47 protein-coding genes (2 of these 47 cut by a window edge) are annotated in these 57671 nt (G+C 69.0%); 20 read left to right on the top strand and 27 right to left on the bottom strand.

Translation table 11 applies throughout. From position 1 onward, the window contains the following. Positions 1–1538, top strand: the 3' portion of a protein-coding gene (locus tag POL67_RS11950; RefSeq protein ID WP_271917397.1) for a hypothetical protein. Its footprint begins 1528 nt before the window's first position; only the last 1538 of its 3066 coding nucleotides appear in the window; the start codon falls outside the window, past its left edge; its stop codon occupies positions 1536–1538. Position 1539: 1 nt separating this feature from the next. Here the strand turns inward: POL67_RS11950 and POL67_RS11945 are convergent, their stop codons facing one another. The 7 genes from POL67_RS11945 to POL67_RS11915 all read right to left on the bottom strand — a co-directional run bounded on the left by POL67_RS11945 (position 1540) and on the right by POL67_RS11915 (position 4814). Continuing rightward, the gene (locus POL67_RS11945) at positions 1540–2103 is read right to left on the bottom strand and encodes a type 1 glutamine amidotransferase domain-containing protein (protein WP_271917396.1); all 564 of its coding nucleotides are present in this window, start codon (positions 2101–2103) and stop codon (positions 1540–1542) included. A gap of 80 nt (positions 2104–2183) precedes the next feature. After that, the gene (rnk, locus tag POL67_RS11940) at positions 2184–2603 is read right to left on the bottom strand and encodes a nucleoside diphosphate kinase regulator (protein ID WP_271917395.1); all 420 of its coding nucleotides are present in this window, start codon (positions 2601–2603) and stop codon (positions 2184–2186) included. Positions 2604–2636: 33 nt separating this feature from the next. Next, positions 2637–2774, bottom strand: a complete 138-nt coding sequence (locus POL67_RS11935) for a hypothetical protein (protein WP_271917394.1) — start codon at positions 2772–2774, stop codon at positions 2637–2639. Positions 2775–2913: 139 nt separating this feature from the next. After that, positions 2914–3129, bottom strand: coding sequence for a hypothetical protein (locus tag POL67_RS11930; protein WP_271917393.1), 216 nt, complete (start codon positions 3127–3129; stop codon positions 2914–2916). Between the two features lie 135 nt (positions 3130–3264). After that, on the bottom strand, positions 3265–3678 hold the full coding sequence (locus POL67_RS11925) for a hypothetical protein (protein WP_271917392.1): 414 nt from the start codon (positions 3676–3678) through the stop codon (positions 3265–3267). Positions 3679–3949: 271 nt separating this feature from the next. Beyond that, positions 3950–4321, bottom strand: a complete 372-nt coding sequence (locus POL67_RS11920; RefSeq protein WP_271917391.1) for a molecular chaperone DnaJ — start codon at positions 4319–4321, stop codon at positions 3950–3952. A gap of 142 nt (positions 4322–4463) precedes the next feature. After that, a complete protein-coding gene (locus tag POL67_RS11915; RefSeq protein ID WP_276075591.1) occupies positions 4464–4814 on the bottom strand; it encodes an RNA recognition motif domain-containing protein in 351 nt (116 codons plus the stop codon). 439 nt (positions 4815–5253) lie between these two features. Between POL67_RS11915 and POL67_RS11910 the strand changes: the two genes are divergently transcribed. The 7 genes from POL67_RS11910 to POL67_RS11880 all read left to right on the top strand — a co-directional run bounded on the left by POL67_RS11910 (position 5254) and on the right by POL67_RS11880 (position 13633). Continuing rightward, positions 5254–5883 carry a hypothetical protein gene (locus POL67_RS11910; protein ID WP_271917390.1) on the top strand — a complete coding sequence of 210 codons (630 nt, stop codon included), beginning with the start codon at positions 5254–5256 and terminating at the stop codon, positions 5881–5883. A gap of 42 nt (positions 5884–5925) precedes the next feature. Beyond that, a complete protein-coding gene (locus tag POL67_RS11905; RefSeq protein WP_271917389.1) occupies positions 5926–6747 on the top strand; it encodes an MYXO-CTERM sorting domain-containing protein in 822 nt (273 codons plus the stop codon). Positions 6748–6918: 171 nt separating this feature from the next. Next, positions 6919–8955 (top strand): TolB family protein, encoded by a 2037-nt coding sequence (locus tag POL67_RS11900; RefSeq protein WP_271917388.1) that lies wholly within the window; start codon positions 6919–6921, stop codon positions 8953–8955. Positions 8956–9417: 462 nt separating this feature from the next. Then, positions 9418–9873, top strand: a complete 456-nt coding sequence (locus tag POL67_RS11895; protein WP_271917387.1) for a hypothetical protein — start codon at positions 9418–9420, stop codon at positions 9871–9873. Positions 9874–10425: 552 nt separating this feature from the next. After that, complete coding sequence (locus POL67_RS11890; RefSeq protein WP_271917386.1) at positions 10426–10932, top strand: VOC family protein; 507 nt, start codon at positions 10426–10428, stop codon at positions 10930–10932. A gap of 73 nt (positions 10933–11005) precedes the next feature. Further along, positions 11006–11695, top strand: coding sequence for an HAD family hydrolase (locus POL67_RS11885; protein WP_271917385.1), 690 nt, complete (start codon positions 11006–11008; stop codon positions 11693–11695). A 39-nt stretch (positions 11696–11734) separates the two neighbouring features. Then, positions 11735–13633 carry a M2 family metallopeptidase gene (locus POL67_RS11880; protein ID WP_271917384.1) on the top strand — a complete coding sequence of 633 codons (1899 nt, stop codon included), beginning with the start codon at positions 11735–11737 and terminating at the stop codon, positions 13631–13633. Between the two features lie 45 nt (positions 13634–13678). On the opposite strand, the gene POL67_RS11875 is transcribed toward POL67_RS11880, so the two are convergent. The 4 genes from POL67_RS11875 to POL67_RS11860 all read right to left on the bottom strand — a co-directional run bounded on the left by POL67_RS11875 (position 13679) and on the right by POL67_RS11860 (position 19231). Beyond that, positions 13679–14749 (bottom strand): monooxygenase, encoded by a 1071-nt coding sequence (locus POL67_RS11875; protein ID WP_271917383.1) that lies wholly within the window; start codon positions 14747–14749, stop codon positions 13679–13681. A gap of 189 nt (positions 14750–14938) precedes the next feature. Further along, on the bottom strand, positions 14939–16846 hold the full coding sequence (locus tag POL67_RS11870) for a DUF4215 domain-containing protein (RefSeq protein ID WP_271917382.1): 1908 nt from the start codon (positions 16844–16846) through the stop codon (positions 14939–14941). A 135-nt stretch (positions 16847–16981) separates the two neighbouring features. Beyond that, a complete protein-coding gene (locus POL67_RS11865; RefSeq protein WP_271917381.1) occupies positions 16982–18019 on the bottom strand; it encodes a phosphotransferase enzyme family protein in 1038 nt (345 codons plus the stop codon). A 57-nt stretch (positions 18020–18076) separates the two neighbouring features. Further along, positions 18077–19231, bottom strand: a complete 1155-nt coding sequence (locus POL67_RS11860; RefSeq protein WP_271917380.1) for a trans-sulfuration enzyme family protein — start codon at positions 19229–19231, stop codon at positions 18077–18079. A 76-nt stretch (positions 19232–19307) separates the two neighbouring features. On the opposite strand from POL67_RS11860, the gene POL67_RS11855 reads away from it, so the two are divergent. Next, entirely contained in the window at positions 19308–20228 is a 921-nt protein-coding gene (locus POL67_RS11855; RefSeq protein WP_271917379.1) for a DMT family transporter, read from the top strand. Positions 20229–20301: 73 nt separating this feature from the next. Continuing rightward, the gene (locus tag POL67_RS11850) at positions 20302–22347 is read left to right on the top strand and encodes an alkyl/aryl-sulfatase (RefSeq protein ID WP_271917378.1); all 2046 of its coding nucleotides are present in this window, start codon (positions 20302–20304) and stop codon (positions 22345–22347) included. Between the two features lie 11 nt (positions 22348–22358). Here the strand turns inward: POL67_RS11850 and POL67_RS11845 are convergent, their stop codons facing one another. From POL67_RS11845 to POL67_RS11805, 9 genes are all read right to left on the bottom strand, one after another. Beyond that, positions 22359–23156 (bottom strand): STAS domain-containing protein, encoded by a 798-nt coding sequence (locus POL67_RS11845; RefSeq protein WP_271917377.1) that lies wholly within the window; start codon positions 23154–23156, stop codon positions 22359–22361. A gap of 203 nt (positions 23157–23359) precedes the next feature. Next, a complete protein-coding gene (locus POL67_RS11840) occupies positions 23360–24964 on the bottom strand; it encodes a vWA domain-containing protein (RefSeq protein WP_271917376.1) in 1605 nt (534 codons plus the stop codon). Positions 24965–25127: 163 nt separating this feature from the next. Beyond that, on the bottom strand, positions 25128–29048 hold the full coding sequence (locus POL67_RS11835) for a serine/threonine-protein kinase (protein ID WP_271917375.1): 3921 nt from the start codon (positions 29046–29048) through the stop codon (positions 25128–25130). Between the two features lie 76 nt (positions 29049–29124). Next, complete coding sequence (locus POL67_RS11830) at positions 29125–29808, bottom strand: hypothetical protein (protein ID WP_271917374.1); 684 nt, start codon at positions 29806–29808, stop codon at positions 29125–29127. Positions 29809–29824: 16 nt separating this feature from the next. After that, positions 29825–29998 (bottom strand): hypothetical protein, encoded by a 174-nt coding sequence (locus POL67_RS11825; RefSeq protein WP_271917373.1) that lies wholly within the window; start codon positions 29996–29998, stop codon positions 29825–29827. A gap of 235 nt (positions 29999–30233) precedes the next feature. Continuing rightward, positions 30234–31778 carry an HNH endonuclease gene (locus POL67_RS11820; protein WP_271917372.1) on the bottom strand — a complete coding sequence of 515 codons (1545 nt, stop codon included), beginning with the start codon at positions 31776–31778 and terminating at the stop codon, positions 30234–30236. Positions 31779–32241: 463 nt separating this feature from the next. Next, complete coding sequence (locus POL67_RS11815; protein ID WP_271917371.1) at positions 32242–32961, bottom strand: hypothetical protein; 720 nt, start codon at positions 32959–32961, stop codon at positions 32242–32244. Further along, the gene (locus POL67_RS11810; RefSeq protein WP_271917370.1) at positions 32958–33779 is read right to left on the bottom strand and encodes a hypothetical protein; all 822 of its coding nucleotides are present in this window, start codon (positions 33777–33779) and stop codon (positions 32958–32960) included. The genes POL67_RS11815 and POL67_RS11810 overlap by 4 nt, the downstream gene beginning before the upstream one ends. Positions 33780–33824: 45 nt before the next feature. After that, the gene (locus tag POL67_RS11805) at positions 33825–34823 is read right to left on the bottom strand and encodes a histidine phosphatase family protein (RefSeq protein WP_271917369.1); all 999 of its coding nucleotides are present in this window, start codon (positions 34821–34823) and stop codon (positions 33825–33827) included. A gap of 229 nt (positions 34824–35052) precedes the next feature. Here POL67_RS11805 and POL67_RS11800 point away from each other — a divergent pair, with 229 nt between their 5' ends. From POL67_RS11800 to POL67_RS11785, 4 genes are all read left to right on the top strand, one after another. Next, a complete protein-coding gene (locus POL67_RS11800) occupies positions 35053–36618 on the top strand; it encodes a PGRS family protein (protein WP_271917368.1) in 1566 nt (521 codons plus the stop codon). 49 nt (positions 36619–36667) lie between these two features. Then, positions 36668–37378 carry an SDR family NAD(P)-dependent oxidoreductase gene (locus POL67_RS11795; protein WP_271917367.1) on the top strand — a complete coding sequence of 237 codons (711 nt, stop codon included), beginning with the start codon at positions 36668–36670 and terminating at the stop codon, positions 37376–37378. Between the two features lie 3 nt (positions 37379–37381). Further along, positions 37382–38587: an MDR family MFS transporter gene (locus POL67_RS11790; protein WP_271917366.1), complete on the top strand. Its 1206-nt coding sequence runs from the start codon at positions 37382–37384 to the stop codon at positions 38585–38587. 97 nt (positions 38588–38684) lie between these two features. Continuing rightward, positions 38685–39572 (top strand): hypothetical protein, encoded by an 888-nt coding sequence (locus POL67_RS11785; protein WP_271917364.1) that lies wholly within the window; start codon positions 38685–38687, stop codon positions 39570–39572. 113 nt (positions 39573–39685) lie between these two features. On the opposite strand, the gene POL67_RS11780 is transcribed toward POL67_RS11785, so the two are convergent. Genes POL67_RS11780 through POL67_RS11760 form a run of 5 tightly spaced genes read right to left on the bottom strand, consistent with a single transcriptional unit; the run spans position 39686 to position 45876 of the window. Beyond that, positions 39686–40987 carry an acetyl-CoA C-acyltransferase gene (locus tag POL67_RS11780; RefSeq protein ID WP_271917363.1) on the bottom strand — a complete coding sequence of 434 codons (1302 nt, stop codon included), beginning with the start codon at positions 40985–40987 and terminating at the stop codon, positions 39686–39688. Between the two features lie 6 nt (positions 40988–40993). Continuing rightward, on the bottom strand, positions 40994–42415 hold the full coding sequence (locus POL67_RS11775; protein WP_271917362.1) for a 3-oxoacyl-ACP reductase: 1422 nt from the start codon (positions 42413–42415) through the stop codon (positions 40994–40996). Further along, positions 42412–43302: a MaoC/PaaZ C-terminal domain-containing protein gene (locus POL67_RS11770; RefSeq protein WP_271917360.1), complete on the bottom strand. Its 891-nt coding sequence runs from the start codon at positions 43300–43302 to the stop codon at positions 42412–42414. The genes POL67_RS11775 and POL67_RS11770 overlap by 4 nt, the downstream gene beginning before the upstream one ends. A 5-nt stretch (positions 43303–43307) precedes the next feature. Then, entirely contained in the window at positions 43308–45233 is a 1926-nt protein-coding gene (locus POL67_RS11765; protein WP_271917359.1) for an acyl-CoA dehydrogenase family protein, read from the bottom strand. A gap of 4 nt (positions 45234–45237) precedes the next feature. Beyond that, positions 45238–45876 carry a TetR/AcrR family transcriptional regulator gene (locus tag POL67_RS11760; RefSeq protein WP_271917358.1) on the bottom strand — a complete coding sequence of 213 codons (639 nt, stop codon included), beginning with the start codon at positions 45874–45876 and terminating at the stop codon, positions 45238–45240. Positions 45877–46062: 186 nt separating this feature from the next. On the opposite strand from POL67_RS11760, the gene POL67_RS11755 reads away from it, so the two are divergent. From POL67_RS11755 to POL67_RS11740, 4 genes are all read left to right on the top strand, one after another. After that, positions 46063–48480 carry a TonB-dependent receptor domain-containing protein gene (locus POL67_RS11755; protein WP_271917357.1) on the top strand — a complete coding sequence of 806 codons (2418 nt, stop codon included), beginning with the start codon at positions 46063–46065 and terminating at the stop codon, positions 48478–48480. A gap of 13 nt (positions 48481–48493) precedes the next feature. Continuing rightward, positions 48494–49339 carry a hypothetical protein gene (locus tag POL67_RS11750; RefSeq protein WP_271917356.1) on the top strand — a complete coding sequence of 282 codons (846 nt, stop codon included), beginning with the start codon at positions 48494–48496 and terminating at the stop codon, positions 49337–49339. 11 nt (positions 49340–49350) lie between these two features. Continuing rightward, on the top strand, positions 49351–50211 hold the full coding sequence (locus POL67_RS11745; RefSeq protein ID WP_271917355.1) for a hypothetical protein: 861 nt from the start codon (positions 49351–49353) through the stop codon (positions 50209–50211). A 190-nt stretch (positions 50212–50401) separates the two neighbouring features. Then, the gene (locus POL67_RS11740; protein WP_271917354.1) at positions 50402–51004 is read left to right on the top strand and encodes a type IV pilin protein; all 603 of its coding nucleotides are present in this window, start codon (positions 50402–50404) and stop codon (positions 51002–51004) included. A 3-nt stretch (positions 51005–51007) separates the two neighbouring features. Here the strand turns inward: POL67_RS11740 and lon are convergent, their stop codons facing one another. Next, entirely contained in the window at positions 51008–53419 is a 2412-nt protein-coding gene (gene lon, locus POL67_RS11735) for an endopeptidase La (RefSeq protein WP_271917353.1), read from the bottom strand. A 173-nt stretch (positions 53420–53592) separates the two neighbouring features. Here lon and POL67_RS11730 point away from each other — a divergent pair, with 173 nt between their 5' ends. Beyond that, positions 53593–54813 (top strand): GNAT family N-acetyltransferase, encoded by a 1221-nt coding sequence (locus tag POL67_RS11730; protein ID WP_271917352.1) that lies wholly within the window; start codon positions 53593–53595, stop codon positions 54811–54813. On the opposite strand, the gene POL67_RS11725 is transcribed toward POL67_RS11730, so the two are convergent. Further along, positions 54814–56883, bottom strand: coding sequence for a glycoside hydrolase family protein (locus POL67_RS11725; RefSeq protein WP_271917351.1), 2070 nt, complete (start codon positions 56881–56883; stop codon positions 54814–54816). Between the two features lie 309 nt (positions 56884–57192). On the opposite strand from POL67_RS11725, the gene POL67_RS11720 reads away from it, so the two are divergent. Then, on the top strand, positions 57193–57671 hold the 5' portion of the coding sequence (locus tag POL67_RS11720) for a beta-propeller domain-containing protein (protein ID WP_271917350.1). It continues 2725 nt past the right edge of the window; 479 of the gene's 3204 nt are visible here — the first part of the coding sequence; its start codon is at positions 57193–57195; its stop codon lies off the right edge, out of view.

The following is a 57671-nucleotide window of genomic DNA, read 5'->3' as shown; positions in this document are numbered from 1 at the left end:
TCGACCCCGACGACCCCGCCCTCGGCGGCGCCGTCTTCCCGGCCGCCCTCACGCCCATGGAGGACCCGCCCTATCGCTCGATCGACCGCGATTTCTGGCTCGACGAGAAAGACGGCTCCCTCCACGGCTGGGTCGTCCTCCCGCCCGAAGGCGAGGATCCCGCCGAGGCCCTCGAACGCGACCCCATCCCCCAGGGCCGCTCCGAGCGCATGCTCCCCGTCTCCACGCGCCTCGGCGGCCGCTTCGCCGGCGTCCACATCCAGCCCGACGGCCGCGTCGTGGTCCATCCCCTCCCGCCCGGCGTCGTCGAAGTCCTCCGCGGCGGCGCCTTCGCCCTCGCCCGCGCCGACAACGACGGCGCCGCCACCTACCATGAGACCACCGACGGCGGCCGCACCTTCCGCCCCGTGGTCGCCCCTCCCGTCGGCGAGCTCAACGCCCCCTACGACGCCAACGTCGTCCAGGGCTGCTCCGAACTCGGCTGCGCCCTCGGCGACGGCGTCGTCCGCCTCGGCTGGGGAAGCCCGGCCCCCGCGGCCCCGCCGGATGTACCACCTGACATCGCCCCCGCCCCCGAGCCGCCCGCCAAGCGCCTCGGCTCCCTCCCCCTCCGCTGCCGCCTCGAACGCTCCGGCGCCCCCGCGCCCCGCGGCGAGAGCAAGACCGACGCCGGCCCCCCGCCCCTCCCCGCCTCGCTCCGCACCCCGCCTGGCGTCGCCGTCGGCGTCGTCCGCGCGGGCAGCTTCCAGGTCGACGTCGGCCTCCCCTTCGACCCGCGCGCCCCGCGCCGCGCCACCTTCAAGGCCCCGACCCTCACCCGCGTCGAGGGCGCCATCGTCCCCGTCCTCCTCGCGACCGACGCCTCGCCCGTGGGCCTCTTCCTCCGCACGAGCGAGCTCCGCTTCGACCTCGGCCTCCCGGGCGGCCCGCCGAGCACGGGCCCCGTCGCCCTCAAGCACCACGGCGTCTTCACCTCCGCCGCCGACCTCGGCCGCGGCGACCTCCTCACGCTCAATGGCATGGACGGCGAGCTCTCCTTCGTCCGCGGCGGCCTCGTCCGCCGGTTCACCGAGATCGCCCGCGTCTCCGACGTCACCCGCCACCGCCTCGGCCTCGCGCGCCGCCGCGGCGATGCCGCCTCCCCTCGCCTCGCCGTGAGCGCTGTCTCTGGCACCTCCGGCGACATCCTCCTCGCCGACCTCGACCTCGCCCGCGCCACCCTCGGCCCCGTGCGCGCCGCCGGCAGCCTCACGAACCTCGACCCCTCCCCGGCTTGCCGCCCCGACCCCGACGCCTACCGCCTCCTCGCCGAGGTCCTCGTCGATGTCCAGTTCGACCCGCCGCACCCTGATCACGACGCCCCGAGCCTCGGGGCCACGGCCCTCGTCGCCGTCTCGGCCGGCCGCACCTGCCTGGAGGGGCTCGAGGTCCGTTTGCCCCGGAACAACACGACCCTCGTGGTCCGATTCCCGTCGCCCGGCGCATCCCTCGTGCGCGAGGCGGGCCGCAGCGACGCGGCGATCTGTTCGAGCCCTTGACCTAGGCCGCCTTGGCCGCGGTCCGCGCCTTCGCGAACAGCTCGATCATCACCCGATTGAAGGCCGGGATATCGTCCGGCTTGCGGCTCGTCACGAGCTGGTCGTCGTTCACCACCTCCCGATCGACCCACGACGCGCCCGCATTCACGAGGTCCGTCCGCACGGACGGCCACGACGTGACCTGACGACCGCGCACCACGTCCGCCTCCACCAGCATCCAGGGCCCGTGGCAAATGGACGCGATGGGCTTTCCGGTATCGAAGAACGCGCGCACGAGCTGAACGGCCGCCGGGTTCATCCGCAGCTTGTCCGGGTTGATCACCCCGCCCGGCAGCAGCAATGCCTCAAAATTCTCCGGCCGGGCATCCGCGAGCGGCACGTCCACGCCAAAGGAATCGCCCCACTGCTTGAATTTCCACCCGCGCACCTGCCCGCTCACGGGCGACACGATCGCCGTCTGCGCGCCTGCCGCATCGAGCGCTCGCCGCGGCTCGGTCAGCTCGACCTGCTCGAAGCCATTCTCCACGAGAATCGCCACACGCATCCCCGTCAGCTCGTTTGCCATGACTGCCTCCGTTCCACGCCCCCCGCAAGCAAGGCGTCTGCCACGGGGGGAGCCGCAGGCCGAGCCCCTCGGCCCGTGCGTCAGAGCTGGAAATCCCCCGCGGCCTCGGGCTGATAGGGCACGGCGAGCACGCAGAGCCGCCGGGAGCCGGACGTCGGCATCGGCCACGTGATGCCCTGGCCCACGGAGAGCCCGAGCAGCGCCGTTCCGATGGGCGAGAGCACGGACACCCGCCCTTCCTCGACGCGCGCGTCCCGCGGATACGTGATCACCACCTCGCGGCGTTTTTGCGTCACCTCGTCCAGATAAAGCACCCGGCTGTTCATCGTCACCACGTCCGACGGCACGGCGGGCGGCTCGACGAGCTTCGCGCGCGCGAGCTCCCTGTCGAGCGCCTCTGCGGCCGCGTGCGTCGTGCCTTCGAGGTGCAGCTCGACCACCCGGCGAAGGCGCTCGGCATCCTGGGTTGTGATCACGAGACTCGGAGCGATTGGGTACATGGGGCTTGGACCTCCCTGGGCACGACATGCGGGTCATTCGTCCGGCGCGCCGTCGCCCCCGCCGACGAGCACCCCGACGAGCGACCGCAATCCGACGACACAAGATACGAACAGCCCGAGCTTCACGAAAAGCACGAGCTCGGAGCGCGTGAGAATGTACGAAAACCTCATCGTCCCCTCCGATCGAAATCGCGGACGAGCGGCATCACGGCGCCCCTGAAGAACACCGAGACCCGACGAGCGCACCTCGCTGCCGACGCACGAACCATGGCCCACGAAATCGTCGTGGCGGTGTCGGCGCGCGGCTCGGCTACGGCTCCGCGGCTTCGAACGGAGGGCCCCGCGCCAGATCGGGCGCCTGCGCATCGGCCCCCGAGCGCTTCGGATCGAGCCGATCGGCGGCCTTCACGTGTTTCGCGCGGCTCATGCCACGCCCGAACATCAACAGGCCTGGATCTGGAGGCTCGTTCACGTCGCAGCCGCTCACGGTTCGCGCTGCGGAGCTTGTCTCCGGGGTCTTCGTCATGGCGGCCGACGCTCGTCCATCACCTTCGGAGACGCAGACGAGAAAGGCAAGCGTAAAGATTTCGTCGACGTTGTCGACGACCGCGCGGGCCGTGCTCGCGCGGCGGCGGATGACCGCGGACAGGCTGCCGCGACCTCAGCGCATCGCTGGGGCCTTTGTGTCCTCGGCGTGCCGATACGTCGCCGTTGCCACATAATGAAGGACCCTGCCGCAGTCGCCCAGGCTGCACCGCCCCGTGCACGACTGCTGGCCCTCGAACATCGTCTGGCGCGACGCGAGGGCCGCGAGGATCTCGCTCGTCACGTCGTATCCTCCGTCTCGACACCGCGGCTCGGAGCACGACATCTCGAAGAGGGCGGGGGCCTGCGCGAGGACGACGCGCCGGATGTAGCGGGTCCCGCCCACGTTGCTGCCCCTCGGCGTCTCGTCGATCTCGATGTGGAGATCCGTCAAATCCGGAGCTCGCTCGAGGAGCTTGCCCGCGGCGTCTTCCCGCGCCATCCGCTGGTTCCGACGCTCCGTGCGCTCGAGGTTCTTGCGATAATTCATCGTCCTCCTTGATCGCGGTCACGATCGATCACGCGCCACGCGGCGGGGCGAGCTCGAACGTACTTCCTCGCGTCAGGCCAAGATACGTAAGATACCACGGCCGAAGGCATTTTGCTCGCATGATTGTTCCGGGCGTAGAGGACCCAGGACGTTATGGTCCTCCGCCCCTGTCGACCCCGTTGAAGACCCGCGCGCCGGCTGCCCTCCTCCCGGCCCCTTCCCCTCTCGAACTCCGCGCTTCATCGCGCGATCGGAGTGGCCCCCGCGCCGTTCAACGCGCGATCGGCCGAAGCTGCTTTTTGACCTTCTTGATGAAGGTCTCCGTGCATTTGCCGTGCGTGGCCTCGTGGTCGGCAATCTCGCGCGTCAACTTGGCCTTCGTGTCATTCGAGACGTGCGCGCTCGCCTGCACCTCGTTCGCGAGGGCGATGCCCGCCGACGTCGCAGGCCCCTGGGCCTTCGGGGGGGCGGCGGCCTTGTTCGTCGCACGGTAATGCGAGGGCTTCGTCTTCGTCACGTCACGCAGCCCGCCATCCTCGGACCTTCGCCCGGTCCCGTGGCAGCCCGGGCATCGTGTCTCGTTTCCGAAGGAGTTCGTGATACGGCCGTCGCCGCCGCAGATTCCGCAACTGTCGACTGCCATTCGTACCTCCGCGGGCCTGGGTCGTGGACACGGCCCTCTCCACCGAGCCCCTCTTTCGAGGGGCGAAACGCACATCGGCGGCGCGGTGCGGCCTGCTCGTCAGAGCCGCCGCGCCTTCGCGCCGCCGATCACGCTCGATCGATCAGTAGCGGCGACCGCCGCCGCCGCCGTAGCCGCCGCCGCCACCACCACCGTAGCCGCCGCCGCCGCCGCCGCCGCGCGGGGGACGCTCCTGCGCCTCGTTCACCTTGATCGGGCGCCCGTCGAGCATCAGCCCGTTGAGCTGCGCGATCGCGTTGTTCGCCGCCTGCGCGTTGGCCATGGTGACGAACGCGAAGCCGCGCGGCTGGCCCGTCTCGCGATCGGTGGGCATCGCCACCTCGCGAACATCGCCGGCCGCGGCGAAGGCGCTCTCGAGGGTGGCCTGGGTGGTGCTGAAAGAAAGATTTCCGACGTAAAGACGATTGCCCATGTTGCTTTCGTGGCTTCTCATGAGCGTCCATGGAGGACGCCCCACGCCAACCGTTTCGAAGAAGCCTCAGTAGGCGAAACGGTGGCGCACCGGAACGCACGAAGACCCATCATGGGAACGTCGTCCGCCGCGGCGCACGTTGCGTCATCCAGTCTTCCGAGCGAGCGTCATTCTTCGGAAGAGGAGCGACGTGCCAAGTGGCCAGGGACGTTTTCGTGTACCGCGCTCTTGTACCGCGCTTCCTCCTCGTTCGCAAGCGTGCGAGCAGGGAAACGCGTTTGGACCTGTTCAGGACGGCGGCGCCTCGCCCCTCTCCTCACCTCGAAGCCCCGGACCGTCTCCGCGGACGAACCCCTTCGGCTCCCGTCCCCGCCTCCGCTCCTGCCCGGAATTCCCCCTTTGCACCCCCTCCGAGCAGACGAACTCGTCCCTCGCCGCACATGCGTGGTACCGTCGTGCCATGCATGACGTCCCTTCCTCCCCCAAGGATCACCTGCGCGCAGCTCGCCGCGCCGTGGCCCTGCTCGTCACCGGCTTTGCCATCGTCGCGTGCGGCGGGAACGCCAACTACCCCGACCGCCCCGACGTCACGACCGCGCAGGCTGCGTGGTGCGACTCCCTCGCCAAGTCCGAGGGCCCGGGCGGCGCCTGGGATCGCATGACCGAGTGCCGCTCGGCCTCCCCCACGGCCTCCGCGGCGTACATCCGCGTCATGACGAAGTGCTTCTTCGAGCGCGTCGAGGAGGCCAAGCAGGCCGGGGATCCCGCCGCCGCCGACCGCGCCCTCCTCCTCTCCGAGTGCAACGAAAAGGCCCTCGTCGACCTCCCGATCAGCAGCGCCGGCGTCGACGAGGTCGTCGACGCCCGCTGCAACCGCGCCACGCGCTGCGAGAAGGTCGAGTTTGCCGAGTGCAAGGCCGCCATGAAGCGCCTCGAGCCCGCGCAGCAGGCCATGTTCACGACGCGCTACAACGCCGCCGCGCTCCACGACATCGCCAGTTGCCTCGGCGGCGGCTGCGGCGACAACGAGGAACAGGCCCAGGCCGATTGCTACAAGCGCGCCGAGGACAAGCTCCTCTGGTTCCCGTGACTCCTTCCAACGCTTGACTCGAACCTGATAGGTTGTCCCGCCATGGTATCAGCCCTCCAAAACCACCCACAGCCGCGTCGCGCGGCCCTCCTCCGCGCGCTCTTCGCCGCCCTCGCGCTCGCGTTCGTGCTCTTCGCGCCGACCGACGCGCGCGCCGCGGGCACCGTCACCCTCGCCACGAGGGAGCCCGAGGAGGTCAACGGCAAGTGGAAGCTGAACTTCACCATCAACTACGGGGCGAAGCCGGACATCGCGTACATCCCGATGATCTTCAGCTTCACGCCCGTCGTGCTCTACGAGCGCTCGCTCACGGACCAATCGCCCGAGCGCCCCCTCCTCACGAGGCTCCCGCTGAAGGGCCAGCCGAGCATCAACGAGAGCATGGACGTCGGCTTCTCCGACGCGAGCGGCAAGGTCTTCAACATCACGAAGTTCGACTTCGTGATCCGTCGTGACAAGGGCTTCGAGGCCGGCGAATACGACCTCAAGATCACCCGCCAGACGGACGGCGCCCAGATGGGCCAGACCATCAAGCTGATCCTCAAGGGCGACAACCCCATCGTCGACCGCCGCGCCATGGTCTTCGCGGGCGAAAAGAAGAAGAAGCCCGAAGAGAAAAAGGCCGACGCCGCGGGCGAAAAGAAAGAGGGCGAGGGCGAGCCTGCCGCCGCCGGCGGCGAGACGCCTGCGGAGCCCGCCGCGACGGGCGAGACGCCCACCGAAGCGCCCCCCGCCGAGCCCCCCAAGCAAGGCGGCTGCGGATGCCGCGTCGCCGGCGTCCCCGCGCCCTCCTCCGGCGCGTCCCTCGCCGCCCTGCTCCTCGGCTCCGCCTTCGTTGTGCGCCGCAGGACCGCCCGTAGCTGAACCCCCCGCCTACGCCCGCGAACCCCTTCTTCCGGGCACCCCGGAAAGCCGGGCGAAGCCCCCCTCTCCGTCGGAAAGTTGCCACTTGCCCCTGTAGAGCCCCTCTGCCGGGTGGTATCGTCACGTCACTCGCCCGCCAAGTACGGTCGGCGACCCAACGCGGAGAAGGGCATGCGCAGACGCTTCGCATTTCTTGGTTTCGTGAGCACGCTCGGCGTGGCGATGTTCGCCTACGGTTGCGGCGCCACCGGCGGAAACAGCTCGGGCGGCGACGGTGGCGACGCCGGCAATTCGGACACCGGCGGCAACACGCAAGGCGGAACGGGCGGCGACGGCGGCTGCCTGTTCAACTGCGGCATGGGTGGCAATGGGGGCACGCCGAACGGCCAGCAGCTCATCATCGCGCCCCTGAATCCCACGCTCAACGTCATCGACCTCAACAAGCCGACGCAGGTCTTCACGGTGAAGACCCTCGACGGCCAGGATGTGACGAACCAGGTCTCGTGGGTCTACGAGCGGCCGGACATCGGCGACGTCACCAGCGCGACCTTCGTGCCGACCGGCAACGTCGGCGGCACCGGCGTCCTCACGGCGAAGCTCAACATGGCCGAGGCGAGCACCAACGTCACGGTCAACGTCAAGAAGACCGTCAACACGGCAGGCCTCCCGCCTGCGCAGATGGCGGCCTTCGACACCCCCATCGGCCCCGATCCGGGCGTGCAGATCGTCTACCCGTACCACGACACCGTCTTCCCGCTCGGCGTCCTCGCGCCCGAGCTCCAGTGGAACGGCGTCGGCGGCCCCGAGATCTACCGCCTCAAGATCACCGAGAAGCACATGGAGTACGTGACGTACTTCCAGACGGGCGCGCCGGCTCGGTTTCTGATGGACCAGAAGGACTGGGAGAACATCGGCGCCTCCGGCACCGGCTCGCAGAGCGACCCGGTCATGGTCCAGCTCTCGCGCCTCGCGCCCGGCGGCGGCGCGTATGCGCCCACGAGCCAGGTCTGGCACGTCGCGCAGGGCCGCGTCCGCGGCGCCGTGTACTACTGGGAGCTGCCCGGCGTCTGCGGCGGCGGTGAGAACGGCCGCATCCTCAAGATCAAGCCCGACTCCGCCACGCCCGAGGAGTTCTTCAATCCCGGCGGCTGTTATGGCTGCCACTCCGTCAGCCGCAACGGCCAGACCATGATGGCCACGCTCGACAGCAACCTGCCCTTCCCGCAGTTCACGATCGATCTGGCGCAGGTCCCGGCGCAGTACGGCGCGATCCAGCCGAACTCCGGCCTCGGCGGCACCTTCAGCGCCTTCAACCAGACGGGCGACAAGATCCTCGTCAGCAACGACGCGGCCTCGAACCCGAGCAACTCCATCCTGCGCATCGTCAGCGCCGCGGGCGGCGCCGTCCTCAACCCCAACGCCATGGGCAACGGCTGCGGCGAGCCCGCGTGGTCGCCCGACGGGAACAAGGTCGCGGCCATCTGCGGCCTCGGCGGCGGCGGCTGGGTCTTCGACGCCACGAGCGGCTACCTCGCCACCGGCGACGTCGCGGCGGACGGCATCTCGGTCAGCAACGTCCATCCCATCGTCCAGCAGGCCGGCGGCCAGGGCCGCCCGGCGTACCCGAGCTTCACCTCCGACAGCCAGTACATCGCGTTCGGCCGCCCCACGCTCGGCTCGCGCTCGACGGGCAACGGCGACCTCTGGCTCGTCAAGAACGACGGCAGCGAGCTGAAGAAGCTCGCCATCGCCGGCAGCGACAACAAGAGCTTCAACCCCGTCTTCGCGCCCCAGCGCGCCGGCGGGTACTACTGGCTCGTCTTCATCTCGCGCCGCGACTACGGCAACACCATGGTCAGCACGAACCGCCAGCAGCTCTGGATGACGGCGATCGACGACCCGCCGACGGCCGGGGATCCCTCGCACCCGCCCTTCTACATGCGGGGCCAGGAGAGCTGCGGCCTCTCCGAGAACGCGTACATGGCGCAGGAGCCCTGCAAGGCGCAGGGCCAGGGCTGCGTCACGGGCGCCGATTGCTGCGGCGGCCAGTGCGTCAAGGACCCGGCGAGCGGCGCGTACGTCTGCGGCGAGCCCCCGCCTCCAGGCTCCTGCTCCGAGACCGGCAACGCCTGCACCACGAAGGCCGACTGCTGCAACCCGGTCGACGAGTGCATCGACGGCTTCTGCGCGCAAAAGCCGCCGAAGTGAGCGCCTGACCTCCCCCGGCGCGGAGCTGGGGCTTTGCCCCAGGCCCCAGGAGGGGGCTATCCGCCCCCTCCACCCCGGACCAGCCAGGGGCTGGACCCAAGCTCGATGAACTGCGCGGCGCGCAGTTCATCGAACAGGCCCGTTCAAGACCAACAGCGACCCTGCCAACCGAGACAGCCGCGCTGCGGGTTCTGCTGGCAACCTGGGTTCTTCGTCGGCCTGTTTGAAAAACTGCGCGAAGCGCAGTTTTTCAAGCCTCGGTCCAGGCTGTGCCTGGTCCGGGGTCGAGGGGGCGGACAGCCCCCCGCGGGGTCCGGGGCAGCGCCCCGGCGCGGGCGCCCTCCCACGACGCACGACCCCGTGTCACGGCGCTGCGCATCGCGCGCGCCCGTTGCACCGGCCGTGCCCATTTCGTCCTGGCGCAACCATTGCTTATTCACGGGGACAGAAGGAGGGATCCCCATGAAAGCAATTGCGATGGGTATGGCAATGGCGGCGGCATGGCTGGTTGCGGCGTCGGTGAACGCCCAGCCGCGTCCTTTGCCCCTGGGACCCGATGGAAGTGGGAGCGCGACGGGCATCGCGATCGGCGCCAAGCCGGCTTCGGAGCTCCTGGAGGGCTGCGCGGGCTTCGTTGGGGAGGAGGCCAACTTCGAGGTGCAAGTGGATACGGAGCGGCCGTCCCTGCGGCTGCGGATCGAATCGCCACCGCCCTCCGACACGGTGCTGATCGTTCAGCTCCCCGATGGATCGTACCGTTGCAACGACGACGCCAGCCCGCAGGATTTCCAGTCGCAGCTCGACATCGAGAACCCGGGGCTCGGCACGTACCGCGTGTGGATCGGCACGTTCACCAACCCGAGCTTCACGCTTTCCGTATCCTCCCCGCCGCGCGAAACGCCGCCCCCCGAATCCTGATTCTCCCTGCCATGCTCGGCCCCTGAAATGAAAGGGCCCCGGCGCTGTCTCGACGCCCGGGGCCGGGGCCACGCCCTGTCGACAGGCCATCGAGATGGTCGCCTTCACCCCCACGCCCTGTCGACCGCACATCGACATGGTCGCCTTCACCCCCACGCCCTGTCGACCGCACATCGACATGGTCGCCTTCACCCCCACGCCCTGTCGACCGCACATCGACATGGTCGCCTTCACCCCCCACGCCCTGTCGACCGCACATCGACATGGTCGCCTTCACCCCCCACGCCCTGTCGACCGCACATCGACATGGTCGCCTTCACCCCCCACGCCCTGTCGACCGCACATCGACATGGTCGCCTTCACCCCGACGTCCCATCGAGCAGGCACGGGGAGCAAGGCCATCCCGTCCATGCCCTGTCGACCGGCCTTCGGGGGGATGCCCTCGCCTTCCCACGACGTATGTCCACGAGGGCCGAGCCTCGCGACCGCATGAAACCGATCGGACCTGGCCCTCCCCTTGCTTCACGAGGGGCCTTCGCGGAGGTCATCCTCATGAGCGATGTAGAAAAGGGCCCCTTCGCGGGCCGCATCCAGGGAATCGATCACCTCACGTTGCCCGTCGGGGATCTCGCCGTCGCCGAGCGTTTTTACGTCGGCCTCCTCGGCGCGAAGGTCCTCATGCGCGTCACGCCCGAGCTCCTCGCCTCGCTTGGCCGCAGCGGCGACGTCGCGCGCAGCATCCACATCACGGTCGAGCTCGGCTCCGCCCGCATCGACCTCTTCCCGCAAGGACACGGATGGCCCTCGCCCACGCAGGACCACCCGCACATCGCGTTCGCCGTCGCGCCCGAGGACATCGTCCCGATGAAGCAGGCCCTCGAAGCAAACGGCGTCGCCACCGAGGGACCACGCCGGCTCGGCCCGCCCGGACACGCGTCCCTTTATTTCTACGACCCCTTCGGCAACCACCTCGAGCTCACCTGCAGGGGCTTCACGGGCGACCTCCCGATCGGCGCCCCCGACCTGCACGAGCTCGCGCGGCGCGCCGGCCGCGCCTGAGACGCGCGCCTCTCCGATCGACCGGCCGCACGCCGCGGGCAGCACGATCCGTCGGCTCTGCCATACTCCGCCCGTGCATCCCACCATCCTCCTCTTCGACATCGACGGCACCCTCATCGACACGGGCGGCGCGGGCCGTCGCTCCATGGACCGCGCCTTCGAGGGTGTCACCGGCCGGGCCGATGCGTGCGCGCACTTCTCCTTCGACGGCATGACCGACCGCGCCATCGTCCGCCGCGGCCTCGACGCCGTCGGCGCGAGCGTCGACGACGCGGCGATCGATCGTGTCCTCGTTGCCTACCTCGAGGCCCTCGTCGCCGAGGTCGCCGCCTCCACCGGGTACATCACCCACCCCGGCATCGACCGCGTCCTCGATCGCGCCGCCGAACAGCCCCACATCGCGCTCGGCCTCGGCACCGGCAATGTTCGGGACGGCGCCCGGATCAAGCTCGACCGCGCGAGCCTCTTCGATCGTTTCTCCTTTGGCGGTTTCGGCTGCGACCACGAGGACCGCGCGGCCTTGCTCGACGCGGGCGCCCGGCGCGGCGCCGAGCGGCTCGGCAAGGGCCGGGACGATTGCCGCGTCGTCATCATCGGCGACACACCCAAGGACATCGCGGCGGCCCGCGCCATCGGCGCCGAGTCGCTCGCCGTCGCGACGGGCAGGTTCGTCCCGGAAGCACTCCGCGAGGCCGGCGCCACGTTCGTCTGCGACAATCTTCTTTCGCCGGGTGCCTTCGCAATACTCTTCCCGGACGCCTAGTTTCCGGATTATACCGGGCAGAACCTTGGAGCCCGGTTCATGAAACAACGCCCCTACGCCTCCCTCGCCCTCGCCTGCCCCCTCGCGCTCGCCGCGACTGTCTTCGCGTGTAGCTCTGCGCCGCCGCCGCCCACGCCGACCACGGCGTCGGCGGTGGCCACGACCACGCCGGGGCAAACCCAGGCGGCCGCGGGCGAAAAGCCGGCGACGGTCGAGGAGGCGCAGGGGTTCGCGATCCGTGTCAACGACGACCTCAAGAAACTCTGGACCGCCTCGGCGCGCGCGGCCTGGGTCAACAAGACGTACATCACGGACGATACGACGGCGATCTCGGCGGCGGCCGAGGAAGCCAACATGGAATACCTCGGCACGGCGATCACGGGCGCGACGCGCTTCGACGGCCTGACGCTGCCCGAGCCTGTGGCGCGCCAGCTCAAGCTCATCAAGCTCTCGACCACCCTGCCCGCCCCTGCGGATGCGAAGAAGCGCGCCGAGCTCGCGCAGATCGCCGTCTCGATGGAGGCCGATTACGGCAAGGGCAAGTATTGCCCCGCGCGGCTCGGCGGCAAATGCCAGAACCTCGACGAGCTCTCCAACATCATGGCGAAGAGCCGCAAGTACGACGAGCTGCTCGACGCCTGGACGGGCTGGCATTCGATCGCGCCTCCGCTTCGCGAGCGGTACACGCGGTACGTCGAGCTCGGCAACGAGGGCGCGCGCTCGATTGGCTTCTCGGACGTGGGCGCGCTCTGGCGCTCCGGCTACGACATGACGCCCGAGGCCTTCGAGGCCGACACCGAGCGCCTCTGGAACCAGGTCAAACCCCTCTACGACGAGCTGCATTGCCTCGTCCGCTCGAAGCTCCGCAAGGTCTATGGCAAGGACAAGATCGGCGACAAGGCCCCGATCCCGGCGCACCTGCTCGGCAACATGTGGGCGCAGGACTGGTCGAACCTCTACGACCTCGTCACGCCGTACCCGAAGGAGGCCTCGATCGACGTCACGAAGGCGCTCGTCGACAAGAAGGTCGACCCCATTGAAATGGTCAAGATGGGCGAGCGGTTCTTCACCTCGCTCGGCCTCGATTCCTTGCCGAAGACGTTCTGGGAGCGCTCCATGTTCGTCCGCCCGCGCGACCGCGAGGTCGTCTGCCACGCGAGCGCCTGGGACGTCACCTACGGCGGCGACATTCGCATCAAGATGTGCATCGAGCCCAAGGAGGAGGATTTCATCACCATCCACCACGAGCTCGGGCACAACTACTACTACGCCTACTACTACACCCTTCCGGTCCTCTTCCAATCGGGCGCCAACGACGGCTTCCACGAGGGCATTGGCGACACGATCGCGCTCAGCGTGACGCCGGGGTATCTGAAGACGATCGGCCTGCTCAAGGACGCGCCGCAGAACCCGAAGGCCGAGACGAACTTCCTCATGAAGCAGGCGCTCGCGAAGATCGCGTTCCTCCCGTTCGGCAAGCTCATCGATCAATGGCGCTGGGACGTCTTCGCGGGCAAGACGCCGACGGGCAAGTACAACGAGGCCTGGTGGAACCTGCGCCAGAAATACCAGGGCGTCGCGGCGCCGGTCCCGCGCAGCGAAAAGGATTTCGATCCCGGCGCGAAGTTCCACGTCCCCGGCGGCACGCCGTACACGCGGTACTTCCTGGCGCACATCTACCAGTTCCAGTTCCACCGCGCGCTCTGCAAGGCGGCTGGCCACACGGGCCCGCTCCACACCTGCTCGATTTACGGCAACAAGGCGGCGGGCGACAAACTGAAGGCGATGCTGGCGATGGGCGCGAGCAAGCCCTGGCCGGAGGCGATGAAGGCGATCTCGGGCGAGACGCAGGGCGACGCGAGCGCGATCCTCGAATACTTCGAGCCCCTGCGGAAGTTCATCCGCGAGGAGAGCAAGGGCGAGACCTGCGGCTGGTGAAGGGGAAGGCCGGGGGACGTGCGCGTGCGCGTCCCCCGGGAAGGCTCAGAAGAGCAATCCGCAGAGCTGATTGCCCGGGCAGCAGATGTCCATGCCGCCCCCGACCTGGTCCGTGTGCGCGCAGACGCGCGACCCCTTGCTCGGGTAGTAGTAGGCCCAGAAGAAGCACATCTCGTCGTTCGCCGACTCCCCGAAGCCCACCTGCTGGCTGCTCTGGTTGTCCCAGGAGCACGTGAACCGGAAGCCCCCGCCTTCGGGCACCTGGAACGGCGGATCGTGAACCACGGTCGGCGGCTCGCTCCAGAGCCATCCATCGACGTCGTACACCGTGGTATCCGCCCCGTTCTTCGACGGCGCCCACGACACGGTCACGTCCTTGCCCCATTGGTGCGTGTGCCCGGTGATTCCGAAGAACTTCGAGCCCACGAGGTCCGCGGGCAGCGGCAGGAACGTCGGCCCGAGCGTCGCCTTCGTATGCGGCGCGATGTTGATGTCGGGGTTGCCGATGAAGAGGAAATCGGCCTCGTCCTTGAAGTCGGCTTCCTTCATCGTGTAGAACGTCGATGTCGCCGACACGTCGATCTCGGACAGCGACGCATTGAGGTAATGCATTTCGAGCCGCACCATCTGGTTCGGCTGCATCGTGAACGCCACCCCGTCCGGCAGGGTCAGCGTGTCCTCGTGTTTTTGCGTGATCATCACCGGCGCGCCCTTCGACGGGTCCAGCGTGTCGGCGAAGGGCTGGCAATCGAACGGCTCGAGCTGCTCCACCGTGTCGTTCGTCCGGTACACGATGAGGTGATGCGAGCCCGTCGGCAGCACGTTGCGAATCTCGTGGATGCGCTCGAGCACGTCGTTGCCGAGCCGCTTCACCACGCATTGCGTGTGCTCGGTCCCCGGCGCCACCTTCACGGGGTCGAACGTCACGGTATACGACGTCGTCCCGCCGCCGCTGCCGCCGCTGCCGCCGCCGCCCCCGGTGCCGCCGCCACCGCTCCCCCCGCTCCCGCCCGCCCCGCCGGGCCCAGCAGCACCCGCCCCGAGGTCGACGTTCCCGGAGCTGGAGCAACCAACGATTGCCAAAGAAATTGCGACGAGGGGAAGAAGCATTCTCATGGGAATCTCGCTTTCGTCACGGCAAGGAGTGCGCGCAAAAGCGAGGATAGCCCGGGGCCGACGGCGGCGTCCATGTTTTTTCGCGAAACCGAGCCCGAGGGCTGCGCTTCCGCAATGGGCGTAGTTTTTTAATGCGGAAGGGGTGCGGGGAGACGAACGCGGGCAAGGGGGCTCACGGCGCGGGCGGCGTCACGGGCCCGACGGCGCCCGACGACGACGCCGGAAGGGTACGAGCAGGGCCGCGAAGAGCGCGCCGAAGAGGCCCACCGAGGTCCTCGTGTCGCTCGCGCCCGCGACGCTGCAGTTGCAGCCGCCCTCGACAGCCGTGCCGCCGCCGGCGCCCGCCGCGCCGCCCCCGCCCTCCCCATTCGACTCGAGCTGACACGTCGCCGAACAGCCGTCGCCGTCCGTCGTGTTGCCGTCGTCGCAGGCCTCGCCCTCGGTCTCGACGCCATTGCCGCAGCCCGTCGCCGTGCAGTTCGTGTCGCAGCCGTCGCCGTCCACGTCGTTGCCGTCGTCGCAGGCCTCGCCTTCGGTCCTCGTGCCGTTGCCACACGCCGTCGACGTGCAGGTCGTGTCGCAGCCATCACCGTCGACGTCGTTGCCGTCGTCGCATTCCTCGCCGAGCGTCACGATGCCGTTGCCGCAGGCCGTCACCGAGCAGTCCGAATCGCAGCCGTCGCCGTCGCTCTTGTTGCCGTCGTCGCAGGTCTCGCCCTCGTTGACGATCGCATTCCCGCAGGCCGGCAGCTTGCAGTTCGAATCACAGCCGTCGCCGTCCGTCGTGTTGCCGTCGTCGCACTCCTCGGCCGCCGTCTGGATGCCGTTGCCGCAGAAGCTCGACGTGCAGTTCGAATCACACCCGTCGCCGTCGACCGTATTGCCGTCCTCGCAGACCTCGTCGGCCGTGAGCACGCCGTTGCCGCAGGCCGTCGCCGTGCAGTTCACGTCGCAGCCGTCCCCGCTCACATCGTTGCCGTCGTCGCACGCCTCGCCGACGCCGACGAACCCGTTGCCGCAGGCCGGGTTGAAGCAGTTGCCGTCGCAGCCATCGCCGCCCACGGTGTTGCCGTCGTCGCAGAGCTCGCCGCCCGTCACGATGCCGTTGCCGCAGCCTGTCACCGTGCAGTTCGCGTCGCAGCCGTCCCCGCTCACCGTATTGCCGTCGTCGCACGCCTCGGCGCCGGCCTTCACGCCGTTGCCGCAGCCCGTCGGCTTGCAGTTCGCGTCGCAGCCGTCGCCGCTCACCGTATTGCCGTCGTCGCACGCCTCGCCGTTCGTAAGGACGCCGTTGCCGCAGCCCGTCGGCTTGCAGTTCGCGTCGCAGCCGTCGCCGCTCACCGTATTGCCGTCGTCGCACAACTCGGCGCCGGTCTTCACGCCGTTGCCGCAGCCCGTCGGCTTGCAGTTCGCGTCGCAGCCGTCGCCGCTCACCGTATTGTGGTCGTCGCAGACCTCGCCGGCCGCGGTCTCGACCGTGCCGTCGCCGCAGGCGCCGACGTCGAGCGTCATGACGATGTGCATGTTCGTATTGCCGAGCGCCGCGAGATCCGTGATCTCCTCCATGCCGACACAGTCGGGCGCGCGGACGTAACCCGGCGCCGATTGGCCGGCCGCGTTCGAGCCGATGTAAAAGGCGGTGCCGGTCGCCTGGCCATTCGGCACGAAGATCTCGACGACGATCGGATCCTGCGTATCGAAGGAGACGTTCGGGTCGAGGGGGACGGTCACCAGCGTCCCCTGCTGCGACGGGACCATCACGAAGGCGGGCTCCCCGATCGGGACGAGATTCGCCACCTCGAGCGTCGAGGCGAGCGTGTAGAACCTGACGCGGAGCACCAGCGGGCCGTTGAACAGCGCGTCGACGCCGAACTGCACGCTGCGGATCCCGCTCGCGGGAATGCCGAGGCCGTACAGATCGAACACGCGATAATAGGAGCTTTGGGACGTGCTCAGGCCGTCGCCACATGCGGTCGAGATCCCAAGGCCGGTCGTGTGGGGATCGGTGTTTTGCGTGATGGGCACGGCGTGGGCGCTGCTCGTCCCTCCGAGCAGCGCGCCGATACACATCACCCCGAAGAACCCGCGCTTGATCATCCTCTCCTCCACGCGCCCACGATGGACCATCAAATACTGGGGGGAAAACGATCATGAATCCGCCTCCGCGGCAAGAGCAGAGTTCTTCGTCTGGTCAAAAACTCCCAGCGGGACGAACCCGGCCGGTGTCTCAGCTCAGTCCAGCGCCGCGCGCGCGACGTGCTCGAGCTCCGTGCGTCGTGCTTGTACGCTGTCGAAGAGCGCGAGTTGTCCGCGGCCGCGCACCAGGTTATGCTCGCCCCGGGCCGGGAATCGCCGCGCGTCGAAGCCGAAGTACGCCTCGCGCAGCGCATCCGCGAGAAACCGCGCCGAGAGCTCCAGGCATATCGTCGCGAGCCCATCCACGATCGCCCCCGCCTCCTCCGCCGACACGAGCCCCGCCCCCCGCGCGACCTCGCCATACCCCGCGAGCGCCGCGCCAAACGTGCCCGCGTCGATCGCCACGTGCGCCACGTCCTCGCCCGCCGGATTGCACCACGAGCGGAGCGCGTCCCCCATCTCGAAGGGCCAGATCATCCGGCCGAGTGTGTCCAGATCCACGAGACACACCGCCTGTTCACCCTGGAACAAGAGATTCGATATTTTGAGATCTCCATGCACGTGCCGAAGCGGGAGCCGCTCGAGATCCGGCAGCCGCGCGGCCTCGGCGAGCAGCCGCCGCGCGAGCGGCTCGACCTCGCCGAACAGCCGATGCCCCGTGTGCGCATCGAGCGCCGCTTCCAGCGTGGCGAGGTGTTTTTTCGTGTCGTGCACCCCAGCCCGCACATGCCGGTAGTCGTATGCGAGATCGGCAACGGCCGCGTGAAACCGCGCCACCATGCGGCCCGCCTCGCGCGCGAAGCTCAGGCTCGGCACGCGGTCGTGGCTCTGCCCTTCCACGTACGAGAGCGCGCGCCAGGCCCGCCCCTCCTCGTCGTCGACCCATAACGCGCCGTCATCGGTGCGCAGAGGCCGCGGCGTCATCAGGCCCTTGGCCGCGAGGTGCGCCGTCACAGCGTCGATGTCCTCGTTCACCACCCCCGCGAACACGGGGTGCAGCCGCTGCACGATGACCTTCCCCGCGCGCCCCTCGACGAGGAACGTGCGGTTGATGAGGCCCCCGCCGTGGGGCGCGTGGGGCCTTTGATCGAGGTCACGAAAGCGGGCGAGGATCCAGGAGGGAATCGTCTCCATCGGCGCGCGAGGATGCACCGAGAGACGTTTTTCGACAAGAACCGCGCTAGCCGGCTGCTAGAGCGCGAGCGCTTGATCGAGATCCGCGATCAGATCCGCGGCCGCCTCGATCCCCACCGAGAGCCTGAGCAGATCCCGCGGCACCGGCGAGTCCGGTCCTTCCACGCTCGATCGATGTTCGATGAGGCTCTCCACGCCGCCGAGCGACGTCGCGCGTTTCCAGAGCGACACGCGCGACGCGACCCGCACCGCCGCCTCCTCGCCGCCCCGGATCCGCACCGACAGCATCCCGCCGAACCCCCCGTCCATCTGCCGCGCTGCCACCACGTGCGTAGGGAACGAGGACAACCCCGGGTACATCACGGAGAGCACCCGCGGATGCGGTTCCAGGTGCTCGGCGATCGCGAGCGCGCTCTTCGACGCCGCCCGCACCCGCAGGAACAAGGTCCGCATGCCTCGCACGAGCAGCCAGGCCTCGAAGGGACCCGCGATGCTGCCGACCTGCGACCGCGTGGCGCGCACGCGCTCCCAGAATTCACCCGTCCGCGCCGCCGTCAAGGTCCCGGCGAGCACGTCGGAGTGACCATTCAGATATTTCGTCGCCGAATGCATCACGAAATCCGCGCCCCACGCGAGCGGCCGCGTCAGGACCGGCGTCGCCGACGTCGAGTCCACGCAGACGAGCGCCCCCGCCGCGTGCGCGAGCCGCGACACCTCGGCGATGTCCGTCACGCCCCAGAGGGGATTCGCGGGCGTCTCCACCCACACGAGCCGCGTCTTGTCCGGCTCGATCGCGGCCGCGACCTTCTCCGGGTTCGACATGTCCACGACCGACGCCCGGAGCCCGAGCCGCTCTCCCGGGCCACATATCCAGCTCCGCAAAGACCAGTACATCACCTCCGGTACGACGACGTGGTCGCCGGGCGAAAGGCTCAAAAAGACCGCCGTTGCCGCTGCCATTCCCGAGGCAAAGAGCATGCTCGATGCCCCGCCTTCGAGGGACGTGACGAGTGCCTCGGCCTGATCGAACGTGGGATTGTCCGATCGACCGTACACCCTGCCTGACCGGTATTGATTGTCCGGATCGCGCAGAAAGGTCGTCGACGGGTGAATCGGCGATACGATCGCGCGCGTCTCCGCATCCACCCATCCGAGCGCCTGCGCCGCAATGCTCTCCGGGGCGAACGTTCGTCCTGTGGAATCGTGCCGCATGGGCCTCCTCGACGCCCCCACTCTACCCTGAATCTCCGAGGACGCCCGGCCTCTTTTCGTTTACGCTCCTCCCACGATGCCGCCCGGCCGTATTCCCGTCCCGCTCCTCGTATGCCTCGCGCTCCTCGGTTTCGCCGGGAACTCCTTGCTTTGCCGCGCGGCCCTCGCCGATGGCGCCACGCGCATCGATCCCGCCACGTTCACCACCGTGCGCCTCGCCTCGGGCGCGGCGACGCTCGTGCTCCTCCTCCTCGCCCGGGGTGCTCGCCCTCACCAGGGCACCTTTCGCTCGGCTTTCGCGCTCTTCGCTTATGCGGCGGGTTTTTCCCTCGCATACGTCCGTATTGGCGCCGGCATCGGCGCGCTGGTCCTCTTCGGGTGTGTCCAGACGACCATGCTCGGCGCGGGCCTGCTACGGGGCGAACGCCCTTCCGTGAGCGGATGGATCGGCCTCGTGCTCGCCCTCGGCGGTCTGCTCGTCCTCGCCGCGCCGGGGGCCACCGCGCCCGATCCCGTGGGTGCTCTCCTCATGGCGACGGCGGGCGTCGCGTGGGGCCTTTATTCGCTCCGGGGCCGCTCCGCTGAAAATCATTCAACGCTTGGGGGCTCCGCTCGGACAAGCCGAGCTACACCCCCAAACCCCCTCGCCGCGACCGCCGACAATTTCGTCCGCGCCGTCCCGCTCACCCTCGCGCTTTCCCTGGCGAGCGCGTGTTTCCTCGAAATCCCGCGCGCCTCCCCGCGGGGCCTCCTCCTCGCCGTCGCGTCGGGCGCCCTCGCCTCCGGGGTCGGTTATAGCCTCTGGTATGCGGCGCTCCCGCGCCTCACGGCCATTCGCGCCGCCGTCGTGCAGCTCCTCGTCCCCGTCCTCGCGACGGCGGGCAGCGTGCTCCTCCTCGGCGAACACCTCACGCCGCGAATCGCCCTCGCGGGCGCCATGCTCGCGACGGGCGTGCTCCTCGCGTTGCGAAGGCGGGAGGCCGTCAAACGAGCATAACGTTCCCTCGGATAAAGCCTTTCGACGCCTGGTATGCCCCTTGCGAACCAGGTCGTCGAAAGGAATGGGAACGATGTCCACGGAACCCCGAGACGCCTCCCAATACACGACCGACGCGAATGCGGCGGTGTTGAACAGCCTCCCTTTCGACGACACGGCGGATTTCGAGGACGCGAGCCGCGGTTACCTCGGGACGTGGAACCCTCCGCTCCAGATCACGAACGAGAAAGGCAAGACCGTCTGGACCCTCGCGCCTTATGTGGATCAAACGCGCGACGCCCCGTGCCCGCCCACGGTAAACCCGAGCCTGTGGCGCCAGGCCAGGCTGAACACGATGAACGGCCTCTTCAAGGTCACCGAGGGGTTTTACCAGGTCCGCGCGTTCGACATGTCGAACATGACCATCATCGAGGGCGCCGAGGGCCTCATCCTCATCGATCCGCTGATCTCCTGCGAGTGCGCCGCCGACGCGCTCCGCCTCTACCGCGAGCTCCGCAAGCGCCCCGACGTGAGGGTCAAGGCCATCATTTACACGCACAGCCACGTGGACCATTTCGGCGGCGTGTGCGGCGTCGTCGATCCCGAGGACGTCCGCGCCAACCGGGTCGAAATCGTCGCCCCGGCGGGCTTCCTCGAGCACGCCGTCAGCGAGAACGTGTATGCGGGCGTCGCGATGATCCGCCGGGCGCAGTATATGTACGGCCCGTATCTCGTGGCGGGTCCCCGGGGCCAGGTCGACTCGGGCCTCGCCAAGGGCCAGTCCGTCGGCCGGATCTCGATCATCGCGCCGACGAAAACCATCTCGCTGACCGGCGACACGATCGAGCTCGACGGGGTTCGCATCGAGTTCCACATGACGCCGGGCGCCGAAGCGCCGGCCGAGTTCGACTTCTACTTCCCGGATCACCGTGTGTTCTGCGCAGCGGAGAACGCCACACACACGATGCACAACATCCAGACACTCCGGGGCGCGCGCGTCCGTGACGCGCTCGAATGGTCGAAATACCTCGGCCAGGCGCTCGACCTCTTCGGGGACAAGACCGACGTGCTCTTCGCGCAACACCACTGGCCGCGCTGGGGTCAGGAAAGGATCGCCTCGTTCCTCTCCAAGCAGCGCGACATGTATCGTTACCTGAACGACCAGACGCTGCGAATGCTCAACAAGGGCTACACGGGCATCGAGATCGCCGAGGTCTTCGAGATGCCGCAAAGCATCGCCCGGGAATGGTTCACCCGCGGCTATTACGGCACGGTCAACCACAACGTGAAGGGCGTTTACGACCGGTACATGGGCTGGTTCGACGGCACCCCGGCACGCCTCCACCCGCTCCCGCCCGAGCGGAGCAGCTCGAAATACGTGGAGCTCATGGGCGGCGCCTCCAAGGTCATCGACGCGGCCGGCGCCGCGTTCGACAAGGGCGAATACCGCTGGGCGGCCGAGCTCCTCGACAAGGTGGTCTTCCACGATCCGACGAACACGAAGGCGAAAGACCTCCTGGCAAACACCCTCGAGCAGCTCGGCTACCAGGCCGAGGCCGGACCGTGGAGGAACTTCTACCTGATGGGCGCGCAGGAGCTGCGCGAAGGCGTGGTGATCCCCTCGGACGCGCCGTCAACCGACGCGAGCATGTTCTCCGCGATGACGCTCGACATGATCTTCGATTCGCTCGGCGCGCGCCTGATGGGCCCGCAGGCGCGGGATCCCATCCTGATGAACTGGAGTTTCACGGATACCGATCAGCACTACGCCGTGGAGGTATCGAACGGGGCCCTGAGCTACGTGGCGCACACGCGTGCCGGCGCGGACGTGACGGTGACGACGACGCGCAGCACGTTCGACGCGGTCCTGCTCGGACAGCTCTCGTTCCGCGAAGCCGTCACGACGCAGAAGGTCCGGCTCGAAGGGCGCGTCGGCAAATTTCTCGATTTCTTGCTGCTGCTCGACGATGGCGACCCCGCATTCCCCATCGTCACGCCGAGGCCGGACATCGAGGCGGCATGGAAGGGCAAAGACCGAAAACCTCCGAGCGACCCCACGTCGTCCGAGGCCGAGCTCGTCGAGCACGAGGGGATGAGCCGACTCCGCCGCTTCCTCGCGGAGCTGCCCAAGGGCTGTTGAAGCAGCGTCCGTCAGAACGCCGGCTCCTTCTTCTGCGCCGCCATTTGCCGGATGCAATACGAAAGCCCCTGCCGCAGGGTCCCGAGCGTCTTCAACGACGAGAGATCCATTCCAATCGACACGATCGTCTGCGCCACGTTCGACCGGATGCCCGTGATGACCCCGCACGCGCCGAGGAGCCCGATCGCGCGCACCATGCCGATGAGGTAGTTCGCCGTCGCCGTATCCACGACGTCGACGCCGGTCAAATCGAGCAGCACGAAACGGGCGTTCGTGCGCGAGACAGCACCGAGCAGATCGCTCATCACCCGCGCGGCGCGGCTCGAATCGATGATTCCCACGAGCGGCAGCGCGATCACGCCGTCCCATACCTCGAGCACCGGCGTCTCCAGGTTCCGGATCACGTCCTGCTGCCGCTCGATCACCTCGAGCTTCTGCGTAAGCTCGCGTTGCGCCTTTTGCGCCTCGGAGACGTCGATCGACATCCCGATCACGCCGGTCACCGTCCCGTTCTCGTCCTTGACCGGCGTATACCAGCTCTCCCAAAAATGGCCCGGCGCGGGCTCCGTGATCTTGCGGTGCGCCTCGCCCTGGAGCGCGCGGTTCAGCCACACGTTGGCCTCGGGGGGATAGAGATCGTGGACGTTTTTCCCGGTCAGATCGCCCTCGCTCCGCGCGGCTTTCCCGTCGTGGAACGTCATGTACCCCTGAGGGTCGATGGCCCAGACGACGACGTCCAGGTTATCGAGCAACGAGCGCAAAATGGCCGCCTCTGCAGCAGGTCCGCGGTCGACTCCACCACCGTCCATGCCACCCTCCGCCGGCCGAAAAAGCCGATCGAATTGTAATGGTCTCAGGGGGTACCATGGACATATACCCAGCGCCATGCCCCTGACAGCGGCGAACCTGGCAAAGCAGTAAATGGACGTGGGCGTGTAGGAGCGAATGGCTGGAGGCCCTACGCAAGGGCCTCTATGCCGTCGGGAGAAGCCCTAAGGTCGCTGCGCGGGCATCAGTACTGCGGGTGCTTCTGAATGAGGCTCACGATCTCGAGAAGCTCGGGATCGTTGCCGCTCACGTTCGCCGCGCTCGCCAGCGCATACGCGTCGGCGAGGTTTTGCCCCGTCGGCGACTTCAGCGCCTCGGCGAACGCGACGATGGCCTTGGCCTTGGGCAGCCCCGCCTTCTGCGCCGCGAGCAGCTCCCCCACCGTCGTCGTCACCTCGGTCTCCTGGTCGAGGTACGTGAGCGGCGTCTTCCAGCGCGCCCGCACGGTGATCGTGTCGGTCGCGACGATCTGCGCCGGGTCGCAGGCCTTCAGCACCTGATTGAAGATCATCGCGTCGCTCGGCGCGAGGTGCTGCGGCTCGACCTCCTCGGGGTTCTCCGAATACTCCTCGCCGTAGAACTTGTGCATCTGGAAGTACCACGGCATCGTCAGCTCGACCTGCACGCCGCGCGCCGCAATCTCCATGGTCTCGTCGAACCGATCGACGAACATGCGCGACGCCTCGCCCACGCTGTCGAGATAAACGTACGCGCCGCGCCCCTTGTCGGTCACGATATCCATCAGCCGATCGTCGTACGATCCGCCGGGCCCCGTGCCCACGCCGACCAGGTAAATGCCCTCCTTGTCGGCGTCCTTCGATTTCTCGCCGATGAAATCGGCGTCCGTCTGCCCCACGTTCGCCCCGCCGTCGCTGATCAGGACCACGCGGTTCAGCCGCCCCGGACCATAATTCAGCTCGGCGAGCTCATAGCCTTTGACGAGGCCGCTGTGCAGGTCCGTCCCGCCGCTCGCCGAGAGCTCGTTCGCCAGGGCCACGACCTGCGGGTCGTTCGGCCCCGTCACCGCATGGCCGGCCATCACCACGTTGTTGCTCGTGTTCCAGGTGACGGCATTGACGATGTCGCCCTCCTGGAGGCTCGCGGCGATGGCCTTCACCGCCGCCCGCTCGCGCTCGATGCCGGGGCCGCCCATCGAGCCCGAGGTATCGAGCACGAACGTCACCGTCATCGGGCGCCGCGGCTTGACGGCGTCGTACGAGCGCACGGCGATCTGGAAATCGAGCTCGTTCGCGACCGCGGTATTCGCGAGCTCCGGGAACAACGCGAGCTTGCCCGCGGGCGGCGCGTCGTACTGGATTCGATAATAATTGAGGAACTCGTACGTGCGGATCTCCTGGGCCATCGGCTCGATGCCGGTGCCGAGCAGCTCGCGCACGTGGACGGGAGAGCCCATCGAATTGGAATCGTCGGCCGAAAGATAAAGGACGACGGGCTTCGACGAATCGAGCCCTTCACAGGTGAACTCCGGGGCGGCGGCGTCCGTGCCCGCGTCTGGGCCCTGCGCGGGCGGCGCGACCGGATCCTCCGGCAGGGGCTCCCCCGAGAATCCGCCCGAGCCGCCCCCCCCAGCGAAGCCGCCCCCCCCATTGAAGCCGCCCCCGAAGCCGCCCACGCCCACCGATCCCGCGGGCTCGCCTCCGGTCGACTCGTCGAACCCGCCCGAGCTGTTCGCGTTGTCATCCACGGCAAGACAAGCGGCAATGCTCCCGCCGAGCGAAGCCACCAACAAGGGAAGGAAGACGAGCGCGCGCATCGACCGTTGATTCATGAAGACCTCCCGAAGCGAGGTGACAAAGCCGAGCAAACCGCATGCCCAGGCCACGGGTGTACGATTTCAGCGTCGAAGCGCCTTTCTTTTCTCGCCGCACCCGTGGCCCACGCTGGCACAAGGCCAGCGCCCGCCGACCTGCGGCGTCACGGCGTGCGTCGGTTCAGGCGCCGAGCTCGCGCCCGCGCTCCATCGTGCGGGCATTCTCGGGCACCCGCTCCAGAAAACTCTCCCGCATGGCGCCGTCCGTCATTCGATTCGCCCGCGCGAGGAGCCGGGTGCGCGCCTGGAAGATCGCGGTTTTCCCGCTCGCCGCGCTCCCCGACGCGAGCAGCGCCTCGGCATACACGAGCCGGAGGAGCGCCTCGCCCTCCTCCATGCCTCCGAGCGACGCAAACAGCCCCATCGCCGCCCCCGCAATGCCGAGGCCCGACGGCCAGTTGCCCTGCGCGAGCAGCGCGCGCGCCCACGCCGCGAGCGCGAACGCCCGGAGCGGCCCGATCGCCGCGAGCGCCTCGGCCGCGCTCTCGGCCTCGATCTCCGCCGCCTCCATATCGCCGCGCGCGAGCAGCAGCGCGGACAGGTAAATTCGCGCCCGCCCCTCCTGCCGTCGGTTCGATTGCTGCGCGAAATCAGCGATCGCCTCGCGCACGTTCCGCTCAGCCTCTTCGAGCGCCCCGCGCGCCGCCAGCGCGGGCCCGAGGTTCTGCTTCACGAGCGCCGCCACATTGGAAAGACCGAGCCGCCGCGCCTCGCCCAAAAGCTCCACGAGATCCCGCTCCGCCTCGGCGAAAAGCCCGAGCTGAATCCGCGCGTGCGCCGCGTTCACCCGCCCCACGCACGCATCCCGCCGATTGCCCGTCGCGAGGAACGCCGGAATGCTCCGCTCGGTCGCGAGGAGCGACGCCGCCGGATCCCCCGCGCAGAGCGCCCGCGACGCGTGCAGCGCATAAAGCCGCGCCGCCACCCCCTGATCCCGCTCCGCGATCGGCCACGCCACCATTCCGAGCTGCCCGATGAGCTCCTCGGCCGCCGCGTGTTCCCCCGCGTGAAGCAACGACGCCGCCACGTGCGCCACCGCGCTCACGGCCGGCGCCGACGAACCCATCGCCTCCGCGCCCGGCGCGCGCACCGCCTCCGCGAGGTCCTCCAGCGCGTCCTTTTGCCCGAGCCGGACCAGCATCGACGCCGCCGTCGCCGCCGCCCCGTACCACGCCCCGCTGCCCCGCGGCAGCGCTTGCATTGCGCGCGCCGCGCGCGCCGACGCCTCGGCCGCCTCCCCGAGCCAGCGATAGGCCTCCGCCTGGATCCACGCGAGCTCCCCGCGCGCCTCGGCCGACGCGCCCCGCGCCCCCTTCTCGGCCCGCTCGATCGCCGCCCGGAAATCGTTCCCTTCGAGCGCCTGCTCCGCCGCCCGCCGGTACCACGTCGCGGCCCGCGCCGGCACGCCGCCGCGCTCGTAATGTTCTGCCAGGACAACGGCGTCCCGCTCCCCCGCCTCCTCCAGCCAGGCCCCCGCGAGCTCGTGCCCGAGCGCCCGATCCGCCTCCGTCAGCGCCGCATAGGCCGCCTCCCGCACGAGCGCGTGCCGGAACGCATACTCCTCCTGCGCGGGAAAACGGCTCTGCGCCCGCTTCACCACGAGCTCACGCGCGCAGAGATCCGCGAGCATCGGCGCGAGCGCGTCCTCGCGTAGCCCCTCCCCGAGCAGCGCCGCGGCCCCGCCGCGCCAGAACACCTGCCCGAACACGCTCCCGGCCCGGAGGAGCCGCCGTGCCTCGGGCGCGAGCGCGATGAGCCGCGCCTCGACCATCGCCAGCACCGTCTCCGGCAGCTCCGCGGCCCGCCCGCTCTCTGCCGCGCGGATCAGCTCCTCCAGGTAAAACGCATTGCCCCCGGCCCGCTCCACGAGCCGCGCCACCATTGCATCCGAGATCCGGTCCCCGAGCACCTCCCGCACGAGCCGCTCGGCCGCCTTCTTCGAAAGCTCCTTCAGCCGGATCTCCTGCAAAGGCCGCCCTTCCCATAACCGTGGAAATATCTCCGGCAGATCCGGCCGCGACAGCGCCAGCACGAAAATCGGCCGCTCGGGCAGCGCGCGGAGCAGCTCGTCGACGAGTTTTACCGTGGGCCGGTCGCCCCAATGCAGATCCTCCAGGATCAACATCGCCGGCCGCTCGTCCGTCTCGACGCGCAGGAGATCCTCCCACGCGGCCCGGATCTGATCCCCCATCAGCAAAGGATCCCGCCGCGCCGCGCGCAGCTCGATGCTCTCCTCGTCCACCGGCGGCACACCCGCGAGCGGACCGAGGAACATCATCGCGCGTTCGAGCGCCTTGCCCGCGAGGTGCCGCCCGAGCCGCGCGCGGAGCCGCTGCCGCTGCACGTCGAGCGGCATCCCCCCGGACAACCCCGCCTGCCCGCGCAGCATTTGTCCGACCAGCGCAAAGGGCGAATTCTGGCTCATCGGATCGCCCTGCCCGACCCATAGGCCAATCGAATCCCGTTGCTCGCGGACCTTTCGCAAAAGCTCGTGCCGGAGCCTGCTCTTGCCCATGCCCGGCGCCGCGAGGATCACCGCCGCGCGCGAAAGCGGCTCATCGAAACATTCGTCGACGAGCGCCATCAGGATCGCCATCTCGCTCTCGCGGCCGACGCAATGCGTGGGCCGCCCGAGCAGCGTCCGCGCCGCCTCCGCCACATCACGCTCGCCGCGCAGGTACAGGCCGCCCTCGTCGCCGTCGACGTCGAACCGCACGTCGAGCAGCCCCGCCATCACGTCGTCGAGCCGGATCGGCGGCGCCTTCCCCGCGGGCGCCTTCTTCCCGAGCAGCCGCACGCCTCGCTCGATCACCGCGCCCATCGGCAGCCCCTCGGACGACACCTCCGCGCCCGCCACGAGCGCCATCGGCGCCTCCGGCAACGTCGCCCGCAGATCCAGCGCCGACCGCGCGGCCCGCGCTGCCTGATCCGTCGCCGCGCCCGTCGACAGCAGGCTCACCACGAGCGTTCCATCCGAAAGCGCGTCGAGCCGCCCGCCATACCGCTCGACAATCGCCTCCAGCGACCGCGCACGCCCGCCCGCCCCGATCGCCGTCTCGACCCCCGCGAGCTCGAGCGTCGGCGCGAAGACCTCACTCTCCCCTGCCCGCAACGCCCGCTCGCCTGGCGGCAATTTCGTGAGCACGAGCGAGACCACGCGCCGCTCCTTGCCCGTCAGCCCGCTCGGCCGCAGGCTCGCCTCGATCGCGTCCGTGTCCGCGATGATCCCGAGCGCCGCGATCTCCGCCGCCGCCGCGACCCCGTCCTTTGGCCGATCCTTCGGCGCCTTTGCCAGCATCCGCGCGACGAGCTCGTCGAGCGCCTCCGGCACCCCCGTCCGCAACGACGAGACCCGCGGCGCCTCCTCCAGCACCACCTTGAGCAGCGCCGCGTGCATCTCCTCCGCCGCGAACGGTGGCCGCCCCGTCAGGCAATGAAACAGCACGCAGCCGAGCGCGAACACGTCCGCCCGCGCGTCGATCCGCTTCGATCCTCGCGCTTGCTCCGGCGCCATGTACGCGGGGGTCCCGAGCACGTACCCCGTGTGCGTCAGCGCCTCGCCCCCCTCGACCCGCGCGATCCCGAAATCGAGCAGACGCACATCCGTGGCGCTCTGCCCCACGAGAAAGATGTTCGCCGGCTTCAGATCCCGATGCACGATCCCCGCCGCGTGCGCGACCCCGAGCGCCTCGGCCACGCGCCGCGCCACGCCCACGCTCTCTGCGGCGTCGAGCCCTGTGCGCCGCAGCCTCTCGCCGAGCGTCTCGCCTTCCAGCCACTCGAGCGCCAGCCATGGCTCCCCCTCGGCGCCGAGCCCGTGCGCCACGTGCCGCACGATCCCTGGATGACCGAGCCCTTCGAGCAGCTCCGCCTCCCGCACGAAGCGCGTCTCGGTGTCCTGGTGGGCGTGGGCCCACAGCACCTTCAGCGCGACGATCCCGCCCGTCTTGCGGTCCTTCGCGCGAAACACCTTCCCCATGCCGCCCGAGCCCGCCACTTTTTCGAGCTCGAACCGATCCGCGACGACGTCCCCGGGTTTCATGCTGGGAGCCCGACGCGTAGCGCGAAGCGCGGGAAAAGGCCAGCTTTTCGGCCGGCCTGGGCGACCGTGAGCCGACTCAAGCCGGATCCACGACCGAAAGGACAGCCCGTAGAACAGCATTGGAGATCGCGAGCGAGGCGTACGCGACGAAGAGCTTCAGGGCGAGGCCGTGTTTCTTCGTGGTGAGCCACTTTGCCCCGATTCGGACCAGGCCCGTGACCCATAGCCCGCCGAGCGCGGTGAAGGCCAGGCCGAAAGCGAAATCGGACCATATCACCCCGACGTCGAGCATGGCTCTTAAAAATACGGTCGCGGCTCCCGCGGTTCTTGCAAGCCACACCAGCAGGGCGCCGAGGACGCAGAATGGCATCGTCACGACCGTGAGATGTGGGAGCGCCGCCAGGACGAGGAGCACGCGCGCGTGATCGACCTCGAGGGGTCCGCTCGCCCTGCGCCCGGCGCGATGAAGGACGAGGACCGCCGTGATCGATGCGGCGATCATGGCGCTGGAGGGGCCTATCACGCGGAGCACGGCGATGCCCGTGAAATACGGGAGGAGCTCGTCCGGCTCGAAGAAGCCCAGCGTGTAGGCGAACCAGAGATACTCCACAGAGCCTGCAACCAGCCCGACCACGACGCCGACCGGGAAAGAGAACATCACCACCCTTTCGTAGGGCGCGACCACGCTGGGGAGGGGCGCGGCGGGCGGCGACGCGACGGACGGCGCGTACGCCTGGCCGAGGTCGAGTTGGTCGTCCATGTCTCTGCCGCGAATCCTACTCGGCAGGTTTGTCGGGGTCAAGCTCCACGGCGTTTGCCGCCGCGAGCGCCTCGATCTCGGCGAGTTCCTCGGGCGTCCACGCTCGCAGTTGTCGGAGGAACGAGTCGAAATCGCTGGCGACGAAGTAGATATCTGGCGATGCTAATCCACAATTCGTAGTCGTCGCCATGGGGATGCTGCGGAATCCCTCTCAGCCTCCCAATCAGGGGGAAGGTCAGCCAGTTCGGCGAGCGACGGGTCATCCTCGAAAAGATGATTTACCCCAACGACATGCGGCACATCCTCCTGAGGATGGGTGGCTCCGCAGAGAAACTGCCAGTCGCCTTCAGACCGCGAAACCAGCAAGACAGGTCGCGTGCGTTCGAAGATGTGTGAACAGAGATAGGCTGGTGTTTCGGTACTCTTCATGGCTTCCACTCCTCGGGAGTCTTCGCGCCTTTTGAACGATTGCACGTCCGGCAGGAAGGCACCAGGTTGTCTGGCGTTGATGGTCCGCCTCTGACATGGGGTATGCGGTGATCCGGTTCATAGGAGTTTGGCTTCCCGGCTTTAGGGTCTAGTTCTTTGCCGCAGTAGGTGCAATGGGGAACTCCGTCGGCATCTTTCGCCCGCTCAAGCCCTTTCGCCCGGTCTGACGGAGTGAATCGTCTTTTATCACTTGGTGGGTTTCCCTGGGCGGCAACGGGGGTACTCTGCGCGCCGTTGGGCTTCGACACGTTGGGGGTCGCCGTGACCGGCTTCGTCGTCGTCGTGACCGTCGTCCCGTTGGGCGGCGCCACTGCCTTCGGTGGGCTCGGCGCCGGCGGGCTCGGCAGCTTCGGCCGCCGCAAGAACCCGCCCGGTCCGCCTGCCCCCGCCGGCAGGAACACCGGCATGCTCCGTAGCCTCTGCTGAGCCGCCCGCAGCGCCCTCGCCCCCGCGGTCTCCAGGGCCCCCGCTCCCGCCGTGGCAAGCGTCAAAAGGGTATCCGCCAGGGCGTTCACGATTGCGTACTTGGCCTCGGCATCCGCCCAGCCTTTTCCATACCCCTTGAGGAAGCCCTCCCAGGCGATCTTGGCGAGCTGCTCGTCGTCGTACGTCGGCAGATCCGGGATTGCATTCAGTTGTCTGGCCACATCGGCCCGCATCTTGTCGGCGCCTGCGGGGTTGTTCCAAAGCGCTACGTCGAAGGGGCGCCCCCCGCCGACACTGCGGTTGAGCGAGCTCGCTGCTTCCGCCGCCCCGCCAAGCGTCGCCCCCCACTCGCGCCCGATCCTCTCCCCCGTGCGCCTCGCCTCCTCCTCGGCGTCCCTCCGCGCCAGGTTGACTTTCTGTTCCTCGTATGTATTCCCGGGCGGAGGCGGCGGACACGGCGCGCTCATCCCCGGCGCGGGGGCGGGCGTGGGCGCCGTTTGCCCGAGAAAACGCTGATCCGGTGGCCCATTTCGCGGCCTCTCGCAGGGCCTTATCGCCGACGTCCGCGTCTCGGTTCGGACCGTCGTGCGCTTGGCCGGCTCGGCTTCCGGCTCTTTCGCCGCGATCTTCTCCGGCGGCGGTGGCGGTGGCGGCGGAGGCTTGTCGCAGGGCAGATCCTGGTACGCGAGCCCGAGGAGCCGCCGGCTCTCGATCGGCGCGTGGGGGTCATGGATGAAGACCGCCTTGACCGAAGGGTTTTCCAGGAGCTTTTCGAGCGGCTCGAACGCCGGTCGAGGCACTCCGTCCCCGAGCTCGTACCAGTGGCGCGCATTCGGGCCGACGCGGGGATGCCGCCGGCAGACGCGAAACACGCTCTTGCCGTGCAGTTCCTGCGCCCACCCCTCGGTATGCACGCGCGCCGCGCCGCACCCGAGGAGCCATGCCGAAACGCCAAAAGCGACGAGCCCCAGCAGCCCAACCCGAAAGAACCGCAGAGCCCCGAGCATCCACAGACGCAGATGCAACGACGGAACGAGCGCGCGGCGCGAAGTCATCGAGAGCCCTCCCCGGCAGGCGGCAAGACGCCCATGGCGACGTCAGGCTAGAAGATGGCGTGCAAGCCCACAACGACGACGGCGTGCGCGCCACAACCGACGACCCCGTCGACATCCCCTCCACGTGAAAATGGCGCTCGTCGCGCTCCGAAAGGTGTCTGCAACGCGTGCAAACGGCACGACCTACGTCGGAGACCCGTCTGCAACGCGTGCACGCGGCTCGTGCACAGTCGAAGACCCGTCTGCAACGCGTGCAAACGGCTCCATGCACGGTCGAAGACCCGTTTGCAACGCGTGCAAACGGCTCCATGCACAGTCGAAGACCCGTTTGCAACGCGTGCAACGGCTCCATGCACGGTCGAAGACCCGTTTGCAACGCGTGCACGCGGGGTCCGGTGCGCTGCGATCCGCGTTTGCAACGCGCGCACGCGGGGTCCGGTGCGCTGCGACGCCCTCTAACGGCTCAAAGCTCTATCCCCGCGAGGATCGTCGCAATCCCCTGCACGACGAGGAACACCCCGCACACCACCGCAAACGCCACGGCCCCGCCCGTCCGCCGGAAGAGCTGCGCTTGCCCTCCCACCGTCACGAGGCCCCGCATCTCCTCGGATCCGCCGAGCTCCCAGCGCGCCCGTGCGTCCCTGTAAAACCCGCCCATGCGCTCCTGCTTGCGCGTCACCGCCGTGATCATCACGTCGGCGCCCTCCGGCACCACCGCCTCCTCCACCTCCACGTGCGTCGCGCCGGGCGGCACGAGATCCCGCGCCCACGGCGGCCATGACGAGGCGACCTCCTCCACGCGCACGGCGTGAGACACCCATTCGTCCCCGACCACCTCCGCGTCCCCGAGATCAACCACACACGTGCCACTCTCGTCGCGGAGCGCCGCCCGCGACGCGCGCAAAATCGAGCGCTCTCCGAGCCGCTCGCGGCGCTTCCCTTCCCCGGAAAACCCTCGAATGCGGGTACGCACGGCGACGCAGCCCTTGCACGACAGGCCGTCGATCGGCTCCTCCGCCGCCGAGATCCGCCCCGCGAGCTCGACCACGCCGGGCTCGATCTCCGCGATCCGCTTCGTCGGTCGCCGCCACACCTCGAGCACCAGCGCCGCCCCCTCGCGGGCGCGAAACACGAGCGCGCTCCCCGCGACCACCAATCCCGCGCCGAGCAACGTGACGATCATCGGAAGCTCCTCCGCGTGCGGCTCGCGAGCGAGAGCACCCCGAAGCCGGCCGCCGAGAGCACGACGAGCGAAAAAAGCCCGCCGACGAAAAGAAGCGCGCTCCCCCCATTGCCGATGCGCTCCTTGGCGCGATCGAGCGGATGAATCGTGACGAAGTCCAGGCCGTCCCGGCAGGGCACCACATCATTCGTCTGCTTGCAGCCGAACACCGTCACCGGCATGCCCTCCGCGAGGACACGCTCCCGGTACACGGCCGAATCGCCCAGCGCGACGAGCTCCTTGCCACACGCCTCCCGGATCACGGGCGGGATCGCAATCCCCGTCGCCTCCTTCATCCCCCGGCCCGGCCCGTCGGCCGACGCGGAAAACCCGCCGAGCGCGATCCCCACCCGCGGATCGGCGCCGAAGAGCCATTTCGCGCTCTCCTCCTCGTCGATCCGCACCCGCTCGTTCGTCCGGGCCACCGAGAGCCGGAACGCGAACCCGTCGTTCCTCCGCACGGCCACGTCGTCGAAATGGCCCACCGCGCACAAGACCTCGAAGGGGCCGCCCTGCCAGGACGTGCGCCCGACAGCCGCGACCCACCCGGCCGCGGGAGCGCCGAGCGGCGACGTCGACGACGCCTCGAGCAAGGAGAGCTCGCCGCGGAGCGCCACCGGCCCGTCGTCCGTCCTCCGCTCCTCGTGCGCCGCGAGCCGCGAGCCGAGCGTCGCGAGCCGCAGAGACGCCCCCAGAAAAAACAGGGCGCCGGCGAGGAGCGGCAGAAACGCGAGGCCAAAGAGCACCCGCGTTCTTCGCTTGGGCTCGAAGGAGAGCATCGGCCCCATGATAGCGTGGGCGGCGCACGGCCCCAACCAAAGACGTTACGGGAGCGCCGCCCACGCGGACGAATCCACCCGCGTGATGTAGATCGCCCCGCCTTGGCCATCGGGCTTGTAGAGGGCGGCCTCGCCCCACTGGAGCGCGTCGAGCACGCCGCACTGGTGCCCCGAATGGCCCACGATCGCCCCATTCGTGCCCGGCGCGGGCGCCTCCGCCGCGAGCGCCATCGTCGCCGCGCAGCGACCCGCCTCGTCATACGCGAAGCCCGTGATGCCCTGGTTCTCCTCGACCATGGGGCCGAGGTGCATGAGCTCGGCGGTCCTCTTGCACCGACAGAACTCGCTCGCGCGCACGCGCCCGAAAGGAAAGCCGCGGTTCTTGATGGCGAGGCCCATCTGCTCGGCCTGGGAGACGCCCTGTGCATTGAGCTGTCGCGCCGTCGCGGTCGCGCAGTTCGAATCGCAGCTCTTCCACCAGCCCGGCGACGACGTCTCGGCCGCCGTCCCGAGCTGGAACGCATCCTCGCAGACGTCCGCCTCCGCGTGGCGAAAGACCACGTTGTACCCGCCGCCGAGGAGCGCCTGCCCGACCGTCACCTCGATCTCCGCCGTCGCCGGTCCGCCGCCGCAGCTCCCCGGCGCGTCACAGCCGTACACGGCGTAATGGTACGTGCGAGGCGCCTCCGGCGTCGTGGCCACCAGATTGCGGAGCGGCTCGCTCGCCGTGGACGCCGCCCCCTCGTAGACCACGGTCGCCATCGGATCGTCCGGGCCGGCGGGCATCGTGTTCTCGGCGCGGACGACCCTCGACGCGGGCTTGCTCGATTTCATCCACGAAAGCTCGACGTATCCCCCGGCGACGAATGCCTTCAAATCGCTCGGGTCGATCGCAGCGCCGCCGCCCAACCCACCGCCGCCGCCCATACCACCGCCGCCCAACCCACCGCCGCCCCCGCTCCCGCCTGCGCCTTCGTCCGTGCAGCCGGAAACGGCGCCCCAAAGACCGACCGTCAACAACGTCCCGAGGAGAACCTTTTTCATGGATTCCTTTTTCTTTCTAGAGCCGCGCCCCTGGCCCGTCAACATCGTCCCGAACGCGCGTTCCGGCCCTTGTGGACCTTCCACGATTTCCGCAACGACACGCACGCCTCATCATCCAAAGTGTCGGCGCTCGCGAGCGATGCCCGGCGGCCCACGAGGACTCCGGACGCGTGCTCGCTGCGAGCGCCGTCCTTTTTGATTCCAAGGCCCAATCCGGGAACGAACGATCATGCCGACGAACCTCGGCGGGGCCGCGCGCCTCGCCCTTTTGCCCCTCGCCCTGCTCGCGCTCGGCGCGAGCTGCGCCTCGGCGCCCGACGCCGAATGCACGGACGGCCCCATTTGCGAGACGAGGGCCACCGGCGAGCGTTACGTGGTGCCGCGCTGCGTCCCCGCCTGGAACGACGGACCCGTCCCCGAAGGCTGCGGCGTCTTCGTCTCCACCCTCGGCGACGACGAAGGCCCGGGGACCCAAGACAAACCCTTCCGCACCCTCACCCACGCCGCCCGGATCGCCGGCGCCGAACGGCCGATCTATGCCTGCGCCGAGGACTTTTCCGAGCGCCTGGTGCTGCCCGCCGGCGCGAGCCTCTTCGGCGGCCTCGATTGCCGCGACGGATTCCGCTGGACAGACAAAACCCAAAAGACCCGCCTCTACGGCGCGCCCGACGAGATCCCGCTCGTGCTCGCGCCCGGCCCGCGCGTGAGCCGCATCGAGGATGTCACCGTCTTCGCCGCCGACGCGACCCGCCCCGGCGGCTCGTCCATCGCCCTGCTCGTCGACCACACGCACGTCGAGTTCCGGCGCTGCGACCTGCGCGCCGGCGCGGGCGCCGACGGCGAGGACGGCGAGAACCTGCCCTACGATCCCCAGCTCGAAGGAGCGGACGGCCACGACGGCCAGGCGGCTTGTGTCGCCGCGCCCGACCTCGGGACCCCGGGCGGCGCGCGTGTCGAGCGCATGTGCGAAGGCGGCAGCGTCACCGTGGGCGGCCAGGGCGGCGACGGCGGCGCAATCGTCCCGGTCTCGTTGCAATCGACCCCCGGCAAGGCGGGCGAGATCGGCTCTCCCGCCGTGGCGAGCTTCGGCCTCGGCGGCGCGGGGGACGCGGGCGCGGGCTGGAGCTGCACGGCCGGAAAAGGCACGCCCGGCAATGACGGCGCCCGGGGCATTCCCGGCACGGGCGCCGCGGGCTTCGGCCGCTTCGACGCGACGGGGTATTTCGGCATCGCCGGCGGCACCGGCGGCCATGGTTTGCCTGGACAAGGCGGCGGGGGCGCCGGAGGAGCGCGGGGCGCGGCCGCGATTTGCGCCAATGCGATGCCTGGGGCCGGCGCGAGCGGCGGCAGCGGCGGCACCGGCGGCTGCGGCGGCCAGGGCGGCAAAGGCGGCGGGCCCGGCGGCGCGAGCATCGGCATTGCCAGCCTCGAATCGTCGATCGTGATCTGGGACGGACGCGTCGCGGCCGATGGGGGTGGCCGCGGCGGCAAAGGCGCCGATGGCCAGACCGGCGGCAAGGGCGGCCTCGGCGGCATGGGCGGCACTGGAAAAGGCCTCTCCGCGCCCGACGCTTGCCAGGGCGGCGAGGGCGGAATGGGCGGCCCCGGCGGCCCCGGCGGCGGCGGCCTCGGCGGACCTTCCGTCGTGATCGCCCACATCGGCGCCGAGCCCGAGCTCCGCGGCATGGTCTCGCTCGCGACGGGCAAACCCGGCGACGGCGGCAAGGGCGGCGACGGCGACATCGCGGGCAACCGCGGCGCCCCCGGCATCGGCGCGCCCATCCGCCGCTTTTGACGCGCCGCGCTTGACGGGCGCGCGCCGTCGCGGCACCGTCCCGAAAATCGTGAAAGGTCAAGCCATCGCCGTCGTCACCGGCGGCAGCGCGGGCATCGGGCGCGCCGTCCTCGAGCGGTTCGTCCGGGCGGGCGCGCGCGGCGTGAACCTCGCGCGGCGCCCGAGCGGCCTCCCGGGTGTCCTTGATCTTTCGGTGGACCTCGCCGATCCCGCCTGGGAAAACGACCTCCCGCCGCGCCTCTTGCCCCTCCTCGACGGAGCGGAGCCGATTTGCCTCGTCCACAACGCCGCGGTCCTCCGCGAGGACACCGCGACGAACCTGACGGCCGCCGCGCTCCGATCCGTCCTCGAATTGAACATCGTCGCCCCGGCCGCGCTCAATCGGCTCCTCGACGCCCGCCTCGTGCCCGGCTCCTCGATCGTCTACATCGGCTCGACCCTCTCCGAGATCGGCGTCCCGGGCAAGGCCTCGTACGTCACCTCCAAGCACGCGATCCTCGGCCTCATGCGGGCGACCTGCCAGGACCTCGCGGGCCGCGGCGTCACCACGGTCGCGGTTTGTCCTGGATTCGCCGACACCGAAATGCTCCGCGCGCACCTCGGCCACGACGCGGCGCGCCTCGACGTCGTCCGGGAGCGCTCCACGTTCGGGCGCCTCATCGACCCCGAGGAAATCGCCGACGTCGTCGCCTTCTGCGCGCAAACACCCGTCCTCCACGGCGCGGTGATCCACGCGAACCTCGGGCAGAGAACGAGCTAGGACATGAGCGCGCTCGCCGTACGCCTCGCCGGTATCACCGAGGGCCTCCCCCGGGCCTTCTGGACGCTCTGGGCCGGCATGCTCATCAACCGGGCGGGCAGCTTCGTCCTCCCGCTCCTTTTCGTGTACCTCACGCAGCAACGTGGCCTCGACCTGCCCACCGCGGGCCTCATCGCCTCGCTCTTCGGCGCCGGCTCCCTCGCGGGCACGATGCTCGGCGGCGCCCTCTCCGATCGCCTCGGCCGCCGCGCCACGATGCTCCTCGCGCTCGTCATGAGCTCCGTTTTCATGCTCGGGCTCGGCTTCGCGCGCGAAATCTGGCAGCTCGCCGCGGCCACGACCCTCCTCGGCTTCTTCGCGGACATGTTCCGCCCCGCGAGCCAGGCCCTCGTCGCCGACGTCGTGCCGCCCGAGCACCGCGTGAAGGCGTTTTCCCTGCAATACTGGGCAACCAATCTCGGATATGCGTTCGCCGCGATCCTCGGCGGCTTCATGGCGAAGCGCAGCTTCCTCGTGCTCTTCGTCGGCGATGCGCTCACGACGCTCGTCCTCGCCGCCCTCATCTGGCGCTCCGTGCCCGAGAGCCGCCCGGCCGACGCGCGGAACGACAAGCGCGGCAGCGTGCTCACGCCTTTCCTCGACGGAAAATATGTCCCGTTCCTCGCGTGCAACCTCGCGCTCACGCTCGTCTTTTTCCAGCACCTCTCGGCCATGCCGGAGGACATGCACCAGAAGGGGCTCACGACCGAGCATTATGGCATCACGGTCGCCACGAATTGCTTGCTCATCGTGCTCGTCCAGCCCCTCATCACGCGCTGGGTGAAGGGTGTCCCGCGCGGCGTCCTCCTCGCGACGGCCTCCACGCTGACGGGCCTCGGCTTCGGGGCCATGGCGCTCGCCTCCACGCTCCCGGCCTACATGGCCACGGTCGTCGTGTGGACCTTCGGCGAGATCCTCTTCGCGCCCGTCAACGCGAGCATCGTCGCCGACCTCTCCCCGCCGCACCTCCGCGGCCGATACCAGGGCGCGTTTTCCCTCTGCTTCAGCTTCGGCGCGATGGGCGCCCCCACGATCAGCATGCGCCTCCTGCCAAAGACGGGCCTGCCGGTCTTCTGGCTCCTCTGCCTCGTGCTTTGCGTGGTCGTCGCGGCCTTTCAGCTCGCCTGGGGCAAGAGCCTGCCCTCGCCCGACGCCAAGGACAAACCCTGACGCGCGTGGATCTCGGCGAACGGGCGCCCGGAAAATTGTGACACGGGTGGGCTGCCTCGCTGTAGCATGGGGCTTCCCCCCGAACGCGAGGTCCCCCGTGCTCCGACGACTCCTCTTTCCCATCGCTGGAATCGGCCTCTCCCTGTTCACGATCGCCTGCGGCGGAGGCGCGCAGACGACGGGTCCGCAGACGGCCGCGGGCGTGGACGCACCGACGACGAAAGCAAAGAGGGCCGCGTCGGATCCGAACCTCGGCCGCGACAAGGAGCACCCGGTCCCTCGCTGCGGGCCGGTCGACAGCTACGCGTTCGTCTCGGAGTACACGTGCGAGGACGGCTCCCAGCCGCTCGGCGCCGATCCACGAAGAGGGCAGCGGGCGCGCTCGGGCAACGTCGGCGCGAACCACACGGGGCACATCATCGATCGGTACGTCGTCGCGTGCCCAGAGGGCGAGGTCGAGATCTTCGTCGACATGTACGGCTGTTCAGCGGCCGAGCAGCGGCTCGACCAGATGCGGGAGACGGAAAATCCCTTTGGCCCGCCGGGCGAGCCGCTTCCACGCGCGCGTCTCATGGCGATCGCCACCATCTTCAAGAAGATGAGCCAGGCGCCGCTCTCGGAGGCGAGCCGCGAGCACCTCGGCAACGCGGTCGAATGGGCCTCCGCGAGCCCTGACGTCGAGGTGACGCTCTGCCCGTGGTTCCGCGATTACATCGATGGCCCGAACCCGAAGAGCCGCTCCGGCGCGGCGACGATCCTCCTCGGCTTCACGATCATCGGCGTCGCGGCGCACCAGATCGAGAACCCGAGCTCCGATCCGATGACCGCCCAGGTCGTGGGCTTGCGGACGGCCATCGGCGTGTATCGGGAGCTCCGTGACAACGGCAGTTTCCGCCCCGTGCCCATCCTCGAAAAGCTCGATAAGGTCGAGTCCGAGGGCAAGCTCGCGGACTGGTTCACCAAGAACGCGAATTGCGGGCCCTAGTCCCGAGGGGGACGCCTCGCGTCCCCCTCTCGTCCGGGCAAAGCCCGGCCGATTCACCCCCGAGACGAGCTCGCTTCGCGATCTCGCAGAGCGCCGAACGATTCGGCGCTCTGTCAATCGATCCGTTCGAGCAGCGCCGCCGCTCCGAGCCCGCCCGCCGCGCAGATCCCCAAGAGCGCCGTCTGTTTGCCCGACCGAACGAGCTCGTTCGCCATCGTCGTCACCATCCGCGCGCCCGTCGCGCCAAACGGGTGGCCGAGCGCGATCGACCCGCCGTGCACGTTGAGCCGTGCCGGATCCACCTCGCCCACGGCCGCCGCTTTCCCGAGCCGCTCCCGCGCGAACGCCGCGCTGCCGAGCATCTTCAGCACGCAAAGCACCTGCGCCGCGAACGCCTCGTGCAGGTCCACGAGGTCGATCTCCGCGAGCGAGCGCCCGGCCCGGTCGAGCACCTTGGGAATGGCGAGCGCCGGCCCCATGAGCAATTGATCCGCCGGATCGACGCCCACGTACGCCCACGAAGAAAACGCCGCCCGCGGCCGATATCCGAGCGCCCGCGCCTTCTCCTCGCTCATCAAGAGCACCGCCGCCGCGCCGTCCGTCAGAGGACTCGCATTGCCCGCCGTCACGGTGCCATCCTTCGCGAAGACCGGCCGGAGCTTCGCGAGTTTTTCCTCGCTCGTATCCGCGCGCACGAGCCCATCCGCGTGCACCCATTTTCCTTCGCTCGTCTCGACGGGCGTCACCTCCTCGTCGAAGCGCCCCGACGCCATCGCCGCCGCCGCGTGGTGGTGCGAGCGCGCCGCGAACGCGTCCTGCGCCGCGCGGGAAATCTCGTTTCGCCGCGCCATCTTCTCGGCCGCCTCGCCCATCACCTCGCCCGTCGTCCGCTCGGCGATCTTCGGCCGCGTCGGCAGGATGTCCGTGAACGGCGCGAGTTTCCCCACGGCCCCGAGGATCGCCTTGGGATCTGCCTTCCCCAGCGCCACCGGCGCGAGCGCGTGCACCACCTTTTGCGGCAGCTTGATCTCCGCGTTGCTCGTCGAATCGCTCCCGCCCGCGATCACGATATCCGCCTCGCCGCGCTCGATCGCCGCGGCCGCGAGCGTCACCGCTTGCAGCCCCGACGCACACGCCCGCGTCACGGTCATCGCCTCGCACGCCGGATCGAGCCCGAGATCCAGGGCAATCTCGCGCCCCACATTCGGCGCCGTCCCCGGCAGGATGACCCCGCCCCACACGATGGACTCGACGTCACGCCGCCCGAGGTTCGCCTTCGTCAAGAGCCCCCGCGCCGCGGCCACGCCGAGCGCGATCGTGTCGAGCTTCGTGAAATCCGTGAATGCCTTGACGAACGGCGTCCGCAGCCCGTCCACGACCACCGCCCGCCGCCCCGTTTTTCCGGTCAACCCCATGTTCCCTCACGCGCCGATGAGCGCGCCTCCGCAGACCCGCACCGTCCGCCCCGTGATCCCCGCGGCCCCCGGGCTCGCGAGGAACGTGATGACCTCGGCCACGTCCTCGGGCAAACCACCTTGCCCGAGCGCGGCGAGGCGCCGCCCCGCTTCACGCACCGCCACCGGGATCGCCGCCGTCAGCCGCGTCTCGATGAACCCCGGCGCGACCGCATTCACCGTGATCCCCCGCTCGGCCAGGGCCTCCGCGAGCCCCGCGACGAAGCCGAGGATCCCCGCCTTCGAGGCCGCGTAGGCCGATTGCCCGACGTTGCCCGCGATCCCCGCGATCGACGACAGGCACACGACACGCCCGCCTTCCCGAAGCAACGGTTCAAGCGCCTCGTGGGTCCGGACGACCGCGCCGAGATTCACGGCGAGCACCTCGTCCCATTGCTTGTCGCTCATGCGCCCGATCGTCTTGTCCCGCGTGATCCCCGCGTTGTGCACGACGACATCGAGCCCGCCGAGCGCCCGCACCACGTCGGCGATCCTCGCCGGCGCGTCGTCCGCCCCGAGATCCACGAGAAGCGCCGTGCCATGAATCGATCGCGCGAGCTGGCTCGTCGGCCCGTCGTCGCCAGGTCTGTCGAGACAGACGACGTGCGCCCCTTCCTCGGCGAGCCGCCGCGCCGTCGCCGCGCCGATGCCACGCGCCGCGCCCGTCACGACCGCGACCTTCTTTTCGAGCGGCCGCACGAACGGAGGTTTGTCGCCTTCGGACTTCGTCCGCGCATCGACGACGAACGGCTGCGCCGTGACGAACGCCGACCGCGACGAAAGCAAGAATCGAAGCACCGGCCCGAGGCGCGCCTCGGCGCCCTTCTCCACGCGCACGAGGTTTGCCGTGGCGCCCCCGCGGCCGATCTCCTTCGCCACGCTCCGGACGAATCCTTCGAGCGCGGCTTGCGCGGCCGACGCCGCGGGCCCCTTCCCGCCCGGCCTCCCGATCACGAGCACGCGGCCCGATTTCGCGAGGCGAGGGACGAGCGGGTGAAACGTCTCGTAAAGCGCGCGAAGCCCCGCGACGTCCCGGAGCCCCGTCGCGTCGAAGACCACGCCCGCGACACGCTCGTTGTCCCCGAGCGCCGCGAGCGCGCGCGCGGGCCTGCCGTAGGCTTCGCCCGGCGCGGCGAACGCGGCCGCGATCGAATCCGAGCCCGTCCAATACGCGTTCGCCCCCGCCGCCGCGAGCGTCTCGGCGATCACCGGCGAAAGCTCTGCGCCCGAAGACGCGCCCACGACCATGCACGCGTCCGCGAGCGGCCTCTCCCGCCACGGCCCGCGCGCGCGCCGCAGCGGCACGGGCAGCGGAATGGGCAACCCGAGCGCATGCACGACCTTCCGCGCCTGGGCGTTCTTTCCGATCTGAAGCAACACGTCGCTCATGGCCTGACCTCCGCTTCGAAACGACCTTCGAGGTAACTGCCGCCGCCGTTCGCGTCCCCCACCCAGATCCCGGAAGACGAATCCACGTACACGCCGGCCCGCGCGGGCAGGACGAGCGGACGCGTGAATCGCACGTCGATCGTCGAAAGTCGGCTCGGATCCCCCGCGAGCCGCGCCCGGTTCAAGGCCTCGATCGCCCGCGCCAGCGTCGAGAACCCGTGCAGGATACACGACCGGAAGCCCGCCGCGCGCGCGTACGGCGCGATCCAGTGGATCGGATTGAAATCCCCGGTGAGCTTGGCGAAATCGAGGCCCGCGCTCTCCGGGATGCGGGAAAACGCGATCTCCCGCGCCTCGGCCGGCACCGTCGGCCGCGCCTTCTTCTCCTTGCCCTCGCGCTTCTGCAGCGGAATGAACGTGCGCATCTCGGCCACGAGCGCCATGCCGGCGCTCTCGGTGCCCGTCTCGATGACCTGCGTCACGAGCGCCCGGTTTCCGTCGTCGTCCACGCGGTCGATCCGGGCCCGCACGCGGAGCGGCTCGTTCGCGGGCAACATCGCGCGTTGCTCGATCCGACAGCCCGCATTCACCACGCGGCTCAGCGGATACGGCAGCACCGCGAGCGCCCGCGCCGCGAGGGGAAATCCCCATTGCGGGAACATGTGCGCCGGCAGCCGCCCGCGATACCACGCCGGGTCGCCGCCCACGTGACGCACGTACTCCCGCACGAGGTCCGCGGGCCGCGGCGGAAGCTCCGCTTCGAGCCACCCGCCCCGCTCCGGATCGATCCCGCTCGCCGGCCGGCGCATCACCGACGCGAGCACCGCCTGGCCCATTCCTCGCAGCACCGGGAGCTGCGACAGCACGTGTTTCGTCGATACACCCATGGGTTTTACTCCGCGGCGACGGCCTGCTTTTCGGCTTCGGGCGAGAGCATCGCGAGAATACGCCCGCCCGTCGTGGTGATTTCCTCGTGAAGCGCGCGCGCCCGGAGCTCGGCCCGATCGAGATACCGCTCGGCGAGCTCCCGCCGCCCCGGATGTCGTTTCGCCTGCGCGACCAGGATCTCCGCGATGGCCTCGTCCGCGAGCAGCCGGATGAGCCGCTCGGCGTGCAGCATCGCCAGCGAGAAATCACGCTTCGGATCCCAGCCCTTCGTCAACGCATCCCGCCAGCCCGCGAACGGCACGACCGAGAGCGTCCGCAGCTTACCCGCCGCGGTGCGCGCGAGCAGGTGCTGCTGGGCCGAGAGCGAATACCCCTGCACCCGCGCGAGGCGCCGATCGAGCTCGTCTTTCCCGGTCAATGCGGAGAGCCGCGCGTCCGCGATCCGCGCGAGGAAATCGCGCGGCCGCTTGATGGCGCCGATCAGCGTGTCCTTCATGGCCATGAGCGCCTGGATCTGGCTCGTCCCTTCGTAAATGGGCATCACGAGCGCGTCGCGCAGGAGCTTCTCTGCGCCGTAATCCTTCGTGTAGCCGACGCCGCCGTGGATCTGGATCGCGCGCCGGGCGATCTCCACGGCCTTCTCCGCGGCCAGGTATTTGAGCAGCGGCGTGAGCCTGCGCGAACGCGCGCGCCACTTCGGCAAATCGCGCGACACACGCCCCCGCTCGGCCGGGCCGAGCCCCGCCGAGAAACGCTCGAAGAGCACGAGCTTCTGCGCCATCTCCTCGCTGTACGCCGCTTCCACCGCGAGCGCCCGGAGCCCCTGGATGTCCGTGCGCATCTCGTCGAGGGAATCGGCGATCATCTCGTGCCGCGCGATGGGCTTGCCCATCGAACGCCGCTCCTCGGCATACGCCTTCGCCAGGCGATACGCGGCCTCCGCGAGCCCGATGCTCTCGAACCCCACGCCGACACGCGCGTTGTTCATCAGCACGAGCATGTACTTGAAGCCCTCGCCGCGCTTGCCAATGAGCTCCCCCGGCACATTGTCGAACGAGAGCGCTGCCGTCACCGAGCCGTGATGGCCGAGTTTTTCCTCGACCCGGTCGATCGTCACGTACCGCTTGCGCGTCCCGTCCGGCAGATCGTCGTACGCCTTGACGAGGAACATCGAGAGCCCGCCGAGCCCGGCGAACGGATCGTCCGGGTCCTTCGCCGCCTCGGTCCGCGCGATGACGAAATGATATTTTCCGTGGCCCGACGTGATGAAAATCTTCTGGCCCGAGAGGTACCAGCGCCCATCGGGCCCGAGCTCCGCGCGCGTGCGCAGCGCGGCCATGTCGCTGCCCGCGTTTGGCTCCGTGATATCCATGCAGCCCCAGGCGTCACCGCGCGCGATCTCCTCGATCGCCTCGGCGAATCGCGTGGAATCGATCCGACCACGGGCCGGGTCGAGAACCGTCGACCCCTCGTGGATCGAATACACGAGCATGGCCATCGCCATCCCGCCGTGGAACGAGTGATGCGTCATCACCGAGACATCGGCACGCGCGATCATCTCCCCGGAGAGGTAATAGAGAAGCAGCGGCGCATTCAGCCCGCCAAGCTCGCGCGGCAGGCACAACCTGTGTAGCTCCGCCGCCTTGATCGCCTCGAAGATCTGGTTCATCGCCGGCCCCGCGATCGCCTCGCCGCCGTCGAGGTGCGTGTCCTCGTGATCGATCGCGGCTGCACGCGTGGCGATCTGCTCGGCCGCGAGCGCGCCCGTGGATTCTGCCACCTCACGATAAAAGGCCACGGCCTCCTGCGGCGTCTTGAAGCCGTCCTCGGTTCGATAACCGAGCTCGGTCACCTCCACGAGCGGAGCCCAGTCGACGCCTTCCTCGAAATGGAACCGCAGGTCGTCATTGTCGGTGAAGAAATTGGCCATGGATTCACCTCTTCGGAAGGGCCCCGCCGCGCGGCCGGGCGGGGGTAAACAAGCTCGCGCGCGCGATCCGGGCGAGCTCCTTGTCGCTGCGGGCGCGCGCCTCGTCGTCGAGCGCCCCTTGCATCACGGACGCGCTCGCGACCGCGGAGATGACGAAAAGCATCACGTGCACCACGTACGCCTCCGGATCGACGTCGGCGTGGTGTTTTCCCGCGGCCTGCCCCGAGCGAATGTACCCTGCGACCGCCTCGAGCCACGGGCGCACCGGCCCTCGCAAAAGCTTCCGCATCTCGGCGGGCCGATCGAGCGCCTCGCGCAGCACGACCCGCGCGCGATCTGGATCCGCGGCGAAAAACGCCGACAGCTCGCCGAACACCGCCTCGAATCGATCCTCGCTCGCCGCCGCCGCGAGCAAAAGCCGTGGCAGCGTATCGTTCCAGTGGGCGAGGATCGCGTCGAGGACCGCCTGGCGCAGGTGCTCCTTCGACGGGAAATGATGCAGCACGGCCTGCTTCGTCAGCGAGACCTCGTCGGCCACGGCCTGCACGCTGGTCGCGTCGAAGCCTTGCGCCGCGAAGAGGCGCGTCGCCGCGGCGACGATGGCGCGCGGCACGTCAGGGTCGGAAGAACGGGCGAGAACCATCCGGTCAGGAGTTCCCTACCAGTTGGTAAGCCGTCGGTCAAGCGGCGTCTGCCGTCCCGCGTCATGGAGCCGCCGCGCTGGGTCGGACGTACGTCTACCGGCCCATCGAACGGTCGTCCCGCGAGGCCGCGAAATGGATGGCACGTCGCGTAACGTTCGTGCTACCAGCTCTGCACGGGATTTCGCTTGCGCCCGCGCCATTTTCTCCCTTCGACCCTCTTCGTCCTGGCATCACTCGTCGTTTTGCCCGCGCGCGCGCACGACGAGGTCACGCCACCCGTGCCGAAGAGCCAGCCTTCGCCCACGTGGCCCAACGGGCGCGCCGAGGCGCACGACGTCATCGTCCCGCTTTTGATCACGGTCGGCCCCGACGGTCGCGCCATGGCGATCGAGGTCGAGGCGAGCGTCTCGCCGGCCTTCGACGCCGAGGCGATCCGCGCCGCGGCGCAGTGGACGTTCGCCCCCGCGCGCCAGGGCGGCACGGCCGTGAAGGCGCGGATCCGAATGATCGCCCGATTCGAGGGAGAGGCGGAGGTTCCCCCGGCCAAACCGGCGGACAAGCCCGTGCCCGGTCTGCTGGATCCACCCCCGCATTTGCATCCGCACCCGCCTCCGCCGCCACCGCCTCCGCCTCCGCCTCCGATTGCCGTGACCGTTCGTGGCGAGGGACCGCCGCGCAGCGCCTCCGAAATCGTTCAGAAACGTGACGTCCTCGCGGCGGCCCCGCACCGCACGGCGAGTGATCTTCTGCGCGTCGTTCCCGGCGTCTTCACCACGCAGCACGGCGGTCAGGGCAAGGCGCATCAAATCTTTTTGCGCGGCTTCGACGCGGCGCACGGGCAGGACATCGAACTCCGCGTCGCGGGGGCGCCCGTGAACGAGGTCTCGAATGTCCACGGCCAGGGGTATGCCGACCTGCATTTCGTGATGCCCGAGGTCGTGAAGAGCGTCCGCGCCAAGGCCGGGCCCTACGACCCGAGGCAGGGCGATTTCGCGGTCGCGGGGACCATCGAAATGGACCTCGGCCTCGCCGAGACGGGTTTTACCGCGTCCCTCGGCCTCGGCACCTACGGCGAGCGACGCCTCTTCCTCGCCTATCGGCCCGCGGGCACGACCGAAGCGACGTTCGGGGCCTTCGAGGCGCAAAGCACCGACGGATTCGGCCCTTCTCGCGCCGCGCGCCGCGCCTCGGCAATCGCCCAGCACGTCTTTCCCCTCGGCGCGAACCTCTCGGCCCGCGTCATGGCCTCGGCCTATGCAGCGCGCTTCTCCTCGGCGGGCGTCCTCCGCCTGGACGACGTCGACCGTGGCCTCGTCGATCGATTCGCGACCTACGACGCGCGCCAGGGCGGTGATTCGACCCGTCTCCAGGTCGTGCTCTCCCTCGACCACGACGACGAAGACGGCAAAGCGCGCTTCTCCTTCACGCCCTACTTCACCCTGCGGGGCCTCCGGCTCCGCGCCAACTACACGGGGTTCCTCCTCGACCCGATCGACGGCGACTCGCAGCAGCAGAGCAACGAGGCGACGACGGTTGGCGTGTCCACCCATTACCACCGCAAGACGCCGTTCTTCTCCCCGGAAGACGCCCTCGAAATTGGCGTTCAGGCCCGCGGCGACCTGATCGAGCAATCCCAGCGCCGGCTCTCGGTCATCACGGATCGCGTGATGGACACCCTCGTCGACGCCCACGTCCGCGCGGCCGACGTCGCCGGCTACATCGACGCCTCGCTCCGGCCGCTCCGCCGCGTGGTGATCCGCGGCGGCGTGCGCGTGGACGGGCTCTTTTATGGCGTCACGGACCTCGCATCGGGCGAGGGCGCGGGAGCGGCGCGCGCGGCCATGGGTGCGCGCGTGGGAGGAAAAGCGACCGTCGACGTCACCTTACTCCCGGGACTGCACGCGGTCGCGAGTTATGGCGACGGCTTTCGCTCTCCCCAGGCCCGGACCCTCGGCGACGGCGAACGCACGCCCTTCACCACCGTGCGTTCCTTCGAAGCCGGCGTCCGTTATGCCGACGGCGAGCGCACGCGGGCAAACCTCGCCGTCTTTCACACCCGCCTCTCCGACGACCTCGTCTTCGACGAGAAGGCCACCGCCTACGAGCGGGTCTCGGCCACGCAGCGCACGGGCTTTGCGCTCGATTTCGTCCTTCGCCCGCGCTCGTGGATCGTCGAGAGCGGCAGCGTCACATATACCCGCGCATCCTTCACGGCGGGCCCTGAGATCGACACGCTCGTCCCCTACACGCCCCAGCTCGTCGCGCGCACCGACGTCGCGCTCACGCCTCGCCTCGCCCGCCTCTTCGGCCGTGATCTCGTGGGCAAGATCGGCGTGGGCCTCGCCTACCTCGGCGTCCGGCCCCTGCGCTTCGCCGAGTTTGGCCGGGACATCTTCCTCGCCGACGCCACGCTCGGCGCCAGGCTGCGCGAGGTCGAAATCGAAATCGATGTCTACAACCTGCTCGACGCGAAATGGTACGACGGCCAGTTCACCTACGCGTCGAGCTTCACGCGCGGCGCGGCGCTCTCGCTCGTGCCGCTCAACCACGTGACGGTGGGCGCGCCGCTCACCTTGATGGGCACCTTGTCCCTCCACATCTAGCAGCGAGGAACACATGAAACGCTCGATGGTTCGTCTGGGCCTCTCCTCCGCCGCCGGTGTTTTCCTGGTCGGCCTCTCCCTCGCCGCGGGCGCCCTTGCCTCCGCCTGCGGACCCGCCGAGACCACGAGCGGCAAGCGCGTCGCCTTGCAGACGCGTATCGTCGCCGACGACGGGATCGACGCGCCGTTCGTCAATGCCTACGGCTGGTCGATCCGCCTCTCGCTCGCCTCCGTCTCCATCGGCCCCCTCTATTACTTCAATGGTGCGCCGATCTTCTCGGCCTCCGCCACGCCCCTGCCCCCACGCGACCGCTTCGCGCGATTCCTCGGCCTCGGCCTGGCCCACGCACACCCTGGCCATTACCAGGCCGGCGACGCGATGGGCCAGGTGCTCGTTTCGTCCTCGGTCGACCTCGCGCAAGGCCCCGCGGCTCTCCCGCCCGGCGATGGCGTGACGGGCCTGTATCGCTCCGGGCGCTTCTCGTATGAGCCCGCGCCCGTGGGCGACGCGAAGGACACGCTCGCGGGGCACGTCGTCGTGCTCGAAGGCGAGGCGCAAAAGGAGACGATGAAACGAATCTTCCGCGTCGAGGCCGACGCCGCCGACATCCTCGACGCGTATGGCGAGCCGCGCCTCGAAGGGTGCGCCTTCGAGGGCGCGCCCGACGTGCAGGACGATGGCACGATCACGATCCACGTGGCGCCGAGCCTATGGCTCGATCAGGCCGAATTCGACGAGATACCGGAGAGCACGGACGGTTCGCCCGTGGTCGTGCCGCGGGACGGCCAGACCTTCCGCGCCATCACGCGCGGCTTCAAGAAGGGAGCCGCCGTGACCTTCGCGTATTCGACACCTTGAGGAGAAAACACATGAAGAGCCTGTTTGGAAGGACGTACCTTTGCCTCGCCGCCGCGCTCCTCGCCGGCTGCGGCGCCGACGAGACCGCGGGCACGGGGGACGTAGTGTTCACGACCTGGGGTGAGGGGTACATCGAGGAGGAGATCCCAGCGTCCGCATTCGAAGACGGCTGGGCGATCAAATTCTCGAAGTTTCTCGTCGTTCTCGGCGGCGTGCGCATCGCCGACGATTCCGGCGCCCCTGGCTTCGAGGTCACCACCACGAAGCTCGTCGATCACGTAGCCCCGGGGGTCAAGCCGCTCGCCACGTTCGCGAATCTCGAGCCCAAGCCCTGGACGAAGGTGAGCTTCGAGATTCGCCCCGCGGGGGGCGATACCGAGCTCGGCGACGGCGCGACCGCAGCCGACCTCGACGCGATGAAGCAAGGCAAATACGCCATCTGGGCCGAGGGCGAGGCCACGCAAGGCGCCGTGAAAAAGACGTTCCGCTGGGGCTTCGGCGTGCCCACGGCATACACCGATTGCAGAGGCGAGAAAGACGGCCGCGAGACGGTCGGCGTCCTCGTCACGAACGGCGGCACCGACAACGTCGAGATCACGATCCACGGCGATCACCTGTTCTACGACGACCTGCAATCGCCGAACGCGAAGCTGCGCTTCAACGCCCTCGCCTCGGCGGACACGGACAACGACGGCGAGGTCACGCTCGCCGAGCTCACCGCCAAAAAACTCGTGGACATCGATCCCGCCGACGGTGCTTATGGCACGGGTGCGGTCGACGTGAACGACCTCGGCGCGTTCGTCACGGACCTCTCCCGCACGGTGGGGCATTTCCGCGGCGAAGGGGAGTGCATCGCGACGGATCCGAAATGACCCTTTCCTCCTGACGGAAAAGGTCACCCCCGCGACCACGGAGTGACGATTTTCGTCACCGACCCTTTGACGCATCCCGGCATACGCCGGTCCCTCCGCTCCGCTTTTTTGCATCAAAGCCCAGGATCCAGGACGAGGTGTGCATGGCACGTCACGTGCTTCACGCGCGCTCCCCAGGGGAGCGAAGAACATGAAGCGGCGGAGGGAAAGGCGAGGCTTCACCCTGGTCGAGCTGATGATCGTGGTCGCCATCGTCGGCGTCCTGGCAGCGCTCGCCATGTTCGGTGTGCGGCGTTATCTCGCCGCGGCGAAGGTCAGCGAGGCCAAGCAGACCATCGGCGGCATTGCGCGTGGCATTGCGATGCTCACCGAACGCTCGGTAAAGAGCGAGGTCCTTCCCCTCGGCGGCCTCTCGGAGTCGAGCCTCACGACCTGGTGCCCCGAATGCGGCGGCACCATGCTCTGCGTCACGCCGCAGAGCGTCCCCGCGGCCCGGAAATACCAGCCCGAAAACTTGAACGGCAAGGACTTCGACCAGTGTTGCTGGCGCTGCGTCCGTTTCGGCCTCGATGACCCCACGTATTACCAGTATCGGTATTCCGTGGGTCAGGCGTATCTCGGCCCGCCCCTCGGCGGGCCCGACCCCGGCGCCTCGGGCGTCGAGGTCGCCGCCGTGGGCGACCTCGACGGCGACACGTCCGTGAGCACTTTGACCCTCACCGGAATGCGCGACGCCCCCACGGGCCAGTTCCGCTTCTCCACGCAGGTCTTCGTGTCGAACGAGCACGAGTGAGGGTCACGCCGCCCGCGGCGTCTCCACCTCCACCGGCCAGGCCGCCGCGGGCGCCGCACGCAGCGCAATCGCGAGCACCTCGTCGAGCGTCTCGACGAAGTGGAAATGCAACGACCGCAGCACCTCCTCCGGGAGATCTTCGAGCTCGGCCTCGTTGTCCCGCGGCAGGATGATCTCCGGAATGGCCGCCCTGTGCGCGCCGAGCACCTTTTCCTTCACGCCGCCGATCGGCAAGACCCGCCCGCGCAGCGTGATTTCCCCGGTCATCGCGACGTCCCGCCGGACCCGTTTGCCCGAGAGCGCCGAGACGATCGCTGTCGCCATCGTCACGCCCGCGCTCGGCCCGTCCTTCGGAATCGCGCCGGCGGGCACGTGGACGTGGATGTCCCGTCCCTCCAGCCGCTCGCGCGGCACGCCAAGCGCCGCGCCGTGCTCACGCGCATACGTCAGCGCCGCGCGCCCGCTCTCTTTCATGACGTCGCCGAGCTGCCCCGTCAGCACGAGCTCGCCCTTGCCAGGCACGATGCTCGCCTCGACGTGCATGATGTCGCCCCCCTCCTGCGTGTAATACATGCCCGTGGCGACGCCGAGCTCGTCTCGATCGAGCGCGGTCGTGGGCCGCATCCGCGGGCGCCGGAGGAGCGCCCGGACGTCCGCCACCGTGTCGACCCGCACCCGCTGCGCCGCGCCCGTCGCAATCCGATGGGCCGCTTTCCGCGCCAGCGAGCCAATGGCCCGTTCGAGCTGCCGCACGCCCGCCTCGTGCGTGTAGCTCGTGATGACGTCGAGCAGCGCCACGTCCGACACGACGAGCTGCTCCTCTTCGAGCGCGCACTCGCGTCGCTGCCGCGGCAAGAGATATCGCCGGGCGATCTCGAGCTTTTCGATCTCCGTGTATCCGGGAAACGTGATCGTCTCCATGCGATCGAGCAGCGGCGCCGGGATGCCCTCGCGCAGGTTCGCCGTGCACACGAACAGCACCTCCGAGAGGTCGAAGGGCAAACCCAGGTAATGGTCGACGAACGTCACGTTCTGCGCCGGATCGAGCACCTCGAGGAGCGCCGCCGCCGGATCGCCCTGGTACGAGACGCCGAGTTTGTCGATCTCGTCCAGCGTGAAGACGGGGTTTTTCGAGCCCACACGCCGCATGCCTTGCAGGATGCGGCCGGGCATCGCGCCGACGTACGTGCGCCGGTGCCCGCGGATGTCGGCCTCGTCGCGCGCGCCGCCGAGCGAGACGCGGATGTATTTGCGCCCCATCGCCCGCGCAATGCTCTCCGCGATGCTCGTCTTTCCCGTGCCGGGCGGCCCGAGGAAGAGCAGGATCGGCCCGCGCGCGGCCCGCTGCGCCCGCTCGGGCGCCGAGATGTGTCCCTTCAGGCGCAATTTGATCACGCTGAGCAGCTCGAGCACCCGGTCCTTCACGTCGCCGAGGCCGTAATGGTCTTCGTCGAGGATCCGCCGGGCCATTTCGAGATCGACGTGGTCGTCCGTCCGCCGGCTCCACGGCAAATCGCCGACCCATTCGAGCCAGCTCGTCACGACCTGCGCCTCGGGCGAGGTCTCGCGGCTCATCCGGCGCAGCCGCCCGAGCTCGCGGCGCACCTCCTCGCGCACCTCGATCGGCAGGTCCGCCGCGTCGATCTTCTTCTCCAGCCGATCCGCGATGCCCGCCTCGTCCTCCTCGCCGAGCTCTTTCTGGATCGCCTTGAGCTGCTCGCGCAGGTAAAGCTCCCGCTGCCGCTCGCCGAGCTCCTCCTGCACCGTCGTCCGGATCTTCTCCTGCGTCTCGGCGATCCCGATCTGCCGGTGCAAATGCACGGTGAGCGCGCGCAGCCGCTCCACGGTCCGGAGCGTCTCCAAGAGCCCCTGTTTCTCGGCCACCGGGAGGTCGAGGTAAAATGCGACGTGGTTCGCGAGCGCGCTCGGATCCTCGACGCCGCCGAGGAACTGCTCGAGCGCTTCCTTCGGCGCGCCGCGACGCTTACCGTACTCGATCGCCCGCTCGCGCACCTCACGGGCGAGCGCGAGCACGACGGCCTCCTCGCCCGGTCGCCGAGGCAGATCCGCAAGCTCCACACAAGCCGCGCGCAGGATCCCGTCCTCGGTGACGTAACGCAGCGCCGTGGCACGGCGCTCGCACTGCAAGACGAGCGAGAGCCCCGTCCCCAGCCGCTGGACCTGGGCGATCCGCCCGATCACGCCGACCGCGAACAGACTGCTCTCCGTCGGCTCCTCGGAGGTGTCACGCTGGGCGACGGCGAAGACACGCTTGTCCTCCCCGTCGGCGCGGAGCGCTATCTCGACCGCTCGCAGGGTCTTCAGCCTTCCTGCGGTGATCGGCGTCGCGAGACCGGGAAACAGCACGGTGTCGCGCAGCGGTAGGACGGGCAAGGTGAACCGTTCGGCCATCATTTCCCCCGGTATTCGGTGGTCCAAGCGATGTCTGCGAGGGCCGTGCCATCGGGGACGTCACCGATCGTCCACCGAGAAGCACACCTACGCACCCCCGCCGCGCGCCCGCACGCCGCGCGAAGCACGGACCGGGCGCACGGTCGCGGGCAGACGGTGATAGGGTTCGTCCCGCCATGTCCATCGAGATTCGCCTTCTCGGCCCCGAACATGCGGACGAGTTTGCCCACCCCATCCGGACCGCCTTTGGTCTCCCGCCCTCCCCGGAGCGCGTGGAACGATCCCGAAAACTGACGGAGCTCGTCACGCGGATCGGAGCCTATGACGGAAGCACGATCGTCGGCAGCGCCGGGGCGTTCGCCTTCGACTTCACCACGCCGGGCGGCGGTACGGTCCCGACCTCGGGCCTGACGATGGTCGCGGTGATGCCGACGCACCGGAGGCAAGGCATCCTGCGCAAGCTCATCGAGCGGCAGTTCGCGGACGCGCGGGAGCGCGGGCAGCCCCTCGCGGCATTATGGGCGACCGAAGCGTCGATCTACGGCCGTTTCGGGTATGGACTTGCGGCCTTCGCGGGCGACGTGTCGATCGAGCGTGACCGCTCGGCATTCGTTGGCTCGCCCGTTCCTTTCGAGGCGCGCTTCGTGACCGAGGCGGAGGCGCTCGAACGGATCCCGCCGATCTACGAACGCGCGCGCCGCGCCGCGCCGTGTATGCCCTCGCGCTCGCCCATGTGGTGGAGCACGCGGAGGCTGCTCGACGCGGAATCGATGCGGGCCGGCTCGGGGCCGCTCCAGCGCGTGGTGTTTCAGATCGACGGCCGCGACGAGGGGTATGCGCTTTATCGCGTCCGCCTCGAAAACATGGAGCCGCAGATTCCGATCACCATCGTCACGGTGCAGGAGGCGATGGGCGCGACGCCCGCGGGCACGCGCGCCGTGTGGCGATACCTCTGCGACATCGACCTCGCGACGCGGATCAACGCCACGTGTTTGCCCCCGGATCACCCGCTCTTCCTCCTGCTCGCCGAGCCGAGGCGGCTGCATTACCGCACGTACGACTCGGTGTGGGTCCGCCTCGTGGACGTGCCCGCGGCGCTCGCGGCGCGCAGGTATGGCGCGGAGGGCACGATCGTGATCGAAGTCGACGATCCTGTTTGCCCATGGAACACGGGTCGATATCGGCTCGACGCGGGCACCTCGCACGCGACGCGGACCGAGGAGCCTTGTGATTTGCGGGTCTCGGCCGCGGCGCTCGGCTCGGCGTACCTCGGTGGGTTTTCGTTCTCGCGCCTCGCGGAGGTCGGCGGCGTCGAGGCGAGGACCGAGGGCGCGCTCGAGCGCGCCGATCGGATGTTCGTCGCGCCGCGCCACCCGTATTGCCCCGAAATTTTCTGATTACTGCTGCATTCCCGGCGGCGGCCCCGGCGGCCTGGGGCCCCGGGGGCCCGGAGGCCGGAGCCCCTTGGGCAAACGTGGCCTCGGCCCTTCCTCCGGGTTTCCATTCAGCGGTCCCCGGCGCGAGCCTTTCCTCACGCCCTCTTCGTTCGGGTCCTCGGCGCGGGACATCGGCGCCTCGTCCTCGGCCTCGCCCTCGCCGCCGCCGGCCCGATCCTCGGCCTCGGCCGTCTTGTCGTCGGCATCGGCGTCGAACGCGAGCCGCTGCGAGAGCGGCATCTCGGGCAGCTCGACCAGCGCGCCGTCCGCGAGGAACGGCAGGATGTTGATGTACGCGTTCATCGCGTGACAAACCGAGTCTGTCCGGACGTACCGTTCCCGCACGCTCCAGAACACGCCGCCCGCGGCGGCCTTCGGGTTCTTCACCACGAAATCGTTCTCGGGGCCGTAGGTGTATTGCATGATCTGCCGGACGGCGGCGACCACGGCGTCCTTGTAGCCATCGCAGTTCTCCTTGCCCTTGTCCCGGCAGAACAGGAACACCTCGCTCATGACCTCGGCGAGCCAGCCCGTGCCGCTGCTCGAAAGCGAGCCCTTCCAGCGCCCGTGCCGGTAGGCGTCCTCGGCCCGCTTCCACTGCCGCCCGAGGAGATCACGCGAGCAACGGAAGACCAAGTCCTCGATGCGTTTGTCGCCGGTGGACTTGGCGAAATCGAGCAGCGAGAGGACGAGCCACGAGCTCGAGATCGGGTTCGGCTTGCGGTACTCGTCGCCGACGTAGCAGCCGTTTTTTTCGACCTTCTGCGCGAGGAACATCGCCGTCGTCGCGGCGGCGTCGAGGTACTTCGTGTCCTTCGTCGCGCGGTGCAGACGCGAGAGCGCCGAGAGGACCTGCCCGGTATAAAGTGTCGACTCCTTCGCCTGCACCGCCCACGGCCCGCCCTCGTGCTGGCTCAACGACGCGCGCACCGCGCCCGTGGGGAGCTGCATCGAAATGAGCCAATCCCCGGCTTTGCGGGCGGCGTCCATGTACTTCGCTTCCTTCGTCAGCGCGTGCAGCTCGAGCAACGTGAAGATCGTCTTCGACGTCGTGCCGACGACCAGCTTTCGCTCGGGTCTGCCGCGCTTGAGGTCGAGCGTGTAGAAGAACCCGCCCGCGGTGTGATCGCGCTCGTCGCGGCTCTGCATCGAAAGGAGGAATTCGGCCGCGCTCTTCGTCTGGTCGAGCAGGCTCTTGTCCTTCTTCATCGCGTGGAGCTTGAGCAGCGTGAAGCCCGTCGAGGCCGTGTAAATGGTGTGGAGCTCAGGCTCGAAGGTGTCGGCCGGGGCGTAATAGTACTTGTGCGCTCCCTTGTGCTCGGCGTCGAGCACGCGCAGGAGATACGCCTGCCCTTCGTCGATACGCTTCGTGAGCAGCGCTTTGTCGAACGAGCGGAGCGGGACGAGGCCGTGATCGAGCTCGAGCCCCTTGCCCTCGTGTTCGAGGATCGACATGCCGTGATCCGGCAGTTCGATGGCGAGCCGTGTCGTGCCGAGCGCGTCCTTCGTCCCGCCGCCTGCCGCGACGGCGCGCCGCGTGGCTTCCTTGAGCGCCACGCAGAGAGACGCATCCGAGGATTCCCCGCGCGCCACCTGCACGCCTTCGCGATATCCCCACACGACCGCGCGGAATGTTTTCGAGGACGTCACGGGGATGTCACATGCGACGGTCTCGCCTTCCTTTTCGACCGCCGCGATCTTTCTCGCGAAGCCGAGCACGCGATCCCGAAAGACCTGGTTGTCGAGGGGCGCGCCCGTATTGTCGGGGCCCGTGATCTTCGGGTCCGGCACCTTCGGCAGGTTCTCGGTGATCTTCGCGTCGAAGCGTTCGTCATGCAGGTCCGGCCCGCGGACGCGCGCCTTCTTCTTGTCGGGCGCCGGCGCCGCGCTCACCGCGCCGCTCGGGGCCGGCGATGCCTCGCTCCCCTTCGCGCCGTCGCGCTGGCAGCCCGCTGCGCCGAACCATGACAGTGCCGCCGCAGAAGCAAGCGCCGAAAACCAGGCGATCGAAATGAGGCTTTTTTGCCGCATGGATTGGTCCTGAAGAGAACTCCGACCCTTACCAAGGATCGCGGACCTGCGCAAGGCAGCACGAATTCGTCGCAGGCGCTCCCACCTCCCCCCGGGACGGAGCCGCCGACCGTCGCAGCTGGCGTTTCGCGCTCGTACGAACAGACGAGATTTTGCCATTGACGCAGCGCACGCCCTCCTGTGCGACATGTATGCACATAGGCGCGCAAAAGAGCGGCACGTGGGCGCCTTGACACCCCCCGGACGCGTCGGTTAGGTAGGAAGACTTTTATTCCTTCATCTTGTGTGAAGGACGAAGGGAGCGACTCGATGCGCAGCTTTTTGAATCGTGGTCCCACGGCACGAACGGCGGGTCTCTTGACCGCGCTCTTGTTCGTGGCTGGGCAAGGATGCGCCACGAATACGGGCGACGGGGAAGAGAATACGGCCGAGAGCAAGGAGGCCGCAAAGGGACCGACCTCGTTCCTGTCGGCCGATCGGCCGAACTACCAGTTCACGTGGGGCGAAGAGGAGGAAGAAGAGGAGGAGGAAGAAGAGGAGGAGGAGGAAGAGGAGCAGGAGCTCGAGGAGGGCGACATCTTCCGTGTCATGAACAATGGCACCCTCCTGAACCTCAACTGGTATCGCGGCCTGCAGGTGATCGACGTCAGTGACGTGTCCGAGCCCAAGATCGTCGGCCAGCTCCAGGTGGGCGGCTCGCCGGTCGAGATGTACGTCGACGGGACACGCGCGATCATCTTGATGAACGACTGGTACGGCTACAAGGGCAGGCCGAACAGCCTCGAGGT

The organism is Polyangium mundeleinium, assembly GCF_028369105.1.
In the GTDB taxonomy this organism is placed as follows: Bacteria; Myxococcota_A; Polyangia; order Polyangiales; family Polyangiaceae; genus Polyangium; species Polyangium mundeleinium.
This window is presented reverse-complemented; position numbering and strand designations above follow the sequence as displayed.

Bases quoted from the DNA above. Each gene is read 5' to 3' on its own strand.
- POL67_RS11870 (WP_271917382.1), bottom strand. From the start codon at position 16,846: ATGATCAAGCGCGGGTTCTTCGGGGTGATGTGTATCGGCGCGCTGCTC.
- POL67_RS11910 (WP_271917390.1), top strand. From the start codon at position 5,254: ATGCATGACGTCCCTTCCTCCCCCAAGGATCACCTGCGCGCAGCTCGC.
- POL67_RS11740 (WP_271917354.1), top strand. From the start codon at position 50,402: ATGAAGCGGCGGAGGGAAAGGCGAGGCTTCACCCTGGTCGAGCTGATG.
- POL67_RS11745 (WP_271917355.1), top strand. From the start codon at position 49,351: ATGAAGAGCCTGTTTGGAAGGACGTACCTTTGCCTCGCCGCCGCGCTC.
- POL67_RS11750 (WP_271917356.1), top strand. From the start codon at position 48,494: ATGAAACGCTCGATGGTTCGTCTGGGCCTCTCCTCCGCCGCCGGTGTT.
- POL67_RS11845 (WP_271917377.1), bottom strand. From the start codon at position 23,156: ATGGACGGTGGTGGAGTCGACCGCGGACCTGCTGCAGAGGCGGCCATT.
- POL67_RS11825 (WP_271917373.1), bottom strand. From the start codon at position 29,998: ATGGCGACGACTACGAATTGTGGATTAGCATCGCCAGATATCTACTTC.
- POL67_RS11875 (WP_271917383.1), bottom strand. From the start codon at position 14,749: ATGAGAATGCTTCTTCCCCTCGTCGCAATTTCTTTGGCAATCGTTGGT.
- POL67_RS11780 (WP_271917363.1), bottom strand. From the start codon at position 40,987: ATGGGGTTGACCGGAAAAACGGGGCGGCGGGCGGTGGTCGTGGACGGG.
- POL67_RS11945 (WP_271917396.1), bottom strand. From the start codon at position 2,103: ATGGCAAACGAGCTGACGGGGATGCGTGTGGCGATTCTCGTGGAGAAT.
- POL67_RS11725 (WP_271917351.1), bottom strand. From the start codon at position 56,883: ATGCGGCAAAAAAGCCTCATTTCGATCGCCTGGTTTTCGGCGCTTGCT.
- POL67_RS11835 (WP_271917375.1), bottom strand. From the start codon at position 29,048: ATGAAACCCGGGGACGTCGTCGCGGATCGGTTCGAGCTCGAAAAAGTG.
- POL67_RS11830 (WP_271917374.1), bottom strand. From the start codon at position 29,808: ATGGACGACCAACTCGACCTCGGCCAGGCGTACGCGCCGTCCGTCGCG.
- POL67_RS11865 (WP_271917381.1), bottom strand. From the start codon at position 18,019: ATGGAGACGATTCCCTCCTGGATCCTCGCCCGCTTTCGTGACCTCGAT.
- POL67_RS11850 (WP_271917378.1), top strand. From the start codon at position 20,302: ATGTCCACGGAACCCCGAGACGCCTCCCAATACACGACCGACGCGAAT.
- POL67_RS11920 (WP_271917391.1), bottom strand. From the start codon at position 4,321: ATGGCAGTCGACAGTTGCGGAATCTGCGGCGGCGACGGCCGTATCACG.
- POL67_RS11930 (WP_271917393.1), bottom strand. From the start codon at position 3,129: ATGACGAAGACCCCGGAGACAAGCTCCGCAGCGCGAACCGTGAGCGGC.
- POL67_RS11765 (WP_271917359.1), bottom strand. From the start codon at position 45,233: ATGGCCAATTTCTTCACCGACAATGACGACCTGCGGTTCCATTTCGAG.
- POL67_RS11855 (WP_271917379.1), top strand. From the start codon at position 19,308: ATGCCGCCCGGCCGTATTCCCGTCCCGCTCCTCGTATGCCTCGCGCTC.
- POL67_RS11890 (WP_271917386.1), top strand. From the start codon at position 10,426: ATGAGCGATGTAGAAAAGGGCCCCTTCGCGGGCCGCATCCAGGGAATC.
- POL67_RS11925 (WP_271917392.1), bottom strand. From the start codon at position 3,678: ATGAATTATCGCAAGAACCTCGAGCGCACGGAGCGTCGGAACCAGCGG.
- POL67_RS11880 (WP_271917384.1), top strand. From the start codon at position 11,735: ATGAAACAACGCCCCTACGCCTCCCTCGCCCTCGCCTGCCCCCTCGCG.
- POL67_RS11770 (WP_271917360.1), bottom strand. From the start codon at position 43,302: ATGGGTGTATCGACGAAACACGTGCTGTCGCAGCTCCCGGTGCTGCGA.
- POL67_RS11775 (WP_271917362.1), bottom strand. From the start codon at position 42,415: ATGAGCGACGTGTTGCTTCAGATCGGAAAGAACGCCCAGGCGCGGAAG.
- POL67_RS11860 (WP_271917380.1), bottom strand. From the start codon at position 19,231: ATGCGGCACGATTCCACAGGACGAACGTTCGCCCCGGAGAGCATTGCG.
- POL67_RS11935 (WP_271917394.1), bottom strand. From the start codon at position 2,774: ATGAGGTTTTCGTACATTCTCACGCGCTCCGAGCTCGTGCTTTTCGTG.
- POL67_RS11815 (WP_271917371.1), bottom strand. From the start codon at position 32,961: ATGATCGTCACGTTGCTCGGCGCGGGATTGGTGGTCGCGGGGAGCGCG.
- POL67_RS11800 (WP_271917368.1), top strand. From the start codon at position 35,053: ATGCCGACGAACCTCGGCGGGGCCGCGCGCCTCGCCCTTTTGCCCCTC.
- POL67_RS11900 (WP_271917388.1), top strand. From the start codon at position 6,919: ATGCGCAGACGCTTCGCATTTCTTGGTTTCGTGAGCACGCTCGGCGTG.
- POL67_RS11805 (WP_271917369.1), bottom strand. From the start codon at position 34,823: ATGAAAAAGGTTCTCCTCGGGACGTTGTTGACGGTCGGTCTTTGGGGC.
- POL67_RS11730 (WP_271917352.1), top strand. From the start codon at position 53,593: ATGTCCATCGAGATTCGCCTTCTCGGCCCCGAACATGCGGACGAGTTT.
- POL67_RS11790 (WP_271917366.1), top strand. From the start codon at position 37,382: ATGAGCGCGCTCGCCGTACGCCTCGCCGGTATCACCGAGGGCCTCCCC.
- POL67_RS11760 (WP_271917358.1), bottom strand. From the start codon at position 45,876: ATGGTTCTCGCCCGTTCTTCCGACCCTGACGTGCCGCGCGCCATCGTC.
- rnk (WP_271917395.1), bottom strand. From the start codon at position 2,603: ATGTACCCAATCGCTCCGAGTCTCGTGATCACAACCCAGGATGCCGAG.
- lon (WP_271917353.1), bottom strand. From the start codon at position 53,419: ATGATGGCCGAACGGTTCACCTTGCCCGTCCTACCGCTGCGCGACACC.
- POL67_RS11905 (WP_271917389.1), top strand. From the start codon at position 5,926: ATGGTATCAGCCCTCCAAAACCACCCACAGCCGCGTCGCGCGGCCCTC.
- POL67_RS11915 (WP_276075591.1), bottom strand. From the start codon at position 4,814: ATGAGAAGCCACGAAAGCAACATGGGCAATCGTCTTTACGTCGGAAAT.
- POL67_RS11840 (WP_271917376.1), bottom strand. From the start codon at position 24,964: ATGAATCAACGGTCGATGCGCGCGCTCGTCTTCCTTCCCTTGTTGGTG.
- POL67_RS11895 (WP_271917387.1), top strand. From the start codon at position 9,418: ATGAAAGCAATTGCGATGGGTATGGCAATGGCGGCGGCATGGCTGGTT.
- POL67_RS11810 (WP_271917370.1), bottom strand. From the start codon at position 33,779: ATGCTCTCCTTCGAGCCCAAGCGAAGAACGCGGGTGCTCTTTGGCCTC.
- POL67_RS11820 (WP_271917372.1), bottom strand. From the start codon at position 31,778: ATGACTTCGCGCCGCGCGCTCGTTCCGTCGTTGCATCTGCGTCTGTGG.